This window comes from Pseudomonas sp. TE12234 (assembly GCF_054061835.1).
In genome coordinates this window covers 169,275-225,172 of the sequence record NZ_JBSSEP010000005.1, presented here as the reverse complement: position 1 = coordinate 225,172, position 55,898 = coordinate 169,275, and the positions used below count along the sequence as shown (strand labels likewise).

General features: G+C 59.9%; 56 protein-coding genes (2 of these 56 cut by a window edge). 25 read left to right on the top strand and 31 right to left on the bottom strand.

Going from position 1 to position 55,898, the window contains the following annotated elements; all coding sequences use genetic code 11:
- Positions 1-676 carry the 3' end of a DUF2300 domain-containing protein gene (locus tag ACVWYU_RS10925; protein ID WP_457372688.1) on the top strand. It extends 944 nt beyond the left edge of the window, so the window shows 676 of its 1,620 coding nt (coding positions 945-1,620); its start codon lies beyond the left edge, outside the window; its stop codon occupies positions 674-676.
- Positions 677-679: 3 nt separating this feature from the next.
- The gene (locus ACVWYU_RS10920) at positions 680-1,492 is read left to right on the top strand and encodes a YfaP family protein (RefSeq protein WP_457372687.1); all 813 of its coding nucleotides are present in this window, start codon (positions 680-682) and stop codon (positions 1,490-1,492) included.
- Between the two features lie 44 nt (positions 1,493-1,536).
- On the opposite strand, the gene darG is transcribed toward ACVWYU_RS10920, so the two are convergent.
- The 13 genes from darG to exaC form a co-directional block, all read right to left on the bottom strand.
- Positions 1,537-2,622, bottom strand: coding sequence for a type II toxin-antitoxin system antitoxin DNA ADP-ribosyl glycohydrolase DarG (gene darG / locus ACVWYU_RS10915; RefSeq protein WP_457372686.1), 1,086 nt, complete (start codon positions 2,620-2,622; stop codon positions 1,537-1,539).
- Positions 2,619-3,263 carry a type II toxin-antitoxin system toxin DNA ADP-ribosyl transferase DarT gene (gene darT / locus ACVWYU_RS10910; RefSeq protein WP_457372685.1) on the bottom strand — a complete coding sequence of 215 codons (645 nt, stop codon included), beginning with the start codon at positions 3,261-3,263 and terminating at the stop codon, positions 2,619-2,621. Before darT ends, darG begins: the two co-directional genes overlap by 4 nt.
- The gene (locus ACVWYU_RS10905; RefSeq protein WP_457372684.1) at positions 3,264-3,839 is read right to left on the bottom strand and encodes a DarT ssDNA thymidine ADP-ribosyltransferase family protein; all 576 of its coding nucleotides are present in this window, start codon (positions 3,837-3,839) and stop codon (positions 3,264-3,266) included.
- Between the two features lie 185 nt (positions 3,840-4,024).
- Positions 4,025-4,858, bottom strand: a complete 834-nt coding sequence (locus ACVWYU_RS10900; protein ID WP_457372683.1) for a restriction endonuclease — start codon at positions 4,856-4,858, stop codon at positions 4,025-4,027.
- A gap of 921 nt (positions 4,859-5,779) precedes the next feature.
- Positions 5,780-6,526, bottom strand: coding sequence for a S24 family peptidase (locus ACVWYU_RS10895; RefSeq protein WP_390959798.1), 747 nt, complete (start codon positions 6,524-6,526; stop codon positions 5,780-5,782).
- Positions 6,527-6,755: 229 nt separating this feature from the next.
- The gene (gene ppa / locus ACVWYU_RS10890) at positions 6,756-7,283 is read right to left on the bottom strand and encodes an inorganic diphosphatase (protein WP_003228599.1); all 528 of its coding nucleotides are present in this window, start codon (positions 7,281-7,283) and stop codon (positions 6,756-6,758) included.
- Between the two features lie 111 nt (positions 7,284-7,394).
- On the bottom strand, positions 7,395-8,207 hold the full coding sequence (locus ACVWYU_RS10885; protein WP_457372682.1) for a M90 family metallopeptidase: 813 nt from the start codon (positions 8,205-8,207) through the stop codon (positions 7,395-7,397).
- 6 nt (positions 8,208-8,213) lie between these two features.
- Positions 8,214-8,870 (bottom strand): DedA family protein, encoded by a 657-nt coding sequence (locus ACVWYU_RS10880; RefSeq protein WP_090325526.1) that lies wholly within the window; start codon positions 8,868-8,870, stop codon positions 8,214-8,216.
- A gap of 269 nt (positions 8,871-9,139) precedes the next feature.
- Positions 9,140-9,598 (bottom strand): GNAT family N-acetyltransferase, encoded by a 459-nt coding sequence (locus tag ACVWYU_RS10875; RefSeq protein ID WP_247254597.1) that lies wholly within the window; start codon positions 9,596-9,598, stop codon positions 9,140-9,142.
- Positions 9,599-9,714: 116 nt separating this feature from the next.
- Positions 9,715-10,539, bottom strand: coding sequence for an ethanolamine ammonia-lyase subunit EutC (gene eutC / locus ACVWYU_RS10870; RefSeq protein ID WP_457372681.1), 825 nt, complete (start codon positions 10,537-10,539; stop codon positions 9,715-9,717).
- 8 nt (positions 10,540-10,547) lie between these two features.
- The gene (locus ACVWYU_RS10865) at positions 10,548-11,942 is read right to left on the bottom strand and encodes an ethanolamine ammonia-lyase subunit EutB (protein WP_090325521.1); all 1,395 of its coding nucleotides are present in this window, start codon (positions 11,940-11,942) and stop codon (positions 10,548-10,550) included.
- Between the two features lie 169 nt (positions 11,943-12,111).
- Positions 12,112-13,482, bottom strand: a complete 1,371-nt coding sequence (gene eat, locus ACVWYU_RS10860) for an ethanolamine permease (protein WP_247254599.1) — start codon at positions 13,480-13,482, stop codon at positions 12,112-12,114.
- Positions 13,483-13,745: 263 nt separating this feature from the next.
- Complete coding sequence (gene exaC / locus ACVWYU_RS10855; protein WP_457372680.1) at positions 13,746-15,266, bottom strand: acetaldehyde dehydrogenase ExaC; 1,521 nt, start codon at positions 15,264-15,266, stop codon at positions 13,746-13,748.
- 299 nt (positions 15,267-15,565) lie between these two features.
- Between exaC and ACVWYU_RS10850 the strand changes: the two genes are divergently transcribed.
- From ACVWYU_RS10850 to ACVWYU_RS10835, 4 genes are all read left to right on the top strand, one after another.
- Entirely contained in the window at positions 15,566-17,479 is a 1,914-nt protein-coding gene (locus ACVWYU_RS10850) for a sigma-54-dependent Fis family transcriptional regulator (RefSeq protein ID WP_457372679.1), read from the top strand.
- Between the two features lie 139 nt (positions 17,480-17,618).
- Positions 17,619-18,968 carry a UDP-N-acetylmuramate:L-alanyl-gamma-D-glutamyl-meso-diaminopimelate ligase gene (mpl, locus tag ACVWYU_RS10845; RefSeq protein ID WP_457372678.1) on the top strand — a complete coding sequence of 450 codons (1,350 nt, stop codon included), beginning with the start codon at positions 17,619-17,621 and terminating at the stop codon, positions 18,966-18,968.
- On the top strand, positions 18,965-19,597 hold the full coding sequence (ubiX, locus tag ACVWYU_RS10840) for a flavin prenyltransferase UbiX (protein WP_090325511.1): 633 nt from the start codon (positions 18,965-18,967) through the stop codon (positions 19,595-19,597). Before mpl ends, ubiX begins: the two co-directional genes overlap by 4 nt.
- Entirely contained in the window at positions 19,590-19,874 is a 285-nt protein-coding gene (locus ACVWYU_RS10835) for a YceK/YidQ family lipoprotein (protein WP_090325509.1), read from the top strand. Before ubiX ends, ACVWYU_RS10835 begins: the two co-directional genes overlap by 8 nt.
- A gap of 54 nt (positions 19,875-19,928) precedes the next feature.
- Here the strand turns inward: ACVWYU_RS10835 and ACVWYU_RS10830 are convergent, their stop codons facing one another.
- The 3 genes from ACVWYU_RS10830 to ACVWYU_RS10820 form a co-directional block, all read right to left on the bottom strand.
- A complete protein-coding gene (locus tag ACVWYU_RS10830; protein WP_090325507.1) occupies positions 19,929-20,570 on the bottom strand; it encodes an oxidoreductase in 642 nt (213 codons plus the stop codon).
- Between the two features lie 27 nt (positions 20,571-20,597).
- A complete protein-coding gene (locus ACVWYU_RS10825) occupies positions 20,598-22,316 on the bottom strand; it encodes a C13 family peptidase (protein ID WP_457372677.1) in 1,719 nt (572 codons plus the stop codon).
- Between the two features lie 112 nt (positions 22,317-22,428).
- Positions 22,429-22,884, bottom strand: coding sequence for a MaoC family dehydratase (locus tag ACVWYU_RS10820; protein ID WP_090325503.1), 456 nt, complete (start codon positions 22,882-22,884; stop codon positions 22,429-22,431).
- Positions 22,885-23,078: 194 nt separating this feature from the next.
- Between ACVWYU_RS10820 and ACVWYU_RS10815 the strand changes: the two genes are divergently transcribed.
- Genes ACVWYU_RS10815 through ACVWYU_RS10805 form a run of 3 tightly spaced genes read left to right on the top strand, consistent with a single transcriptional unit; the run spans position 23,079 to position 24,759 of the window.
- A complete protein-coding gene (locus ACVWYU_RS10815; RefSeq protein ID WP_247254604.1) occupies positions 23,079-23,444 on the top strand; it encodes a CidA/LrgA family protein in 366 nt (121 codons plus the stop codon).
- Positions 23,441-24,157, top strand: coding sequence for an LrgB family protein (locus tag ACVWYU_RS10810; RefSeq protein WP_090325499.1), 717 nt, complete (start codon positions 23,441-23,443; stop codon positions 24,155-24,157). The genes ACVWYU_RS10815 and ACVWYU_RS10810 overlap by 4 nt, the downstream gene beginning before the upstream one ends.
- Before the next feature lie 11 nt (positions 24,158-24,168).
- Positions 24,169-24,759: an LON peptidase substrate-binding domain-containing protein gene (locus tag ACVWYU_RS10805; RefSeq protein WP_090325497.1), complete on the top strand. Its 591-nt coding sequence runs from the start codon at positions 24,169-24,171 to the stop codon at positions 24,757-24,759.
- Between the two features lie 6 nt (positions 24,760-24,765).
- Here the strand turns inward: ACVWYU_RS10805 and ACVWYU_RS10800 are convergent, their stop codons facing one another.
- Positions 24,766-26,082, bottom strand: a complete 1,317-nt coding sequence (locus ACVWYU_RS10800) for a bifunctional DedA family/phosphatase PAP2 family protein (RefSeq protein ID WP_457372676.1) — start codon at positions 26,080-26,082, stop codon at positions 24,766-24,768.
- Positions 26,083-26,200: 118 nt separating this feature from the next.
- Positions 26,201-26,899 (bottom strand): DNA-3-methyladenine glycosylase, encoded by a 699-nt coding sequence (locus ACVWYU_RS10795; RefSeq protein ID WP_457372675.1) that lies wholly within the window; start codon positions 26,897-26,899, stop codon positions 26,201-26,203.
- Positions 26,900-27,087: 188 nt separating this feature from the next.
- Here ACVWYU_RS10795 and ACVWYU_RS10790 point away from each other — a divergent pair, with 188 nt between their 5' ends.
- The 13 genes from ACVWYU_RS10790 to ACVWYU_RS10730 all read left to right on the top strand — a co-directional run bounded on the left by ACVWYU_RS10790 (position 27,088) and on the right by ACVWYU_RS10730 (position 39,664).
- A complete protein-coding gene (locus ACVWYU_RS10790) occupies positions 27,088-28,359 on the top strand; it encodes a glutamate-5-semialdehyde dehydrogenase (RefSeq protein WP_247254606.1) in 1,272 nt (423 codons plus the stop codon).
- Between the two features lie 46 nt (positions 28,360-28,405).
- Positions 28,406-29,050, top strand: coding sequence for a nicotinate-nucleotide adenylyltransferase (gene nadD / locus ACVWYU_RS10785; RefSeq protein WP_390959796.1), 645 nt, complete (start codon positions 28,406-28,408; stop codon positions 29,048-29,050).
- A gap of 73 nt (positions 29,051-29,123) precedes the next feature.
- Positions 29,124-29,618 (top strand): ribosome silencing factor, encoded by a 495-nt coding sequence (gene rsfS / locus ACVWYU_RS10780; RefSeq protein WP_247254608.1) that lies wholly within the window; start codon positions 29,124-29,126, stop codon positions 29,616-29,618.
- A 9-nt stretch (positions 29,619-29,627) separates the two neighbouring features.
- On the top strand, positions 29,628-30,095 hold the full coding sequence (gene rlmH / locus ACVWYU_RS10775) for a 23S rRNA (pseudouridine(1915)-N(3))-methyltransferase RlmH (protein WP_007937439.1): 468 nt from the start codon (positions 29,628-29,630) through the stop codon (positions 30,093-30,095).
- Positions 30,096-30,105: 10 nt separating this feature from the next.
- Entirely contained in the window at positions 30,106-32,001 is a 1,896-nt protein-coding gene (gene mrdA / locus ACVWYU_RS10770) for a penicillin-binding protein 2 (protein ID WP_090325484.1), read from the top strand.
- A gap of 31 nt (positions 32,002-32,032) precedes the next feature.
- The gene (rodA, locus tag ACVWYU_RS10765) at positions 32,033-33,136 is read left to right on the top strand and encodes a rod shape-determining protein RodA (RefSeq protein ID WP_090327560.1); all 1,104 of its coding nucleotides are present in this window, start codon (positions 32,033-32,035) and stop codon (positions 33,134-33,136) included.
- A gap of 17 nt (positions 33,137-33,153) precedes the next feature.
- Positions 33,154-34,164: a lytic murein transglycosylase B gene (gene mltB / locus ACVWYU_RS10760; protein ID WP_090325482.1), complete on the top strand. Its 1,011-nt coding sequence runs from the start codon at positions 33,154-33,156 to the stop codon at positions 34,162-34,164.
- Entirely contained in the window at positions 34,164-35,171 is a 1,008-nt protein-coding gene (locus ACVWYU_RS10755) for a septal ring lytic transglycosylase RlpA family protein (protein ID WP_090325480.1), read from the top strand. Before mltB ends, ACVWYU_RS10755 begins: the two co-directional genes overlap by 1 nt.
- A gap of 181 nt (positions 35,172-35,352) precedes the next feature.
- The gene (locus tag ACVWYU_RS10750) at positions 35,353-36,510 is read left to right on the top strand and encodes a D-alanyl-D-alanine carboxypeptidase family protein (RefSeq protein ID WP_090325478.1); all 1,158 of its coding nucleotides are present in this window, start codon (positions 35,353-35,355) and stop codon (positions 36,508-36,510) included.
- Positions 36,511-36,597: 87 nt separating this feature from the next.
- Positions 36,598-36,873: a DUF493 domain-containing protein gene (locus ACVWYU_RS10745; RefSeq protein WP_247254612.1), complete on the top strand. Its 276-nt coding sequence runs from the start codon at positions 36,598-36,600 to the stop codon at positions 36,871-36,873.
- Entirely contained in the window at positions 36,873-37,520 is a 648-nt protein-coding gene (gene lipB / locus ACVWYU_RS10740; protein WP_090325474.1) for a lipoyl(octanoyl) transferase LipB, read from the top strand. The genes ACVWYU_RS10745 and lipB overlap by 1 nt, the downstream gene beginning before the upstream one ends.
- Position 37,521: 1 nt before the next feature.
- A complete protein-coding gene (gene lipA, locus ACVWYU_RS10735) occupies positions 37,522-38,544 on the top strand; it encodes a lipoyl synthase (protein WP_090325473.1) in 1,023 nt (340 codons plus the stop codon).
- A 169-nt stretch (positions 38,545-38,713) separates the two neighbouring features.
- Positions 38,714-39,664 (top strand): S66 peptidase family protein, encoded by a 951-nt coding sequence (locus ACVWYU_RS10730; protein WP_090325471.1) that lies wholly within the window; start codon positions 38,714-38,716, stop codon positions 39,662-39,664.
- Between the two features lie 73 nt (positions 39,665-39,737).
- Here the strand turns inward: ACVWYU_RS10730 and ACVWYU_RS10725 are convergent, their stop codons facing one another.
- The 5 genes from ACVWYU_RS10725 to leuS all read right to left on the bottom strand — a co-directional run bounded on the left by ACVWYU_RS10725 (position 39,738) and on the right by leuS (position 45,875).
- Positions 39,738-41,060, bottom strand: a complete 1,323-nt coding sequence (locus ACVWYU_RS10725) for a lytic murein transglycosylase (RefSeq protein ID WP_457372674.1) — start codon at positions 41,058-41,060, stop codon at positions 39,738-39,740.
- Positions 41,061-41,122: 62 nt separating this feature from the next.
- A complete protein-coding gene (arfA, locus tag ACVWYU_RS10720; protein ID WP_065908951.1) occupies positions 41,123-41,287 on the bottom strand; it encodes an alternative ribosome rescue factor ArfA in 165 nt (54 codons plus the stop codon).
- Positions 41,288-41,497: 210 nt separating this feature from the next.
- A complete protein-coding gene (gene holA / locus ACVWYU_RS10715) occupies positions 41,498-42,535 on the bottom strand; it encodes a DNA polymerase III subunit delta (protein WP_090325466.1) in 1,038 nt (345 codons plus the stop codon).
- A gap of 39 nt (positions 42,536-42,574) precedes the next feature.
- Positions 42,575-43,180 (bottom strand): LPS-assembly lipoprotein LptE, encoded by a 606-nt coding sequence (locus ACVWYU_RS10710; RefSeq protein WP_390957354.1) that lies wholly within the window; start codon positions 43,178-43,180, stop codon positions 42,575-42,577.
- 88 nt (positions 43,181-43,268) lie between these two features.
- Entirely contained in the window at positions 43,269-45,875 is a 2,607-nt protein-coding gene (leuS, locus tag ACVWYU_RS10705; protein WP_247254616.1) for a leucine--tRNA ligase, read from the bottom strand.
- Positions 45,876-46,155: 280 nt separating this feature from the next.
- Here leuS and ACVWYU_RS10700 point away from each other — a divergent pair, with 280 nt between their 5' ends.
- Together ACVWYU_RS10700 and ACVWYU_RS10695 are read left to right on the top strand one after the other, a co-directional pair.
- Positions 46,156-46,476 carry a hypothetical protein gene (locus ACVWYU_RS10700; protein WP_248915620.1) on the top strand — a complete coding sequence of 107 codons (321 nt, stop codon included), beginning with the start codon at positions 46,156-46,158 and terminating at the stop codon, positions 46,474-46,476.
- Positions 46,477-46,581: 105 nt separating this feature from the next.
- Positions 46,582-47,343, top strand: a complete 762-nt coding sequence (locus tag ACVWYU_RS10695; RefSeq protein ID WP_457372673.1) for a YdcF family protein — start codon at positions 46,582-46,584, stop codon at positions 47,341-47,343.
- 76 nt (positions 47,344-47,419) lie between these two features.
- Here the strand turns inward: ACVWYU_RS10695 and lnt are convergent, their stop codons facing one another.
- From lnt to miaB, 5 genes are all read right to left on the bottom strand, one after another.
- Complete coding sequence (gene lnt, locus ACVWYU_RS10690) at positions 47,420-48,943, bottom strand: apolipoprotein N-acyltransferase (protein WP_090325459.1); 1,524 nt, start codon at positions 48,941-48,943, stop codon at positions 47,420-47,422.
- 16 nt (positions 48,944-48,959) lie between these two features.
- Complete coding sequence (locus tag ACVWYU_RS10685) at positions 48,960-49,799, bottom strand: HlyC/CorC family transporter (RefSeq protein WP_046028710.1); 840 nt, start codon at positions 49,797-49,799, stop codon at positions 48,960-48,962.
- 5 nt (positions 49,800-49,804) lie between these two features.
- The gene (ybeY, locus tag ACVWYU_RS10680; protein WP_090325457.1) at positions 49,805-50,299 is read right to left on the bottom strand and encodes an rRNA maturation RNase YbeY; all 495 of its coding nucleotides are present in this window, start codon (positions 50,297-50,299) and stop codon (positions 49,805-49,807) included.
- Complete coding sequence (locus ACVWYU_RS10675) at positions 50,292-51,296, bottom strand: PhoH family protein (RefSeq protein ID WP_247254620.1); 1,005 nt, start codon at positions 51,294-51,296, stop codon at positions 50,292-50,294. The genes ybeY and ACVWYU_RS10675 overlap by 8 nt, the downstream gene beginning before the upstream one ends.
- A 251-nt stretch (positions 51,297-51,547) precedes the next feature.
- Positions 51,548-52,876 carry a tRNA (N6-isopentenyl adenosine(37)-C2)-methylthiotransferase MiaB gene (gene miaB / locus ACVWYU_RS10670; protein ID WP_248915618.1) on the bottom strand — a complete coding sequence of 443 codons (1,329 nt, stop codon included), beginning with the start codon at positions 52,874-52,876 and terminating at the stop codon, positions 51,548-51,550.
- 135 nt (positions 52,877-53,011) lie between these two features.
- On the opposite strand from miaB, the gene ACVWYU_RS10665 reads away from it, so the two are divergent.
- Positions 53,012-53,341: a DUF1820 family protein gene (locus ACVWYU_RS10665; protein WP_024780849.1), complete on the top strand. Its 330-nt coding sequence runs from the start codon at positions 53,012-53,014 to the stop codon at positions 53,339-53,341.
- A 141-nt stretch (positions 53,342-53,482) separates the two neighbouring features.
- Here the strand turns inward: ACVWYU_RS10665 and ACVWYU_RS10660 are convergent, their stop codons facing one another.
- The 3 genes from ACVWYU_RS10660 to thiE all read right to left on the bottom strand — a co-directional run.
- Positions 53,483-54,037, bottom strand: a complete 555-nt coding sequence (locus ACVWYU_RS10660; protein ID WP_090325448.1) for a tetratricopeptide repeat protein — start codon at positions 54,035-54,037, stop codon at positions 53,483-53,485.
- Positions 54,038-54,262: 225 nt separating this feature from the next.
- A complete protein-coding gene (gene hemL / locus ACVWYU_RS10655) occupies positions 54,263-55,546 on the bottom strand; it encodes a glutamate-1-semialdehyde 2,1-aminomutase (RefSeq protein ID WP_248915617.1) in 1,284 nt (427 codons plus the stop codon).
- Positions 55,547-55,561: 15 nt separating this feature from the next.
- Positions 55,562-55,898: the 3' portion of a thiamine phosphate synthase gene (gene thiE, locus ACVWYU_RS10650; RefSeq protein WP_090325444.1), read on the bottom strand. Its footprint extends 287 nt past the window's final position; 337 of the gene's 624 nt are visible here — the last part of the coding sequence; its start codon lies off the right edge, out of view; its stop codon occupies positions 55,562-55,564.

Genomic DNA, 55,898 nt, shown 5'->3' with positions numbered 1-55,898 from the left:
ATACGTCGCTCGCGTGCTGCAACGTGAAGCCACCGCCGAACCCGCCGAAGCGGCCAAAGCCCTGGCCGTGGCCATTCGCACTTACCTGCTGCAAAACGCCACGCGCAACGGCGACTGCCTGAGCATCGACGACAGCAGCCAGCGCCAACGGGTCGCACCACGTCCGGCCAGCGCCGAAGCGCGCAACATCGCCGCCTGGACCAGTGATCTGGTACTGGCCGGCAGCGCAGTGACCTACCATTCCGATCAACCCGGCCCGGACAAACTGTCCTGGCAGCAAGCCGTCGAACAAGCCAACGCCGGTCAACGCTACGACGCCATCCTGCTGCACGCTTACCCACGTGCCAGCCTCAGCCGTTGGGACAATCCCGTCGCTTCCTGCGAAGCGCTGCCCGCCGCGCAAGACTGGCTGCAAAAGCAGCGTCGCGGCTGGCGTCCACGCCTGGAAAGCGAAACCGGCTACAACGAAGTCAGCACCTTCGCCGTCTGCCGCCTGACCTTCGGCCGCCCCTATGTCGACCGCGAACGCCAGCGCATCTACGTGCGCGGCGTGCTTTCGCTGCAAGACCGTCTCGACCTGACTCACGAATACCTGCACCTGGCCTTTGAAGCACACCCTAACGGCCAGGATGAAAACTACATCGAAGGGCTCGCCCGTCATCTTTTGCTGGAATAGACCATGACACTCCGTTATCCACAGGTCTTGCTATTGCTTTGCGCGTTGGCCATGTTATCGCCGACCATGGCCGCCGACAGCGTCAAGCTCGACACCCCCGTAGGCGGTTGGCGCACTGGTGCGGTCGAAGGCGAGGGGGAAAACTTCCGCCAGACCGTCAATTACCCGGCCTCCTCGGTGAACACCCCGCCAGGCCAGGCCAACACCGCGCGCATCACTGGACAGATCAAAGCCACGCCCAAGTCGGCAGAACCCGGTCGGCTGATTGTGAACGGTGTCAGCATGCCGCTGAAAATCGATCCGGCGGGCCGCTTTGATCGCCCGTTTTCGTTTCCCAATGGCAGCAACAGCGTCGAAGTCCGCAGCCCTGACGGCCAGCAACGCCACCGCACGCAATTTCTCAACGCCAGCGGCGGCGCCACCCCGGCCAAATTGCGTGTTTTGCTGTCATGGGACAGCGACAACACCGACCTCGACCTGCACCTGATTACCCCTGATGGCGCGCACATCTGGTACGGCGACCGCGTCGCCGCCAACGGTGCGGCGCTCGATGTCGACGTGACCACCGGCTACGGCCCGGAAATCTTCGCCATGCCCGCACCGATCAAGGGGCAGTATCTGGTGTATGTGAACTACTTCGGCGGTGGCTATCGCAGTGACGAAGAGGGCCAGGAAGAAGCGGTTCAAGCACTGACCACCGCGCAGGTCACGGTGATTACCGAGGAAGGCACGCCGAGTGAAAAGATCGAGACGTTTCTGGTGCCGATGCGGGCGGTGGGGGAATTGACGTTGGTGAAGGCGTTTAGTTATCCGTGAGGGAAATTGGGCAGCAGGTTGCTGCCCAGTTCTGCCGTCGTCACTTAGGCCGCTAATTCCGGCCGGAAACTGCTGGAGGTCAAGCGCTTGAGCGCAATATCAAGTGCCTGATCATCGAACAGTTTACTCTTGCGGGCAGCAGCTCCGGTGCCACCGTCCCAATGCTTCAATGCTTCGCGCAACGCAGGAACGGTTGCAGATACCCCTTCCTGGCTCAACAGCCAATCTACCGTCGCCAATAACTCCATACCGAATGGCGATTCAAAACCGTCAATCAGTTGAGCCGTGCGCTCCAACGCTTGAGAGTATTCCTTGGCCTCAGTCTTGAGATAGGTCTGCAAAAAGGCTTTACGCTCCTGATCAAACCAGATCACATCGCTAATGCCTGCGTCACTTATACGCTTGTCACAGTGCAGATAGCTGCCATCGAGGTTATCAAGCAGGTGTTCTAGCCGGTTGGCGTACGGGCCGTATTTATGTGCGACAAACTTCAGATTCAGAGGGTTCTCGGCACCCGGTAACATCTCGATTGCGCGCTCGAGAAACCAGGCCAGCTTCTGGATCTCCAGCAGGCTGCATTCCATACCTAAAACCCAGTAGCGACGAACCAACTCGGCGATAAGAGCGCGGGCTGGCGTGAGCCTTTCTACACCCGTACGTTTGGCGACGTTTAGATACTGGTCGGATGGCTCAAACACCAAGACATCAGCATCCAGATCCCCCAAAACTTCGACAATCTGTTCGCGGACTTCAGGCCACTTCAAGCCGCCATTGCCAGCACCTAACGGTGGAACCGCGACGGATTTCACATCGTTTTCAAGCAGAAACCGCCGCAGATCATGCAAGCCTTCGGTTATCCATGCCATTTGCGATGGAGAGCGCCAATGGCGCTTTGTAGGAAAGTTTACAATCCATTGAGGGCCATCGAGTTCGTTGGTGGCTGTCACGTGCATTTTGCCGGTTTCTACTTCACCTGCTTTACACGCCGCTGCGTACAAGCGGTAATTCTGTGCAAAGCGTTCTTTGAACATCAATGCGATGCCCTTACCCATCACGCCTACGGTGTTCACCGTGTTGACGAGGGCTTCAGTTCTGGCTTCCAGAAGGTTGCCTTGGGTGAATTTGATCATTGGAAATACCATTTGGGGCGCGCATGTACAGGCAACGTCAGGCCCCTGACGGCGACGTCTTGTTCTATGCGTACTTTCATCGCATCGGTATGGCACATGATGCCCAGTAGTCCCGTAATCGGTAAGTGATGGTGGATCAGCGCTTCCGCCTGATAACGCTCCATCTTGCGAGGGTCGTCAGGATCGCGCTTGAAGTCGCGTCGTTGAAGAATAGACCAATCGATCTGGTCGAGATTCGTCAGATTGCTGTAATAGTCTGTCCAACTCGGATAGGCATGTGCGTTTGTAAAGACAAACGGTAGGCCGAGTTCCTCAACGCGATAGAGGCTCGAGACCAGAATCACGATCTCGTCATTGCTGCGTTGTTGCACACTCCATCCAGAGTGAATGTTCTGCATCATCACCGAGAAGGGCGTGAAATAGAAGGGCACATAATCAGCCAAAACGCCTTCGGGCGCGATAGGCACGTGACGGGATCGGCGCTTGTCGATCAGGTCTAGGTTGCCGATGTTCACGTACTGTGGTGCCTGTACCTCCGAGTTTGCGCAATGCAGACCGTTGTCCAGAATCCAGGGCAGGTTATCGCGATGGACGATACGCCAAATCAGAGCTTTCTCTGGATTCAGGCTGGTGTAGTTCATTTATAAGAACATTCCGGGATTCACGCTGATAGGAGTCGTAAGTTTGGCTTCGCGCATTTTAGCCTCACAAAGTGAATTGACTTCCTCATTTGGTACATAAATCCTGGGAAAGTTTTTGGGGTTTACCACTTCCGGAGACAGGCATTCCGCCATGCAAACGCTTTTGCATTCTGGGTTCTGATAGTCCCGGGTATTCATTAGCTCCCAATCGATTGTTTCAAAGCCAGCGTTGTAATCGAGCAGTTGGATCGCATCATCAGCGAGTGGGTGCCGCGGAATAATTTTCCAACCGTTTTGTTTGGCAAATGACCGAAAGACGGAGATCAGGACAAATTTCTCTTTTGGCCGGCTGAGTTGTACTCGTCCATCGAATGGATTCGCAGCGAACCAGTGGAAAGGAACGTAACGATCAAGATTGAGGGCTTTGCGCTTCTTGAGGATTTCGCTGTCTGCGACGTCGGTGAAATTTTCCAAGTCTGCCCGAGGCTTTAGGCCTTCCTTGAAGATCCCATCCAGATTCTCTACCGAAGTGAGGTGGTAGACGAAGTATTTATCCCTGATGTTGGCGTCCGACATAGTGGCCTCCTTGACCTGCACATCAACCTAAACTGAATTCAGTCCCGGCCGCGCCCCGCGCTGATGTAACCCTCGATCCGTGGGGGGGGGTAGAACAGTCGCTGAGATTCTATTGTGCTATCACTTTTAGTCACAAGCCCAGTCTGGAAATTGATTAATCGGGCCAAATAGCAATACGCCTGAACTCACTCCACATCAAAGTAGTCGCGATCCAGCGTCGGCAGCCGCAACAAGCGCGATGTCACACCCACCTCATGATCCATCATCAGATACACCAGTCTCGTGCCGTCTACCAGCACAATCCCGTCAACCGATTTGGCAAAGTCGACAGCGTGCGTCGTAAAGCCAGACGTTGTGATGAACACACCACGCTTGGCTTTTTGTCCGGCGAGTGCTCCGTAGAATGCCTGTAATTCAGGCCGGCCGACCGTGTTCTGCCAACGTTTGGCCTGAACATAAACCTTCTCCAGGCCCAATTTGTCGAGCGAGATAATGCCGTCGATGCCCGCATCACCAGAGCCACCGACGCGTTGCAGATCATTACGACTGGAGCCGTAACCCAAACGATGGAGCACATCCAGGACGATGACTTCAAAACGGTTTGGGCTGACTTGCAGCAAGTTATCCAAAAGGTCCGCCGCCGTGGCATCGCGCAATTCATTTAACGCTCGCTCCAGTCGGTCATCGGGGCTTTCGGTGGCGGAAGCCAGATCTGGCTCAACATTGGGTTGATCATCCAGCGGCTCGGCATCAGGCGCGACTTTGAGTTTTACATTCATGTAGCCAATCGCTAAATGCTCAACCTCCTTGGCTGACAGCGGAAATGCATGCTCCTTGGCGTACCGCGTGCCCTCGTCAGTCAACTTCCAATAGCCGCGTTTGGCACTGCTCGAAAGACCGGCACGCTTGAGTCGATCGTGCGCCCAGCCTGATCGATTCTTGTAGGTGAGCTGACCGCTGGCGATCAGTTCTTCGCACTGTGCTTCGGTCAGTTGCAGCATTTTTTGCTGCCGCTTCATGGGCGTCCCGAGCGACTGCACCCTTGGGTTTTGTGGCAAGAAAACGCAGGATCGGCTCGATGAACTGATCGTAGGTTGGAACGGACATGGGCGCATCCCTGTGCTGATGGAGTTTTTTTGCTGACCGGCGGGCGAGTATAAATTAACGCTCGCTGGGGATGCCTTCGAGAGTATGTGTTGGTGCCGTGAAAGTATAAGCCGCTATGTGATGGCTCACTCACTATGATGAAGGGCTAACCAACAAGGGTTTGTTCTACAGAGCATCACTGCGCAATAAATTCCGCCTTCTCGCAAAACTAAGCTTTGCCCGGACGTTATCATCCCAATTTTTAGGACCGGCTGGTCGGGCGCGCGAGCTATGGAGCAACACACGGCAATCACCGGTGAACCTAATAGTAAAATCGACGTTATCTGGGATGCTTTAGGGTCGGGCGGTATCCATAACCCGGGGGAGGTATTGGAGCAGTTGACCTGTTTGCTGTTCAGGCGCGGCAGACGGAGCTTATCGGGTCCCGAGCATTTGAGCATGTGTTAAAGATGGATCGTATCAAGCCCGCATTCTACGTGGGTTTCAGGCATTAAAAAGCCGGCTTGTGGCCGGCTTCTCGGGGACTGGCTTGGTTCATTTTTGGTAAACCGCGCCAGCCTTCAAAACGTACACCCGGATCTTGCGTCCGGCTGTGGGACTCGGCGAGAAAGTCATCTGCCTTGTCGGTGCGATCGTTTCCGCAGGGCGGGTCGATGCGCAAATGTGGGGCGCAGCATACTGATTTTTTGAGGAAATTCCCAGTCCGGTGTGCGAGATAGAGCTATTGGGTGGTTCTTGTGTTGCGTCTGCCGACGCCTTCGCGGGCAAGCCACGCTCACAGTTCTCGCGTCACCCTGTGTGCGTGGCTTGCCCGCGATGAAAACGCCGCGGCGCTACAGAAATGGCACCTTCGGCCTGCGTTTGTTCAGCGTCGACCACCAGAACACCCAGCCGAGTACCTGAATGTTCTGTTCTTCGATCTGCGCGGCTCTGAAAATTTCGTCCGGGTATTCGACCCTGTTGTGGCTGCGCATGCGTATTGCATTACCGGGGATGCGGTGCAGGTATTTGATTCGCAGCATGCCGTCATGTTCGATCGCGTAGATCTCGCCATCGACAATGTCCTTGAGCCCGCAATCAATGCCGAGCAGGGAGCCGTCCTCAATTCTTTCGCCCATGCTGTTGCCGATCATGCGGGCGCAGATGGCATCCGTATGTTTTATTTCCAGGGAATCAAGATAGTTGCGAGGCAACCGGAAGGATTGCTCAGGGTCTTTGACGACGTGGGTTTTGTGGGAGCCTGGAGTAATGGCCGCTTCTTTGTAGAAAGGCAGTTCGATGTCGGTAGGTTCGATAACCGTATAGACACCACGGATGGATTGAGCGTCGAACGTGTTGCCGGACTCGTCGAGCAGGCGCAGGTGCCTGGCATCTTTCGGGCCTTCGCCCGTTTTCAGCCATTCACTGTTTACCGATAGCTTTCTGGCAACCTCTTCCATGCAGTGGGCGGGCACGCCACGGGTGTACCAGTTGTGGACTTTTTGCGGGACTGCGTCCAGGAACTCGGCAAATCCCGTCGTGGTGATCTTGGCTTCTTCGAGGAGCGCTTTAAAGCGAGGGCCGCTAGTGTTCTTTTTCATAAACACGAGTCTAAAGACGCGGAATAAGGCTTTGAATAAACGAACCGTTCAAATTTCGAGGAAAATTAACGCTGGATGTAAGACGTTTTTAGGGAAAATTAAACAAGAAAAAACCAAAGCAGAATTAATTAAACAATTCGTTTAAACATCGGTTTCGAGCGCCCACAAAAAACCCCGGATCAACCGGGGCTTTTCTTGAAGCTTGTCGGTGGAAGCGTGCAGCCGCTTCTTAGCCTTTGTAGGCGGCAACCGACTTGGTGATCGCGGCGCGGGCAGCGTCTGCGCCGTCCCAGCCTTCGATTTTCACCCATTTGCCTTTTTCGAGATCTTTGTAGTTCGCGAAGAAGTGCTCGATCTGCTGAATCAGCAGGGGTGGCAGGTCGGTGTATTCCTTCACGTCGACGTACAGCTGGGACAGCTTGTCGTGTGGAACGGCGATGACTTTGGCATCGCCGCCGCCGTCGTCGGTCATGTTCAGAATGCCAACCGGACGAGCGCGGATCACGGAGCCTGGAGCAACCGGGTAAGGGGTTACGACCAGCACGTCGAGGGGATCACCGTCGTCGGCCAGGGTGTTCGGGATGTAACCGTAGTTGGCCGGGTAGAACATTGGGGTGGCCATGAAACGGTCAACGAACAGGCAATCGCTGTCTTTGTCGATTTCGTACTTGATCGGCGCGTGGTTGGCCGGGATCTCGATCGCGACGTAGATGTCGTTCGGCAGGTCTTTGCCAGCCGGAATCTTGCTGTAGCTCATTGGGCGTTGCCCCCGTTAGTTGACCAGAAACACTTGGCCGGATTGACCAAAAAGTGGCGGCGATTATAGGCATATTCCTGTGTCGACGCCACGTACCAGAGGTCGTAGACCTTAGTCATGTGCCTGATAGACCGGGTCCTCGGCGAGAAGTTGCTTGAGCCTCCTCAATGGGTCCTGGCGATAGAACAGTTGCAGCTGCTCGTAGACCCGTGGATAGGCCTCGTGCAGCAAATCCGGGGCGCTGAAGAAGTACTCGCTGGTCACCGCGAAAAATTCGGCCGGGTTCTCGGCGGCGTAGGGGTCTATCGCGGTCTCGGCGTCCGGGTTGCGATCCAGTTGCCGGTCAAGATCGTCGTAGGCTTCTTGCATGACCTTGGCCCAGTCGCTGACCCGCATGTCCGCGTGCAGCGGCGGCAGGCCGTTGGCGTCACCGTTGAGCATGTCGAGTTTGTGTGCCAGCTCGTGGATCACCAGGTTGTAGCCTTCCCAGCCACCGCTGGCCATGACGCCGGGCCAGGCGAGGATGATCGGGCCCTGCTGCCAGGCCTCGCCGCTGTGCTCGCCATCCCATTCATGCTCGACACCGCTGGCGTCGCGATGGCGCTGCGGACTGAGAAAATCGTCCGGGTAGAGGATGATTTCATGAAACCCCTGATACCAGTTCAGGTCGCCCAGGTGCAGCAGTGGCAGTTGTGCCTGGGCGGCGAGCAGCAGGCGTTGCTCCTGATGGAGTTCAACGCCGGGCAGGGCGGTCAGGTGTTTGTCTTGCAGGAACAGCACGCAGGCTTCACGCAGCCACTGGTCTTCGGCGGCGCTGATGCCATCCAGAAAACTCAGTTGATGGCGCACCCGTTGCCACATGTCGTCGGCAATCGGGTGCTTGGCCAGGATGCGCTGGCGTCGCCAGGCGCTCAGGGACCACATCGTGAATCAGCGTGTTTCGGCTTTGGAGTTCGAGTTGCCGAAGCGGCTGCGGATCACGCCGATGATCATCGGCAGCAGTGACAGCAGAATGATGCCGACCACCAACAGTGACAGGTTTTTCTTGATGAACGGTACGTTGCCGAAGAAGTAACCGAGGGTCACCAGGCCGCCAACCCACAAAACAGTGCCGAAGACGCTGAAGGCGAAGAAGCGTGGGTAAGGCATCTTGCCGACGCCGGCGACGAACGGCGCAAAGGTGCGGATGATGGGCAGGAAGCGCGCCAGGGTCACGGTTTTGCCACCATGCTTGTCATAGAAGTCATGGGTTTGTTGCAGATAATCGCGGCGGAAGATTTTCGAGTTCGGGTTGCTGAACAGACGTTCGCCGGCCGTTCGCCCGATGATGTAGTTGGTACTGTCGCCCAGTATCGCCGCCAGCATCAGCAGCCCGCCCAGCAATACCGGATCCATACCGCCCCCGGCGGCCACGGCGCCGGCGATAAACAGCAGCGAATCGCCCGGCAGGAACGGCATCACCACCAGACCGGTTTCACAGAAAATCACCATAAACAGAATGGCGTAAATCCAGGCCCCGTAGTTGGTTACGAGCATGTCGAGGTAGACGTCGAGATGCAGAACGATATCGATCGGGTTGAAATCCATGGTGAGCACCTGTGATGACGGCCCGACTCGGCAGGCCTGTGCAAATGACTTCGTGTAAGACTACGAACAGGGGTAGTTTTTCTTACAAGTAGGAGAGGTCGGGATTATACGGACTGAAAAGTGAAAAGAGCGTCGAGATTGTAGCGGGGCATTTCACTCGGACCGACGGTGAGGGCGCTATGAGTTGCAAGCGTAGGCTTGCTCGCGATGGCGGTGCCAAATGGCACTCCGCCATCATGAGCATGCTGCGTCAGCAGATTTGGTGCGGATCAAAGCTCTTCGCTGATCGGCAACACGTAGTTCTTGAACTCGGTGTCTTCCTTGAATCCGATGGACTCGTAGGTTTTCTGCGCAACTTTGTTGTTGCTGCTGGTGGAAACGCGCATGCGCACGGCATTGGTTTCCTTGGCCATTTTCTTCGCGGTGCGGATCAGGTTGTCGGCCACCAGTTGGCGGCGGGCATCTTCGGCGACGTAGATGTCGTTGAGGATCCACACGCGTTTGAGCGATAGCGAGGAAAAGCTTGGGTATAACTGACAGAAGCCCATCAGCTTGTTGTCGTCATCGGAAAGTGCCAGGTAAATCACCGATTCCTTGCGACGCAGGCGTTTTTCGAGGAACGCCCGGGACGAGTCCGGATACGGCAGGGAACCATAAAACTCGCGATATTTGACGAACAACGGGGTCAGCAGGTCCAGGTGTTCGAGGGTCGCTTGAATAATCCGCATGGTAGGTCTCGTCTTCAAGTGGCTGTCTTCACGTGCACTGACGGCAAAAGGTACTCACTGGCAGCCGTTCGTCGATCCTGCCTGAAATCCGCTCGAAAGTGCAATGCAGAAGCGGTTCAGGTAACCGGCGGGCTCAGCAGGAAATTACCCTTTGTGTCCGCGCCGACATCCGCTTCCAGTGTCTGAACCTGGGCTTCGTCCTTCAGGTTGACGCCCGAAAGTTGTCGCCGGCAGGCCTCGCGCATCAAATACAGCAAACGGTGTGCCGCCATGCCGTAACTCAGCCCTTCGAGACGCACATTGGAAATGCAGTTGCGGTAGGCGTCCGTCAGGCCGACCTTGGGATTGTAGGTGAAATATAAACCCAGGCTGTCTGGCGAGCTGAGGCCGGGGCGTTCGCCGATCAGGATCACTGTCATTTTGGCGCCGAGCAGTTCACCGACCTCGTCGGCCACTGCAACACGACCTTGCTCCACCAGAATCACCGGGGCCAGGGACCAGTTTTCAGCGCCCATCTGTTCTTCCAGGCGCGCCAGAAAAGGCAGTGTGTGCCTATGAACGGCCAATGCCGACAAACCATCGGCGACTACGATCGCCAGATCGATGCCGCCGGGATGGGCCGCTGCGTAATCGCGCAGGATTTGTGCGGACTCATCACTCAGCTTTCGCCCCAAATCAGGGCGCTGCAGGTAGCTGTTGCGATCGATCGCCGCACTGTGCAGCAAGAGGCTTTCGCGCCCGCGTTCAGCCAATTGCGAGCTCAGGGCCTTTTGATCAAACGGCAAATGCACCGCGTCCCGCGCCTGGGCATGGGCGTACTGGAAATCCAGCTGTGCACGGGTGGGCATGCTGGTGCCGGTGCGGCCCAAGGCAATTCGCGCCGGTGTCAGGCGTCGCAGTTCCAGCCAGGGGTTGTGCGGATCGAAGGGTGGTTTATCCATGGAGACACTCATCCCAATTGCGCCAAGGCCTGGCGGAAGGCCGGTGGCAGGCTGTTGCCGAAGAGAATTTTCCCGTCCGCTTGAGTGAAAATGCCCATTTTCGCCAGCCACTGTTCGAATTCCGGCGCGGGCTTCAGGCCCAGGGTTTGTCGGGCATACAGCGCGTCGTGGAAGGAAGTGGTCTGGTAGTTGAGCATGATGTCGTCGGAGCCGGGAATACCCATGATGAAGTTGATGCCGGCCACGCCCAGCAGGGTCAACAGGGTGTCCATGTCGTCCTGGTCGGCTTCGGCGTGGTTGGTGTAGCAGATGTCGCAGCCCATCGGGACGCCCAGTAGCTTGCCGCAGAAGTGGTCTTCGAGGCCGGCGCGGATGATCTGTTTACCGTTGTAGAGGTATTCCGGGCCGATGAATCCTACGACGGTGTTGACCAGAAACGGGTTGAAATGTCGTGCCACGGCGTAGGCCCGGGTTTCGCACGTCTGTTGATCGACGCCGTGGTGGGCGTTGGCCGACAGGGCGCTGCCCTGGCCTGTTTCGAAATACATCAGGTTTTGTCCGAGTGTGCCGCGATTGAGGCTCAATCCGGCGTCGTAACCTTCCTTCAATACATTCAGATTGATGCCGAAACTGGCGTTGGCCGCCTCGGTGCCTGCGATCGACTGGAACACCAGGTCCAGTGGGACTCCGCGATTGACGGCTTCGATCGACGTAGTGACATGCGTCAGAACGCAGGCCTGCGTCGGGATTTCGTAGCGTTGAATGATGGCGTCGAGCATTTCCAGCATGGCGCAGATCGACGCGATGCTGTCGGTGGCCGGGTTGATCCCGATCATTGCATCGCCGTTACCGTGCAGCAAACCGTCAAGGATGCTGGCGGCGATACCGGCCGGTTCGTCCGTGGGGTGATTCGGTTGCAGGCGCGTGGACAGCCGGCCGCGCAGGCCCAGGGTGCCGCGGAACTGCGTGACGACGCGGATTTTCTGTGCGACCAGCACCAGATCCTGCACGCGCATGATCTTCGACACGGCGGCGACCATTTCCGGGGTCAGGCCGGGGGCAAGGGCGCGCAGGACGTGTTCGTCGGCGGCATCACTGAGCAGCCAGTCACGAAAACCGCCCACGGTGAGGTGGCTGACCACGCTGAAGGCGTGCTTGTCGTGGGTGTCGATGATCAGTCGGGTGACTTCATCGTCTTCGTAGGGAATCAGTACTTCCTGTAGGAAATGGCTCAGCGGAATGTCGGCCAAAGCCATTTGCGCGGCCACACGTTCGCCGTCATTGAGCGCGGCGACGCCGGCCAGAAAGTCCCCGGAGCGCGCCGGACTGGCTTTGGCCATCACTTCCTTGAGGTTTTCGAAGCGATAGGTCTGAGCGCCGACGGAATGGGCAAATGCGGCCATGGGGCGGTGTCCTCTGGTTCTGTACAAATCTTGATAACACAAACAGTCCCTGTGGGAGAGCTTGCTCCCACAAGGGATTTGCATGCACTTCAATCATGCAGGCGCCAGGCCAGGAGCCCGGCGCCGGTGCAACTCAGACGCCAGGCCAGGAGCCCGGCGCCGGTGCAACTCAGACGCCTTCGAGCATGGCGTCTGCCGGTGCTTCGGAGCGTTGTTTGGCGGTCAATTGGAAATACAGGTAACCGGCGGCCATGAATCCGACGAAAATCAGCCCGATCAAGGTGTTGAACCAGGCCATCGCGACCAGGCACACCACGGCGAGAAACAGCGCGATGCCCGGCACGATCGGGTAACCCGGAGCACGGAAGGTGCGTTCCAGGTTCGGCTCGGTTTTACGCAGTTTGAACAGACTCAGCATACTGATGATGTACATCACGATGGCACCGAATACCGACATGGTGATCATCGCCGCCGTCAGGGTCATGCCTTGCAGGTTGACCAGGCCGTCGCTGTAAATCGCCGCGATGCCGATCACGCCGCCAGCAAGAATTGCCCGGTGCGGCGTCTGGAAGCGCGACAGCTTGGCCAGGCTGCGGGGCAGGTAGCCGGCGCGGGCCAGGGCAAAGAACTGACGCGAGTAGCCCAGGATGATCCCGTGGAAGCTCGCCACCAGACCGAACAGGCCGATCCACACCAGCATGTGCATCCAGCTCGAATTGTTGCCCACCACGGCCTTCATGGCTTGGGGCAGCGGATCGTTGATGTTCGACAATTGACGCCAGTCGCCAACGCCGCCGGCCATGACCATTACGCCGATCGCCAGGAACACCAGGGTCAGAATCCCGCTGACGTAAGCCTTGGGAATCGTGCGTTTGGGGTCCTTGGCTTCTTCGGCCGCCATGGCCGCGCCTTCGATGGCCAGAAAGAACCAGATCGCAAAGGGAATGGCGGCGAAAATGCCGGGAACGGCCGCCATCGTGAACTCGCTGGAGCCGGACCAGCCATTGAGTACAAAGTTACTGAAGCTGAAGCCTGGTGCAACGACGCCCATGAACACCAACAGTTCGGCGACCGCCAGTACGGTGACCACCAGTTCGAAGGTGGCCGCGATGCTGACACCGAGGATATTCAGGGTCATGAACACGAAATAGGCGCCTACTGCCGCGATCTTCGGGTCCAGTTCCGGGTATTGCACGTTGAGGTAGGCGCCGATGGCCATGGCGATCGCCGGTGGCGCAAAGACGAACTCGATCAGGGTGGCAATGCCGGCGATCAGGCCGCCTTTCTCGCCAAAGGCCCGCCGGCTGTAGGCAAACGGCCCGCCCGCATGGGGGATGGCGGTGGTCAATTCGGTGAAGCTGAAGATGAAGCAGGTGTACATTGTCGCCACCATCAGGGCGGTGACGAGGAAACCCAGGGTGCCTGCTGTGCCCCAGCCGTAACTCCAGCCGAAGTATTCGCCGGAAATCACCAGGCCGACGGCGATGCCCCATAAATGCAGGGTGCCGAGTGTGGGTTTGAGCTGTGTGGTAGAAGTCATAAGTCCTCGCTGTCTTTTTATTGTTTGATCTATTGGACTTTCGTAAGCGGCGCTTGCGTGTAATGCGGGCACGCAAGGGCCGTGCCAGAGCGGCCAGGCGTTGGGTTGCGTGTCATTGGAGGCGCCATCGCGAGCAGGCTCGCTCCCACAGGGTTCCGTGTCAGGTCCCGATAGGTGGATTCACCACAAAAAACTGTGGAAGCGGGCTTGCCCGCGATGACGGTTGGGAGGGCGACACAGAAACCCTGTGCCGCCCCCGGTTTTTAGAAGAAGCCCAATGGATTGATGTCGTAGCTCACCAGCAGGTTTTTGGTCTGCTGATAGTGATCAAGCATCATCTTGTGGGTTTCACGGCCGACGCCGGACTTCTTGTAACCGCCGAACGCAGCGTGCGCCGGGTACAGGTGGTAGCAGTTGGTCCATACACGACCGGCCTTGATGGCGCGGCCCATGCGGTAGGCGCGGTTGATGTCGCGGGTCCAGAGGCCGGCGCCCAGGCCGAACTCGGTGTCGTTGGCGATGGCCAGGGCTTCGGCTTCGTCCTTGAAGGTAGTGATGCTGACTACCGGGCCAAAGATTTCTTCCTGGAACACGCGCATTTTGTTGGTGCCCTTGAGCAGGGTCGGCTGGATGTAATACCCGGTCGCCAGATTGCCCTCAAGTTTTTCCACCTTGCCGCCGGTCAGCAGTTCAGCGCCTTCGCCCTTGGCGATTTCCAGGTACGAAAGGATTTTGTCGAATTGCTGCTCGGACGCCTGGGCGCCGACCATAGTGTCGGTGTCCAGCGGGTCGCCACGTTTGATCTGCAGGACCTTCTTCATCACCACTTGCATGAATTCGTCGTAGATCGACTCTTGTACCAGCGCGCGGGAAGGGCAGGTGCAGACTTCGCCCTGGTTGAAGAACGCCAGTACCAGGCCTTCGGCGGCTTTTTCGATGAAGGTCGGTTCGGCCTTCATGATGTCTTCGAAGAAGATGTTCGGCGACTTGCCGCCAAGCTCCACGGTGCTTGGAATGATGTTTTCGGCGGCGCATTTCATGATGTGCGAGCCGACCGGGGTCGAGCCGGTGAAGGCGATTTTGGCGATGCGTTTGCTGGTGGCCAGGGCTTCACCGGCTTCTTTACCAAAACCTTGCACCACGTTGAGCACGCCGGGCGGCAGCAGGTCGCCGATCAGTTCGACCAGCACGGTGATGCCCAGCGGGGTTTGTTCGGCAGGTTTAAGCACCACGCAGTTGCCGGCGGCCAGGGCCGGGGCAAGTTTCCAGGCGGCCATCAGGATCGGGAAGTTCCACGGAATGATCTGCCCGACCACGCCCAGCGGTTCATGGATGTGATAGGCCACGGTGTTGCCGTCGATTTCGGCAGCGCTGCCTTCCTGGGCGCGGATGCAGCCGGCGAAGTAGCGGAAGTGGTCGGCGGCCAGTGGAATGTCGGCGTTGAGGGTTTCGCGCACGGCTTTGCCGTTGTCCCAGGACTCGGTGATCGCCAGGGTTTCCAGGTTTTGTTCGATCCGGTCAGCGATTTTCAACAGGATCAGCGAGCGCGCCTGGGCGGACGTGGCGCCCCAGGCATCGGCGGCTGCGTGGGCGGCGTCCAGTGCCTTGTCGATGTCTTCGGCGGTGGAACGCGGGAATTCGGCAATCGGTTGGCCATTGACTGGCGAAGTATTGGTGAAGTACTGACCTTTGACAGGCGCGACGAACTCGCCGCCGATGTAGTTACCGTATTTGCTCTTGAACGAAACGATAGCGCCTTCAGTACCGGGGTGAGCGTAACGCATGATAGTTCTCCTTGGCTTTTGTATTTATAAGAGAGACGCGCATGTGCGCTTGCTATAAGCGTAGAGCAAGGGTCGGGCCAGTGCCTTGCAGGTCAGGTAAATCAAGGCCTTGGGCGATTTTTGTCGGACGGGCGGGCGGTGTCTGTGACGCTTTCGGTACAGTGCCTGTGACACTTTGTACCGGTTGTGGCACAGCCTGTGACTGGCGGGTCTTGCCGGCATTGCAATGCAGACTAGGCTGGAGGATGCTCGGCATCACCTCAACACGGGTCGCCGAGCCCCGGGGAGAAAAATAAGAAATGCACGACAACCATTTGAGTCGCCATGCCCAGCAAGTGCTGACTGTGACCCAGGGCAAAGCCCACCTGCACGGTCCAGGCAGCGACCCGTCCATCGCCCGCTCCTGGCTGCGCTGCCTTGAGGACTATCACCTCGATCCGGCCCTGAACATGGCGCCGACCGTGCTGGAACATGGACGCGTCCTCGAAAGCCGTGAACGCCTGCAGCAAGTGCTGCACATCGCCGGCAATGAAATGACCAGCCTGCATCAACAGCTTTCCGGTGCCGGCCACGCGGTGCTGCTGACCGATGCGCGCGGTGTGATCCTGAACTGTGTGACGGCGCCCGCCGAGCGGAAGATTTTCGAGCGCGCCGGGCTCTGGCTCGGCGCCGACTGGAGCGAGGCCTGCGAAGGCACCAATGGCATCGGTACCTGCCTGGTGGAGCGCCAGTCCCTGACCATCCACCAGGACGAGCACTTCCGCGGCCGCCATACCGGCCTGACCTGCTCGGCGAGCCCGGTGTTCGACCCTCACGGTGAGCTGCTGGCGGTGCTCGACGTCTCGTCGGCGCGGCATGAGGTGTCGCGTCAGAGTCAGTTCCACACCATGGCCCTGGTCAATCTTTCGGCGAAGATGATCGAGAGCTGCTATTTCCTGCGTTACTTCGATAATCAATGGCTGCTGCGTTTTCATTTGCAGGCCGAGTCCGTCGGGCTGTTCAGTGAAGGGTTGCTGGCGTTCGACGGAGAAGGGCGGATCTGTGCGGTGAATCAGAGCGCGCTCAATCTGCTGGGACTTGTTCGCGGTGGTTTGCTGGGTAAGCCGGTGGAAGCCTTTTTCGACTGCTCGCTGGATGAGTTGCTTGGCCGCGCCAGCGCCAATGCCAGCGCCAGTTGGCCGCTGCGCACCCGCGACGGGCGCAAGCTGTTCGCCGTACTGCGTGGGCAGCCGCGCCGCGTGCCGATGCCACTGGTGCCCAGTCCGGTGGTGGAGGAGCGTGCGCCGTTATCGGGCATCTGCCTGGGCGATGCCGGTTTGCAGGCGGACTTCCGCAAGGCCCTGCGGGTGTACGAACGGGACGTGCCATTGCTGATCAACGGTGAAACCGGCTCGGGCAAAGAAGCTTTCGCCAAAGCCGTCCATCGCGCCAGTCAACGGGCGGAAAAGGCGTTTGTCGCCCTCAACTGCGCCGCCATCCCGGAAAGCCTGATCGAGAGTGAGCTGTTCGGCTACCGCGGCGGCAGCTTCACCGGGGCGCGCAAGGAAGGCATGCGCGGCAAGTTGCAACAGGCCGATGGCGGCACGTTGTTCCTCGACGAGATCGGCGATATGCCCCTGGCGATGCAGACGCGCCTGTTGAGGGTGCTGGAGGATCGTCAGGTGGTGCCGATCGGCGGCGAGCCGGAGGCGGTCAACGTGCGGATCATCAGCGCCACGCACCGCAATCTGCTGGAGCGGGTGCAGGAAGGCAGTTTCCGTGAGGACCTGTACTACCGGCTCAACGGGCTGGAGGTCGCGCTGCCGGCATTGCGCGATCGCAGCGACAAATCGCAGCTGCTGGATTTTTTGCTGGCTGAAGAGGCGGGCGCAGAATCGGTCATGATCGACGCGCCAGCCCGCCAGGCTTTGCTGGGTTTCGCCTGGCCGGGCAACGTGCGGCAATTGCGCAATGTTCTGCGGACCTTGGCAGCGTTGTGTGAGGGCGGACGCATTGTTCTGGAAGATTTGCCGGCAATGATCCGCCAGGCCCGACCGGCGGTACTGCCGACCGTTGAAGAGCCTGCCGAACATCCGCTGGAGGATGCCGAGCGCCTGGCGCTGTTGAATGCACTGGAGCAAACGCGCTGGCACATGACCCATACGGCCGAACAGTTGGGGGTCAGCCGCAATACGCTTTACAGAAAACTGCGCAAGCACGGTATCGCCCGCTAGAGGGCAGCACAATCTGTGGGAGCACGCCATCGCTGGCAAGCGGTGCTCCTGCAGGTTCGGCCGTAAGCGGTGGCTGAAACACAAGGTGCGAATTTCCCCTCCCTAAGCTAACCTGCGGCCATGTTTTACGAGGTCGACTATGCACATTCATATTCTTGGTATCTGCGGCACTTTCATGGGTTCGATGGCGGTTCTGGCCAAAGAGCTGGGCCATCACGTGACGGGCTCCGATGCCAACGTCTATCCGCCGATGAGCACTCAGCTCGAGGCTCAGGGCATCGAGTTGACCCAAGGCTATGATCCGGCGCAACTGGACCCGGCCCCCGACCTGGTGGTGATCGGCAACGCCATGTCGCGTGGCAACCCCGCTGTGGAATATGTGCTGAACAAAGGCCTGCCCTACGTCTCCGGTCCGCAATGGCTGGCGGATCACGTGCTGCAAGGCCGCTGGGTGCTGGCCGTTGCCGGTACCCACGGTAAAACCACCACCAGCAGCATGCTCGCCTGGGTGCTGGAGCATGCGGGCATGAGCCCGGGCTTCCTGATCGGCGGCGTGCCGCAGAATTTCTCGGTGTCGGCACGCCTGGGCGATACGCCGTTCTTTGTCATCGAAGCCGACGAGTACGACAGTGCGTTCTTCGACAAACGCTCCAAATTCGTGCACTACCGTCCGCGCACGGCGATTCTGAACAATCTGGAATTCGATCACGCGGACATCTTCCCCGATCTGCCGGCGATCGAGCGGCAATTCCATCACTTGGTGCGGACCATCCCGAGTGAAGGCCTGATTATTCATCCGACCACCGAGCCCGCCTTGCAGCGCGTTATCGAGATGGGCTGCTGGACCCCGGTGCAAACCACGGGTGCCAGCGGCCAGTGGCAGGTCAAGTTGCTCAGTGAAGATGGCTCGAAGTTCGAAGTCATGTTCGAAGGCGATTCCCAGGGTGTGGTCGAGTGGGACATGACCGGCCAGCACAACGTCGCCAACGCACTGGCCACGCTGGCGGCGGCTCGTCACGTCGGAGTGGTGCCATCCATGGGCATTGCCGCATTGAGCGCCTTCAAGAGCGTGAAGCGCCGCATGGAAAAAGTCGCGGAAGTGCGCGGCATCACTATCTATGACGACTTCGCTCACCATCCGACCGCCATTGCCACCACCCTGGACGGCTTGCGCAAGCGTATTGGCGATGCTCCATTGATCGCCATCATCGAGCCGCGCTCCAACTCCATGAAGCTCGGTGCGCACCGTGACGGTTTGCCGGAAAGCGTGGTCGATGCCGACCAGGTGATCTGGTACGCCCCGGCCAACCTGGGTTGGGACCTGGCGGGCACCGCCGCGTTGTGCACGGTGCCGTCGATCGTCAGCGATTCGCTGGAAGGCATCATCGAGCGCGTCAAGAGCCAGGCCCAGCCCGGCACTCACGTAGTGATCATGAGCAATGGCGGCTTCGGCGGCCTGCACGGCAAACTCGCCGAGGCGCTCAAATGAACAACGGCCCCGACCGTATCACGCTGGCGATGACGGGCGCTTCCGGCGCCCAGTACGGCTTGCGCCTGCTCGACTGCCTGGTGCGCGAAGAGCGGGAAGTGCACTTTCTGATTTCCAAGGCCGCGCAGCTGGTGATGGCCACCGAAACCGACGTCACGCTGCCGGCCAAGCCGCAGATGATGCAGGCCTTCCTCACCGAATACACAGGTGCCGCCGCGGGGCAGATTCGGGTGTATGGCAAGGAAGACTGGATGTCGCCGGTGGCCTCGGGCTCCGGCGCGCCTGCCGCGATGGTGGTGGTGCCATGTTCCACAGGGACGTTGTCGGCCATCGCGACCGGCGCCTGCAACAACCTGATCGAGCGTGCCGCCGATGTGACGCTCAAGGAGCGCCGTCAACTGATTCTGGTGCCCCGTGAGGCGCCGTATTCGAGCATTCACCTGGAACACATGCTCAAGTTGTCGAACATGGGCGTGACGATTCTCCCTGCATCGCCGGGCTTCTATCATCAGCCGCAAACCATCGACGACCTGATCGACTTCGTCGTCGCGCGGATTCTCAACTTGCTCAACATTCCGCAAGACATGCTGCCACGTTGGGGCGAACACCATCTGACCAGCGATGAATAAGCTACTGACGATTGTGCTGGCCTTGCAGTTGGCCGGGTGCGCCACCGCGCGCACGCTGGATGCCGCGAAACCGGGTGCGCCCGTGGTGTATTCAGGGACCCGGCTGGATTTGTATGCGATGAACGGTGGTTGCTGCGCGATGGACCGCTTCGGTGCCGAAGCGCCGAGCTATCCTGGCGTCGACCTGCCGGCCAGTGCACTGCTCGACACCTTGCTGTTGCCCTTGTCGTTGCTGACGGTGATCGGGGTCAGTTTTCAGGCAACCGGTGGGCTGTAGGAGAACCGGCTTCTATGGCGAGGGGTCAAGCGCCCTCGCCACAAGCTGGTCGGTTTATTTGCCTAACTTGCGCAGTTCATCGGACTCGACAATCCGCACCCCATCCTGTTCTTCCAGTGCGAGCCGCCACATGGCGCGGGCCAGTTGGCAGGCTTCGATGCCGTGGTATTTGCCGGGAATCAATCGAGACAAGGGGCCGGCGACTCTCTCTGCCAGGCGCGGTTCGGTGCGCTCGCCCAGCAGCAGCGATGGACGGCAGATGGTCAGTTGCGGCCAGTCCTGCGCGCGCAAAGCCTGCTCCATCTCGCCTTTGACCCGATTGTAGAAAATCGGAGACTTCGGATCGGCGCCCAAGGCACTGATCACGATCAGATGACGGGCGCCCATCTCCCGCGCACGTTTGGCGAAGGCCACCACCATGTCCAGATCGACGGCACGAAACGCCTGTTCCGAGCCCGCCTGCTTGATGGTGGTGCCCAGGCAGCAATAGGCGATGTCGACGCGACCGTTCAATTGCGGCAGAAATGACGACGGGTCGCCGACCGGGTTTTCAAGGTGTGGGTGCTTGGCCAATGGCCGGCGCGAGGGAGCCAGAACCCGCGTAATCGTAGGCTCGTTGAGCAGGCGATCGAGTAAGTGTTCACCGGTCAGGCCGGTGGCTCCGGCAAGCAGCACGTGCTGAGGCGTCAAGTACATAGTGTCTCTCCCTTGATACTCATCAGCTTAGTTGCTCTTTGCATCCTTGCTTTCAATGGCGGCACTTTGCAATGCCTTTCGAGCCTGCTGCTTGCGTAACAGTTGCCAGTGGGACAAGACGGTCCTCGGTGCCCATATTTGCGGTTCCGAGGCTTCGAAGTTGTCCGCCAGCTCACGCTCGGCCACTGTGGCCTTGGCCAGTTTGAAGGCCTGTTCCAGGTCGTCGGTCTGGTTCAGGGCCTGGGCGAACAGGGCGTCGCCGAAGTAGGTGAAGTTGGCTTCTTCCGAACAGCCGAAGGACACGCGATCAGCCCGCGAGGCGGTCATGATCAGGGTGCGTTCGTCCTTGAGGGCAGGGATGAAACCGCCGGAGTAGCAGGATGAAATCACGATGATCTTGTCGCGGTTTTTCAGCGGGGCCAGGACCGCGGCCAGTTCGTCGGGGGGCAGGTCGGCCAGTTCCATGCGTGGCTGGTCGAGCACCAGTTCATTTTCGCTGGTGCCGTGACTGGTCAGGTAGATGAAAATCAGGTCTTCCGGCCCGCTGCGTTCAGCCAGGGTCATGGCGGCCCGGCGAAGGTTCTCCCGGGTGGCCATCGGCCGGTCGACGAGGTGGTCGCGATGGTTCACGAGGCGGATCTGGCCAAAGGCACCGAAGCGGCTGCTGAGCATGTTGGCGACGTAATCGGATTCGCGCAGGAAGACGCTCTGCTTGCCATCGCCGCCGAGGGTCAAGGTGTAGAGCTCCACGGCCGGGGTCGAGGCCGGCACGTTGTTGAGTGCCTCTTCCAGCAAGCGGCCCTGGGCCAGCAGGCCGAGCTCGAGGGGGTCGGGGAGTAACTTGCCCTCGGCATCGCGCACGCGCTGGCCGTTGACCCAGGTGCCGCTTTGTACCGTGCCGTCCGTCAGTACCAGGGTGCCACGCCCGGAATAGCTGTCGTTGTCGAACTGGCCGATGTAGAAACTGCCGTCGGGCAGGTTCAAGCGGCCCTGGCCGACAAAGCGCCAGTCGCTGAATTGACCAATGTAATGACTGCCATCGGCGCCGATCAATTCGCCCTTGCCGTTCAGCGAGCCGTCCTTGAATTGGCCCAGCCAGACATCGCCGTCGGCGTTTTCGTAGCGGCCCTTGCCATTCAGTTGGTTGTTCTTGAAGCCACCGACATAGATGTCGCCGTCGGCACTGCTGAATGTCCCGTTGCCTTCCAGCTGTCCGTCGACGAAGTGCCCGGTGAACTGATTGCCGTTGCCGTCGCTGCGCTGGCCTTCGCCATTGGGCTTGCCATGGGCGAACTGGCCCTGATACGCGCTGCCGTCGTCGAGTTCGAGTCGGCCAAGCCCTGAGTATTGATCGGCCTTGAACTCGCCGCGGTAGGTCATGCCGTTTTCTTTGAGGGTGCCTTCGCCGTCGCGTCGGCCCAGTTTGAAGCCGCCGGTGTAGCTGCTGCCGTTGGTGCTCAAGCTGCCCTGGCCGTCGAACAACCCTTGCTTGAACAGCCCGCGATAGACCTCGCCGTTGCTGCCGTGCCATTCGCCCTGGCCATGCCATTGGCCTTTGTCGAACTCGCCGGCATACCAACTGCCATTCGGGTAATCGATGCGACCCTGTCCTTGCAGCAGCCCATTGACCAGATCCCCACGATAGCGTCCGCCATCCGGCAGGCGGGCGTCAGGGGGCAGCGGCGATTCGCCGTCGCCGCAAGCGGTGAGCATCAGGGTCAAGGCAAGGAGTGCAAGTGAGCGCATAGCGGGATCCGGGCAATTAGGCGACGGAGTATGCCGTAGCTATGTGACCTTATACAGCCGGTATAAAAGGAGGTGATGCGAAACAGTGCGACCTGCTTCGCATCCGGATGGTTTACACGAAGCAGAGCGACAATGGCTCGGCGATGTATGCCGGCTTGTCCGAACCTTCGATTTCCAGGGTGGCGGTGGCTTTGAGCAGCCATTGGCCGGGTTTTTTCTCGGTGACGTCGGTCAGGTCGACTTTGAGGCGCACTTTCGAATTGACCTTGACCGGTTGAATGAAACGCACGCTGTCGAGGCCGTAGTTGACCACCATTTTCAAGCCTTCAGGCATGACGAGGATGTCTTCCATCAGTTTTGGGATCAGCGACAGCGACAGGAATCCGTGGGCGATGGTGCTGCCAAATGGCGTTTGCGCGGCTTTGACCGGATCGACGTGGATGAACTGATAGTCCCCTGTGGCTTCAGCGAACAGGTTGATGCGTTCCTGATCGATGGTGAGCCATTCGGAACGTCCAAGTTCCTTGCCGACATAATCTTTGAGCTCTGCAACTGGAACATAGGGCATTGAGACTCTCCTTGGGTTCATCGGTTTTATAGTGTTGAAGTGGAGGGAATTTGCCTCCCGGCTTACCACTTTAGATCAACATGGCAAAGTGCTCCGGTCAACCGACCATGCTTTTGGCGAATGCCGGTCTATAGCGCTGGCGTGCTTATAATGCCCGGGCCAATGCGGGTGACGGATTTTGCGGGGGATGAAAAATGTTGTTACGTGGCCTGACCTGGCTGGTGCTGTTCCAATTGCTCGGTACCGCGATCAACCATTTGTTTTTGCCGGTGCTGCCTGGGCCGATTGTCGGCCTGCTGCTGTTGCTGGTGTACCTGATCAGCCGTGGCCAGGTCGGTGAGCCGCTGAATCTGGCGGCCAGCAGTCTGTTGCGTTACTTGCCCCTGCTGCTGGTGCCTCCGGCCGTGGGCGTGATGGTTTACGCCAAGGACATTGCCGCGGATTTCTGGGCCATCGTCGGTGCGCTGGTGTTGTCGCTGCTGCTGTCCATGGCCTTCGCGGGCGTGTTGATGCAGCGCTTGATCAAGCGTCACGTACATTCTTCCGGGGACAGCCAATGATCCTCGACTGGCACGGCGCCTGGACGTCGGTGATTCACCATCCACTGTTCGGTATCGGCATTACCCTCGGCGCCTATCAACTGGTGCTGGCAGCGTTCGAGAAAACCCGCTGGATCTTTTTGCAGCCGGTGCTGGTATCCATGTTGCTGGTGATCGGTGTGCTGGTGGGCTGCGGGCTGACCTACGCCGAGTACCGCAAGAGCACCGAGATTCTCAGCATTCTGCTCGGTCCGGCGACGGTCGCGCTGGCCGTGCCGCTTTACCTCAACCTGCGGCGGATTCGGCAGTTGTTCTGGCCGATTTTTACTACGCTGGTGATAGGCGGCGTGGTGGCGACAGGCTTGGGTGTGCTGTTGGGCTGGTGGTTCGGCGCCGAACACATGATCCTGATGACCATGGCGCCGAAGTCGGTGACTTCACCGATCGCCATGCTGGTGGCCGAGCAAATCGGAGGCGTCGCGGCGCTGGCGGCGGTGTTCGTGCTGATCACGGGTGTGCTCGGGGCGATTTTCGGCCCGAGTCTGCTGACCCGGCTCGGTGTCCACAGCCCTGAGGCACGTGGCATGGCGCTGGGCATGACCGCCCACGCGGTTGGCACGTCGGTGGCCTTGCAGGAAAGTGAAGAGTGCGGCGCGTTCGCGGCGCTGGCGATGAGTTTGATGGGCGTGGCCACGGCGGTGTTCCTGCCGTTGGCGGTGTCGATGATGGTTTGAAGGAAATGTCTATGAGTCTGCCGCTTTTTCCGCTGAACACGGTGCTGTTCCCCGGTTGCATCCTCGACTTGCAGATTTTCGAGGCGCGCTACCTGGACATGATCGGCCGCTGCATGAAACAGGGCGGCGGATTCGGCGTGGTATGCATTCTCGACGGCGAAGAAGTCGGCATCGCTCCGGCGGGTTACGCGCTGGTCGGCTGCGAGGCGCTGATCACCGATTTCAAACAGCAGGACAACGGCCTGCTCGGGATTCGAGTCCAGGGCGGTCGGCGATTCCATGTCTTGCGCACTGAGGTTCAGCGCGATCAGTTGACCGTCGCCGAGGTCGAGTGGCTGGAGGATGAGCCCGAGCAGCCGCTGCAGGACGAGGACGCCGATCTGGTGGCCTTGCTCAAGGCGCTGGCCGAACACCCGATGGTCGAAGCGCTGAACATGGGCACGGAAGCGACGGGGCAACAATCGCTGGCCAATCAGTTGGCCTACCTGTTGCCGTTTGCCGAGGTGGACAAGATCGACCTCCTGCAGCTCGATGATCCGCAGCAACGACTGGATGCGATTCAGGCGTTGCTGGACGAGTTGCAGGGCGAGTTGTTTGCCTGAGCTTTCTTAATAGGCATACCGCAGCATCGTGTGCGGCAAATTCCGCAACACGAAGAATCCGAACAACGCCACCAGCGCCGGCAATACCAGCCACCACACCTTGGGCGGCAGGGCATTGAGCGAAGTCTGACGCTGACTCAACCCCAGGCTCACCGCGCAGACGCACGCCGCCAGCATCGCGCCGGCCAGGATATCCGTCGGCCAATGCGCGCCGAGGTAGACGCGGGAAAGGGAGATTGCCAGCGCCGGCAGGCATCCCACCAGCAGCCAGGTCAGGCGCATCCGTGGTGGCTGTCCGCGGCCGGCCAGCACGGCGAGGGTCAGGAACAGCGCGAAAGAGCCTGACGCATGGCCGCTCGGCATGCTGTAACTGGTCAACGGGTCGCTGAGCACTTCGGGGCGCAGGCGGGCGAAAAAGTGTTTGGTCAGGGTGTTGCCCAGTGCGGTGAACATGAGCGTGCTGCCGGCGAAGATCGCCTGACGCCATTGGCGGGTGACCAGCAGCAGTCCAACCAGCAAGGCACTGAACAGCAGCATGTTGCGGAATTCGCCAATCAGCGTGAAAACCACGGCCACTTCGTCGAGCGCCGGGCTGCGGTGTTCCTGGATCAGGGTCATCACCCCTTGATCGAGTGCCGTCAGGTGCGGGTAGCCGATAAACAATCCCACCAGAATCAGAAAACTCATGCCGGCAATGAACATCGTGGCGTTGCGGTGGCTGCGCAGGCTGCTGGTGGCGCTCAATCCCACCATGACCGCAATGCTGCCGACGACTATCCCGGTCTGTAGCCAAAAGCCCTCGGGCAATGGCAAGCGAATCGCCGCGCCGGTGGTCCAGCCCGGCAGCAGATACGCGACCGACCATCCCGCCGCCGCCAGCAGGCTGACGGCGAAGAAGCGTGGGAAGGGCATGTCGAACATCCCCGCGACCATCGGCAGCATTGGCCGCAAGGGGCCGATGAAGCGCCCGACCAGCAGGCTGGCGATGCCGTAGCGCTGAAAGTATGACTCGGCCCCGGCGATCCATTCCGGGTGATGGCGCAGCCCGGGCAGGCGCCGGATGTTCTGATGGAAATGGCGTCCCAGGAAATAGGACACGACGTCGCCCAGCACGCCAGCGAGAAATCCCAGCAACAGGGTCTCGCTCAAGGACAGCGCACCGCTGCCGGCCAGTACCGCCACGGCGAACAGTAAAACCGTGCCGGGTACGATGAGGCCGGCAATCGCCAGGCACTCCACGAATGCAACCATGAATACCGCCGCCGCCAGCCATTGCGGGTTGACCGTCAACCAGGCGGTCACGCTATCGAGCCATGGGCCCATAAAGACAACTCCATTGAATGTTCAATTGATCCTGTTGAATCCACACGTCACCGAACCCTGTGGGAGCGGGCTTGCCCGCTCCCACAGCAATAGGGTCGCATCAAAAATTTGTCAGCATTCAGGACAGCACAAAATAATCACGACCTTCGACCTGCCCCCGTCTCAGCGGGTTCCGCGTGCAATGGGCGGCATAGGCGCCGTCCACGAAGCGGTACATCAGGTGTTCGTCGCGCCCGTGCGGAATGCCCAGGCGGGTCGCCTGGATGATATGGGGGGGTGTCTGTCCGACGTCTTCCACCAGCAGTACTTCGTGATCGAAGCGCTTGGCGTCCCAGACGGGCACCTTCAGTCCCAGGGATTTGCATAGCAGCGTTTGCCCCGCGCACAGTTTCTGCGAGGGGCGAGGGTGGCCTTGGGCGTCGGGGTTGTTCAGCAGCATCTGCGCCAGGCTCGCCGGTCCGCTCAATTCGTCGACCCACGGGTAGGCTGATTTGATCAGTACGGCATTGCCCGGGCCTTGCGCGCTGAAGTTCAGGGAATCGCCACCTCGGGCGTAATACATATAGATGTGGCCACCATCCAGAAACAAAGCCTTACGCTTTTCTGTGTAGCCGAGGGATGCATGGCTGCCTTTTTCTTCGCAGTAGTAGGCTTCGGTTTCGATAATCCTGGCACTGAGCCACAGGTCGCCGACCCGATGGCGGATGACTTTGCCCAGTAGATCCCGGGCCAGAATTTGGGCGTCACGATCGAAAAAAGCGTCCGGGAGGCCCTTGGGCAGGCTCTCGGCGGACTCACGAACAGTCAGATTAGTCATGATGAACGGCGTTTATCAGGGCTGATTGAGTCGTGATGATAACAATTTGCGGCTTAATCCCGGCTTAACGTCGGCAAATTGCCCTCCATTTCGACCATCCGCCCGTCACCGCTGTTAGTCAGTGGACGCGACAGCTATAATCTGCCGCTTTATTCTTTACCAAGACCTCATAAAGACCCTTCCAGACCATGACTGAGTCCGTTCTTGACTACATGACCCGCTTGGGCCGCGCCGCCCGCGAGGCTTCCCGCGTCATCGGCCGTGCCAGCACCGCGCAGAAAAACCGCGCCTTGCAGGCCGCTGCCAATGCGCTGGACGCGGCTCGCGCCGAGCTGACGGCTGCCAATGAGCTGGATTTGGCAGCTGGCCGCGCCAATGGTCTGGAACCGGCCCTGCTCGAACGGCTTGCGCTGACCCCCGCGCGCATCGACGGCATGATCGTCGGTCTGCGTCAGGTCGCGGCGCTGCCGGATCCGGTTGGTGCGATCCGTGACATGAGCTACAGACCGTCGGGGATCCAGGTCGGCAAGATGCGCGTGCCCTTGGGCGTGATCGGGATTATTTACGAGTCGCGACCGAACGTGACCATCGACGCCGCCAGCCTGTGCCTGAAGTCCGGTAACGCAACTATCCTGCGCGGCGGCTCCGAGGCCATTCACTCCAATCGTGCCATCGCCGCCTGTATCCAGCGCGGTCTGGCCGAGGCCGATCTGCCGGCTGCCGTGGTGCAAGTGGTCGAAACCACCGATCGCGCCGCCGTTGGTGCATTGATCACCATGCCGGAATACGTGGATGTCATCGTCCCCCGTGGTGGCCGTGGCCTGATCGAACGGGTCAGCCGTGATGCCCGCGTGCCGGTGATCAAGCATCTGGACGGCATCTGCCACGTTTACGTCAGTGCTCACGCCGACCTGGCCAAAGCCCAGCGTATCGCCTTCAACGCCAAGACTTACCGCTATGGCATTTGCGGTGCGATGGAGACGCTGCTGGTCGACCAAACCGTAGCCGAGGATTTCCTGCCGCCGATGGCTGCCCAGTTCCGCGAAAAAGGCGTCGAGCTGCGTGGTTGCGATCGTACGCGGGCAATTATTGATGCGCTGCCGGCCACGGAAGCAGACTGGAGCACCGAATACCTGGCGCCGATCCTGTCGATTCGCGTGGTCGACGGGCTGGAACAGGCCATCGAGCACATCAACCATTACGGCTCTCACCACACCGATTCGATTGTCAGCGAACACCAGGGCGACACCCGGCGTTTCGTGGCTGAAGTCGACTCGTCGTCGGTGATGATCAACACCCCGACGTGCTTTGCCGATGGCTTCGAATATGGATTGGGTGCCGAGATCGGCATTTCTACTGATAAGCTGCACGCCCGCGGCCCGGTCGGCCTCGAAGGTTTGACCTGCGAGAAGTACGTCGTGGTCGGTGATGGGCAGTTGCGCGGACAGGAGTCGGCCTGACTTGGGCGACCTCGACCCGTCAGCCCCGGTCACTGCCAGCGAGCCTATTCCTCGCCGTATTGGCGTACTGGGCGGAACCTTCGACCCGGTGCACATCGGCCATTTGCGCGGTGCACTGGAAGTCGCCGAATCGCTGGCGCTCGATGAGCTGCGTCTGACACCCAGTGCCAGGCCGCCCCATCGGGATACGCCGCAAGTGTCGGCCAAAGACCGTCTGGCGATGGTCAAGTGCGCGGTGTCCGGTGTGGCGCCGTTGGTGGTGGACGCCCGCGAATTGCAGCGGGACAAACCGTCCTACACCATCGATACCCTGGAACTGATGCGCGCCGAACTGGCCGCGGATGACCAGGTTTTTCTGCTTTTGGGCTGGGACGCTTTTTGCGGCCTGCCCACTTGGCACCGCTGGGAAGAGTTGCTCCAGCATTGCCATATCCTGGTGTTGCAACGCCCGGATGCCGACAGCGAACCGCCGGATGCCTTGCGCAACCTGCTGGCAGCGCGCTCGGTGAGCGACCCGCTGGCCCTCAAAGGGCCGAGCGGACAGATTGCATTCGTCTGGCAGACACCGCTCGCGGTATCCGCCACCCAGATCCGTCAACTGCTGGCCAGCGGTAAGTCGGTACGTTTCCTGGTGCCCGACGCGGTCCTGGCCTACATCGATGCGCACGGGCTCTACCGTGCGTCGAACTGAATAGGAGTGCCTCAAGGCACGTAGCAACAACGTGTATTGAAGCGCCCGAACATACGAGCAAAACGAGTTTTTTATGACGAACAACGACGTAAACAAAGTAAAGCGCAAAGGCACATTCAAGAGTGCTCCGCTGCCGGAAAAGGTGCTCAGCGCTGAAGCCCCCAAAGGCGAAGATCTGGTCAAGATCGCCGTAGCAGCCCTGGAAGACGTCAAGGCCCAGGACGTATTGGTCATCGATGTCCGCGACAAGCAGAGCATCACCGACTACATGATCATCGCCACCGGTACTTCCAATCGCCAGATCGGCGCGATGCTGGACAAGGTCCGCGAAGCGGTCAAGGCCCTGGGCATCAAGCCGCTGGGCGAAGAAGGCAAGGGCGACAGTGACTGGGTGCTGTTGGACATGGATGACGTGATTGTCCACATGATGACTTCCAACGCCCGTCAGTTCTACGACCTCGAGCGTCTCTGGAAAGGTGCCGAGCAGAGCCGTGCCGCCGATGGCAAACACCACAGCCCTGAAGTTGGTCACGAGCATTTCAACAAGCTCAACAAAGACCAGGAATAAGGAACGGCTGTGCGACTGCGACTGATCGCCGTCGGTTCACGCATGCCCAAATGGGTGGAAGAGGGCTGGCATGAATATGCCAAGCGTCTTCCGTCCGAGCTGGCGCTGGAACTGGTGGAAATACCGCTCAACACCCGCGGCAAGAACGCCGACGTGGCGCGCTTCATCCGTCAGGAAGGCGAAGCCATGCTGGCCAAGGTCGGGCCGAACGAGCGTGTTGTCACCCTCGAAGTCCACGGCAAGCCCTGGAGTACCGAGCAACTGGCGGTCGAACTCGATCGCTGGCGGCTGGACTCGCGCACGGTGAATTTCATGGTCGGTGGCCCTGAAGGGCTGGCGCCTGAAGTCTGTGCCCGTGCCGATCAGCGCTGGTCGCTATCGCCGTTGACGTTGCCGCACCCGCTGGTGCGAATTCTGATCGGCGAACAGCTGTATCGTGCCTGGACCGTGTTGTCCGGCCACCCTTACCACAAGTAGTTCTGCCCTCATGTCTCAGCCGATCCGCATCAAGGACCACGAAAAAGACGCCCGTCTGGTGCGTAGTCGTGTCGTGTTCGGCGCAATTGCGGTTGTGACACTGATTGGCGTGCTGATCGCGCGGCTGTATTTCCTTCAGGTGATCCAGTACGAGTACCACTCGACCCTGTCGGAAAACAACCGCGTCCATGTGCAACCGATTCCGCCACCCCGTGGGTTGATTTACGACCGCAACGGCGTGGTCATTGCCGATAACCGGCCCAGCTTCAGTCTGAGCATGACCCGTGAGCGCTCTGGCGATTGGCAGCAAGTGCTCGATGTGATCGTCCAGGTGCTGGAGCTGACGCCCGAGGACCGGGTGATTTTCGAGAAGCGCATGCGCCAGGGGCGTCGGCCATTCGAACCGGTGCCGATAATGTTCGAGTTGACGGAAGAGCAGATCGCGCGAATCGCCGTGAACCAGTTCCGCCTGCCAGGGGTGGAAGTGGTCGCGCAACTGGTTCGTCACTATCCGCAGGGCGCGCACTTTGCGCACTCGGTGGGCTACATGGGGCGGATCAACGAGAAAGAGCTCAAGTCTCTGGACCCGGTGAGTTACAGCGGCACCCATCAAATCGGCAAAACCGGCATCGAGCGTTTCTACGAGCCCGAGCTGCACGGCCAGGTGGGTTATGAGGAAGTCGAGACCAACGCTCGGGGCCGCGTGTTGCGGGTGCTCAAGCGTACCGATCCGATTCCCGGCAAGGACATCGTCCTGAGCCTGGACATCAAATTGCAGGAAGCCGCCGAGGCCGCGCTCGGCGGTCGCCGTGGCGCGGTGGTGGCGCTGGACCCGAAAACCGGCGAAGTGCTGGCGATGGTCAGCCAGCCGAGTTTCGACCCGAACCTGTTCGTCACCGGCATCAGCTTCAAGGCCTATTCCGAGTTGCGCGATTCCATCGATCGGCCGCTGTTCAACCGCGTGCTGCGCGGTCTGTATCCGCCAGGCTCGACGATCAAGCCGGCGGTGGCGATTGCCGGTCTGGATTCCGGCGTGGTCACGGCCTCGACCCGGGTGTTCGATCCCGGCTACTACATGCTGCCCAACTACGACCACAAGTACCGCAACTGGAACCGTACCGGCGACGGCTATGTCGATCTCGATACGGCCATCATGCGCTCCAACGACACCTACTTTTATGACCTGGCCCACAAGCTGGGGATCGATCGTTTGTCGTCGTACCTGAGCAAGTTCGGCATCGGTCAGAAGGTCTCGCTGGACATGTTCGAAGAGTCTCCGGGCTTGATGCCTACGCGCGAGTGGAAGCGTGCAACACGCCGCCAGGCATGGTTCCCGGGTGAAACACTGATTCTCGGGATTGGCCAGGGCTACATGCAGTCGACTCCGTTGCAACTGGCCCAGGCTACCGCGCTGGTGGCCAACAAAGGCGTATGGAACCGTCCGCACCTGGCCAAGACCATCGAAGGCAAGAAACCGGTGGATCCCAACCCGATGCCGGACATCGTCCTGCGCGACCCGTCCGACTGGAGCAAGGTCAACCACGGTATGCAGCAAGTGATGCACGGCGCCCGTGGTACGGCGCGCAAGGCCTCGATCGGTGCGCAGTACCGGATTGCCGGCAAGAGTGGTACGGCCCAGGTGGTCGCGATCAAGCAGGGTGAAAAGTACGACCGCTCCAAGGTTCAGGAACGCCATCGCGACCACGCCTTGTTCGTCGGCTTTGCGCCGGCCGATGACCCGAAAATCGTGGTGTCGGTGATGGTCGAGAACGGTGAGTCCGGCTCCGGCGTCGCCGCGCCGGTGGTTCGTCAAGTCATGGACGCCTGGCTACTGGATCAGGACGGTCGACTCAAAGCCGAATACGCCAGCCCTAACAGTGCGGAGGCTACCGCCCGTGATGAATAATTTTGATCGCATGCTCTCCAGTGAGGATGTGATGCGTCGTCGTGCGACGCTGCTGCAACGTCTGCACATTGACGGCCCGCTGCTGATTCTGCTGCTGACCCTCGCCGCCGGCAGCCTGTTTGTGCTGTATTCAGCCAGTGGCAAGAGCTGGGACCTGCTGGCCAAGCAGGCGACTTCGTTCGGTATTGGCCTGGTGTCGATGATCGTCATTGCCCAGTTCGAGCCGCGCTTCATGGCCCGCTGGGTGCCGGTCGGTTATGTGCTCGGTGTGCTGTTGCTGGTGGTGGTGGACGTGATGGGCCACAACGCAATGGGCGCCACACGCTGGATCAACATCCCGGGGGTGATTCGCTTCCAGCCTTCGGAGTTCATGAAAATCCTGATGCCGGCGACCATCGCCTGGTACCTGTCCAAGCGCACGTTGCCGCCGCAGCTCAAGCATGTGGGCGTCAGTCTGTTTCTGATTGGCTTGCCTTTCATTCTTATCGTTCGGCAGCCGGACCTGGGCACCTCGCTGTTGATTCTGGCTGGCGGTGCGTTCGTGCTGTTCATGGGCGGGCTGCGCTGGCGCTGGATCCTCAGCGTGCTGGCCGCCGCCGTGCCGGTGGCCGTGGCGATGTGGTTCTTCATCATGCACGACTACCAGAAGCAGCGGATCCTGACCTTCCTCGACCCGGAAAGCGATCCGCTGGGCACCGGCTGGAACATCATTCAGTCCAAGGCCGCCATCGGTTCCGGCGGGGTATTCGGCAAGGGCTGGTTGCTGGGTACCCAGTCACATCTGGACTTCCTGCCGGAAAGCCACACCGACTTCATTATTGCGGTGATGGGCGAAGAATTCGGCCTGGTGGGCATCTGTGCATTGCTGCTGATCTATCTGTTGTTGATCGGTCGCGGGTTGGTGATCACCGCCCAGGCCCAGACATTGTTCGGCAAATTGCTGGCGGGCAGTCTGACCATGACGTTTTTTGTATATGTTTTCGTCAACATCGGTATGGTCAGTGGCCTGTTGCCGGTGGTGGGGGTGCCGTTGCCGTTCATTAGCTACGGAGGAACTTCGCTGGTGACGCTGCTGTCAGCGTTTGGGGTTTTGATGTCGATCCATACCCATCGCAAGTGGATCGCACAGGTTTGAATAAGGTGAAGAGTTCAATGCAAGTAATGCGTGGCTGGGCGACTCGATACGCGCCATGGGTCGGCCTGGTAAGCATCCTTGGCAATGCGCAGGAAGCGTTGGCCGGCGATTATGAGGGCTCACCCCAGGTGGCCGAGTTCGTCGGCGAAATGACCCGCGACTACGGCTTTGCCGGCGAACAGCTGATGGGCGTGTTCCGTGAAGCCGAGCGCAAACAGTCGATTCTGGATGCGATCTCGAAACCCGCCGAGCGGGTCAAGCAGTGGAGCGAATATCGCCCGATGTTCATCACCGACGCGCGGATTGCCCGCGGTGTGGACTTCTGGCGTCAGCATGAGGCGGTGTTGGCCCGCGCCGAGCAGGAATACGGCGTACCGGCCCAGGTTATTGTGTCAATCATCGGCGTTGAGACCTTTTTCGGACGCAATACCGGCAATTACCGGGTAATTGATGCCTTGTCGACTCTGGGTTTCGACTATCCTCCCCGTGCCGAATTTTTCCGCAAGGAATTGCGTGAGTTCCTGCTGCTGGCCCGGGAAGAGCAGGTCGATCCATTGACTCTCAAGGGTTCCTACGCCGGCGCCATGGGCCTTCCGCAGTTCATGCCGAGCAGCTTTCGCGCCTACGCGGTGGATTTCGACGGTGACGGCCACATTAATATCTGGACCAATCCGGACGATGCCATCGGTAGCGTCGCCAGTTACTTCAAGCAACATGGCTGGGTGGCCGGGGAGCCGGTGGTCAGTCGTGCCGATGTCCGGGGCGATCAGGTCGACGAAGGTTTGACCGACGGCATCGAACCGACGAAAACCGTCGGAGATTTGCGGGCCTTGGGCTGGTCAAGTCATGATGCGCTGCGCGATGATATGCCGGTTACCGCATTCCGCCTGGAAGGCGATAATGGCCCCGAATACTGGATGGGCCTGAAGAATTTTTATGCAATCACGCGTTATAACCGCAGCGTGATGTACGCCATGGCCGTACATCAACTGTCAGAACAGCTGGTCCAAGCACGGGGCGTCAAGTAATGCGGGCATTGCCTATGAGTAAACCCCTGAAGCTGATGGCATTCGCCGTGTTGGCAGTGCTGGTCGCCAGTTGTTCGACCAGTCGCTCGCCGACCCAGAAGTCCTCCACCGCCGTGCGCTCCATGCCGGGGCTGGACATCAACCGTGCCCACAAGGATGGCGCGCCGTGGTGGGATGTCGATGTGTCGCGTATCCCTGATGCCACGCCGACCCTGCACACCGGTCCCTACAAGGCCAACCCGTATACCGTGTTGGGCAAAACCTATTTTCCGCTGCAGGATTCCAAGACTTACGTCGCCTCGGGTACCGCGTCCTGGTACGGCACCAAGTTCCATGGTCAGAACACCGCCAACGGCGAAGTCTATGACCTGTATGGCATGAGCGCGGCACACAAGACACTGCCATTGCCAAGTTACGTTCGGGTGACCAACCTGGACAATAACAAGAGCGTGATCCTGCGGGTCAACGACCGTGGGCCGTTTTATTCGGACCGCATCATCGATTTGTCCTACGCGGCGGCCAAGAAGCTTGGCTATGCCGAAATCGGCACCGCCCGGGTCAAGGTTGAAGGCATCGACCCGCAACAATGGTGGGCAGCCAAAGGCCGTCCAGCGCCTTTGATGCTCAACGAGCCGCAAGTCGCGCAGAATAGCGCCCCGACGATCACGGCTTCGGCCGGCACCGTCGAGCAATGGACACCACCGCCACAGCAACACGCCGCTGCAGTTGTGCCCGTTCAGCTGGAGGCCAAAAAAAGCGCTTCCTCACCAGCCGCTGGTCAGTATCTGCAAGTGGGAGCGTTCGCCAACCCGGACGCCGCGGAACTCCTGAGGTCGAAACTCAGCGGGATGGTGAGCACTCCGGTGTTCATCAGCTCGATCGTACGCAATCAGCAGACGCTGCACCGGGTACGACTGGGGCCGATCGCTTCACAGGGTGAAATCCAGCAAGTGCAGAACAGCGTGCGCCTGGCCAACCTGGGTTCGCCGAGTGTGGTCACGGAGTAATACGTAGGACTTGTTTGACGGTTCACTTGCAGTCGGGAGTGAACCAGGTTGTTGGCTCGTCGAGAACAAAAGCCCGGCAAAGGGTGACTGGAGTGAGCAACTGAATACGCGATGACTCGTTAGAAAGTCATTTGATTAGTTTTGCCCTTGGGCAGTTTCCATTAGCGATTTCGAGAGACGGATGAACATCACCACCTTTGCCAAACGCCTGTGCCTTCTAGTCCCGCTGCTCCTCTCACCTGCCGCGTTCGCGGCCGAGATGATGCCATCGCCACCGCAACTGGCCGCCAAGGCCTATGTGCTCATGGACGCCAGCAGCGGCAACGTGCTGGTCGAGAACAATGGTGACCAGCGTCTGCCGCCAGCCAGCCTGACCAAGCTGATGACCGCCTACATCGCGACTCTGGAAATCCGTCGTGGCCAGATCGGCGAAAACGATCCTGTGACCGTCAGTGAAAACGCCTGGCGTACCGGCGGTTCGCGGATGTTCATCAAGGTCGGCTCGCAAGTCACCGTCAGCGACCTGCTGCACGGCATCATCATTCAGTCGGGCAACGACGCCAGCGTTGCGCTCTCCGAGCACATCGCCGGCAGCGAAGACGCGTTCGCCGACCTGATGAACAAAACCGTTGCCGATCTGGGCATGACCAACACCCACTTCATGAACCCGACCGGTCTGCCGAACCCTGAGCACTACTCGTCGGCTCACGACATGGCGGTGCTGGCTCGCGCGATCATCCACGAAGACCCGGCTCACTACGCGATCTACTCGCAGAAAGAGTTCTTCTGGAACGGCATCAAGCAACCGAACCGCAACCTGCTGCTGTGGCGCGACAAGACCGTTGACGGTCTGAAAACCGGCCACACCGACGAAGCGGGCTACTGCATGGTGTCTTCTGCCGTGCGTGATGGCATGCGTCTGATCGCCGTGGTGTTCGGCACCAACAGCGAAGTGGCGCGCGCCGCCGAGACCCAGAAGCTGCTGACCTACGGCTTCCGTTTCTTCGAAACCCAGACCTTCTATCAGAAAGGCGCCGAGCTGGCTCAGGCCCCTGTCTGGAAAGGCTCCACCAACCAGGTCAAGGCCGGTCTGGCTGAAGACCTGACCATGACCCTGCCAAAAGGCCAGCTGAAGAAGCTTGCTGCCAGCATGACCATGAACCCGCAACTGGTTGCGCCAATCGCCAAGGGCGACGTGATCGGCAAGGTGGAAGTCAAACTGGACGACAAGGTTGTGCATAGCGCTGATCTGATCGCTCTGGATGCTGTCGAGGAAGGTGGTATCTTCCGCCGCATGTGGGATAGCATCCGTCTATTCTTCTACAGCCTGTTCAACTGAATTTAGTGTGCACCTGCATGGCTCCGCGCTGATCCAGCCCGGGGCCTTGCCCGTCGCCACGGCTTACGCTTACGAGGCCGTTACGCCATGACCGATACCGAAGTAAAGGCGCCAAAGATCGAATTTCCCAACGTTGATTACCCGGTTAAGGTGATCAGCGATACCGGCGTTGGCAACAAAGACAAGATCATCGAGATCGTCAAGAAACACGCGACGATCAACGATGAGCGTGTGGATGAGCGTCAAAGCACCAACGGCAAATACACCACGATTCAGTTACACATCGTCGCCACCGACCAGGATCAGCTGTACAACATCAACAGCGAACTGCGGGCTACCGGCTTCGTGCACATGGTGCTGTGATGTCTGGCACGCTGGGCTTTCGCGAACTTGGCCAGATGGCTTACGAACCGGTCTGGCATGCCATGCAACGCTTCACCAACGAACGCGGCAGCAATGCCGCCGACGAGATCTGGCTGGTCGAGCACCCGCCGGTGTTCACCCAGGGTCAGGCCGGCAAGGCCGAACACCTGTTGCTGCCGGGAGATATTCCGGTGGTACAGGTCGACCGCGGTGGCCAGGTGACGTATCACGGTCCGGGGCAATTGGTGGCCTACCTGTTGCTGGATGTGCGCAAGCTGGGTTTCGGTGTCCGTGACCTTGTGACCCGCATGGAGACGTGCCTGATCGAACTGCTCGCCAGTTATGGCGTGACGGCTGCGGCCAAGCCCGATGCTCCGGGTGTCTACGTCGACGGGGCGAAAATTGCTTCCCTGGGTCTTCGGATCCGCCATGGTTGTTCCTTTCACGGCCTGGCCCTGAACGTGGACATGAACCTGGAACCGTTTCGACGGATAAATCCCTGCGGCTACGCCGGGCTGGCGATGACCCAGCTGAGCGATCACGCAGGACCGATTGAATTTGCCGAGGTAAGTGCCCGGCTGCGCGCGCAGCTCGTCAAACACCTCGACTATGCTGAGCAGACGACCCTAACGGGCGGAATCGACTGATATGACTACTGATGCAGTGCAAACCATGATCCCGACGCAGGATGTCACCGAGCGTCCGGCCCCGCGTGCCAAGGTTGAAGCCGGCGTAAAGCTGCGCGGCGCCGAAAAGGTTGCACGCATCCCGGTAAAAATCATTCCGACCACTGAGCTGCCGAAAAAGCCTGACTGGATTCGCGTGCGCATCCCGGTTTCTCCGGAAGTGGACCGCATCAAGGCGCTGTTGCGTAAACACAAGCTGCACAGCGTTTGCGAAGAGGCCTCCTGCCCGAACCTGGGCGAGTGCTTCTCCGGTGGCACCGCGACCTTCATGATCATGGGCGACATCTGCACCCGTCGCTGCCCGTTCTGCGATGTGGGTCACGGTCGTCCGAAACCACTGGACGTCAACGAGCCGGAAAGCCTGGCTATCGCCATCGCCGACTTGCGCCTCAAGTACGTGGTCATTACCTCGGTAGACCGTGACGACCTGCGCGACGGCGGCGCCCAGCACTTTGCCGACTGCATCCGCGAGATCCGTAAGCTGTCGCCAAACGTGCAGCTCGAGACCCTGGTTCCGGACTACCGCGGCCGCATGGATATCGCACTGGAAATCACCGCGGCCGAGCCGCCGGATGTGTTCAACCACAACCTGGAAACCGTGCCGCGTCTGTACAAGGCCGCGCGCCCGGGCTCGGACTACCAGTGGTCGCTGACCCTGCTGCAACGCTTCAAGCAGATGATGCCGCACATTCCGACCAAGTCCGGCCTGATGCTGGGGCTGGGCGAGACCGACGACGAAGTCATCGAAGTCATGAAGCGCATGCGCGAGCACGATATCGACATGTTGACCCTGGGCCAGTATCTGCAACCGTCCCGCAGCCACTTGCCGGTTCAGCGTTTCGTACACCCGGACACCTTCGCCTGGTTCGCCGAGGAAGGTTACAAGATGGGCTTCAAGAACGTCGCTTCCGGTCCGTTGGTGCGCTCTTCGTACCACGCCGACGAGCAGGCGAAACTGGTCAAGGCCGAGTTGATGTCGTCCTGATGAGCTGAAGACAGAAAAACGCCCGCCAGGCAGTGAGCCGAGCGGGCATTTTTTTGTCTTGCCCACGACCCTCCGCGCTTTTTCCTGCAACCTGCGGGGCGACGAAGCCTCTTCTGTTTGCCCCCATTCCTGACTACTGTGTATTGAGGTTTTACGCAGGGAGATATGGATGACAGTTCGACCGACCCACACGCTTTGTCCAAATGCTCCCGTTCCGGCATTGCCGATGGAAGGGCTGATTGGCGTCATTGCGCCTGCCGGTCCGGCTGCGCTGGACACCCACAAGGCCGTGCAGTGGATGCGCGACCGAGGCTATTCGCTCAAAGTGTTTCCCGGCGTCTACGAAAAGGAAGGCTACCTCGCCGGTAGCGATGAGGTGCGGCTCAACGATTTGCATGCGGCGTTCGCTGATACCGAGGTCGACGCCATCATCTGCCTGCGAGGAGGGTACGGTACGCCACGCTTGCTTGACCGTATCGATTTCGACCTGCTGCGCAATAATGCCAAGCCGTTCATCGGTTACAGCGACATTACGGCGTTACACCTGGCGATCAGTCGCCATGCGGGTTTTGTGACGTTCCATGGTCCACTGCTCAATGCCGACCTGCTCGGCAAGCGGCAACAACCCACTGAGTCTTCGTTCCTCAACATGCTGCGTGGCCACTTGAAGACTGGCAGCGTGCTGGCGCATCCGGAGGCCTTCCCATTGACCACGATCGAGCCTGGCATCGCTCATGGACGCTTGCTGGGCGGGAACCTGTCGATGATTGCCGCAACCATGGGCACGCCTTACGAGATCGATGCCGAGGGTGTCATCCTGTTTATCGAAGACATCAACGAACCGCTGTATCGCATCGATCGATTGCTGACCCATCTACGGCTTGCCGGGACACTGCGCAAGCTGCGTGGCGTTCTGGTCGGGGACGTGGCAGGGGTCGATGTGCCTTCCCTGGAACGATTGCTCAAGCAGACGTTCGAGCCGTTGCGGATTCCGGTGCTGTCCGGGTGGCGCAGCGGGCATTGTGATCCGAATCTGACGTTGCCCATGGGCGCGCTGGTCAGGCTGAATGCGGGCAGGCAGGAGCTGCTGCTGGAGCAGGATGTGGTGATCAGGCGCTAGAACGGCACTGCCTGTCAGGTCGTCATCGCGGGCAAGCCGCCACCCTGAGGGTGACGGTTTGCCCGCGAAGCATTTAGCGGCTGCGAAGACCTTCCAGCAACTTGTGCGTCGGATAGCCATCCGCCGGCCAGCCAAACGACTGCTGGGCGCTGCGGATCGCCTTGCGCGTGTTGGCGCCGATGATGCCGTCCGGGGTGCCGGCATCGTAGTTCTGGGCGCTCAGCAGGTTCTGCAGTTCAATGCGCTCGGTACGGCTCAATGGCAAATCATCTTTCGGCCAGGTGCCGCTGATCAGGCCCGCGCCGTTGAAACGTTCGGCCAACAGGCTCACCGCCAGTGCGTAGGACGAAGAGTTGTTGTATTTGAGGATCGCGCGGAAGTTATCGAGCACCAGGAATGCCGGGCCGCGATAGCCGGCTGGCAGCAACAATGCGGCGGAGAGCTGTTCAGTGCCTGCCGGGGCCTGGCTTCCATTGGGCAGCGTGATACCCAGTTGGCGCCATTCGGCGACACTTTTGCGAATCGTGCCGTCAGCCAGGAAGTAGTTGAAGCCGCTCGGCAATTGCACCTCGAAGCCCCATGGCTGGCCTTTCTGCCATCCGGAGCTTTGCAGGTAATGCGCGGTCGACGCCAGGGCGTCGCTGGCACTGCCCCAGATATCCCGGCGACCGTCGCCATCAAAATCCACGGCGTGGGTGTTGTAGGTGGTCGGGATGAATTGGGTCTGGCCCATGGCGCCGGCCCAGGAGCCGAGCATCTTGTCCGGTTCGATGTCGCCCTGTTGCAGGATCTGCAGGGCGGCGATCAATTGCGCGTGAGCGAAGGCAGGGCGTCGGCCTTCATAGGCCAGGGTCGCCAGTGAATTGATCACCGATTTGTTGCCCTGGAACTGGCCGAAGTTACTTTCCATGCCCCATACCGCCACCAGGGCCTGGCGATCGACGCCGTAACGCTGCTCGATGCTTTGCAGGATGCCGTCGTATTGGCTGATCAGTGCCTGGCCTTTGCGTACCCGCAGCGGCGACAGGGCGCCGTCGAGGTATTCCCATACTGGTCGGGCGAACTCCGGCTGGCTGCGATCGGCACGAATCACGCTCGGGTCGAAGCTGACGTTGGCGAAGGCGCGGTCGAACACGTCGGCGCGGATACCGGCGGCCAGGGCCTCTTTGCGGAAACCTGCCAGCCATTCGGCGAAGGTCTGAGTCGGCTGGATGTCGAGATTTTCGTCGCTGGGTGCCACTGGCGGAACCACAGCAGGGGCAGTGGTGACGGGAAGGGTCTGAAGCGGCTGGGCGTCGGCGGCGGTGGGTTTTTCCGCGCAGGCGACTAGCAAAATGAGGCTGGAGGCAGCAATCAATTGGCGCAGGTGCCAACGACGGGAAAGACAAAGGGGCATGCACGGGTCCAGGGAAAACGGATCAGATGCAGACCTTAACATGTTGAGCCGATGCATGCCTTTCAGGCTGCCAGAAAGTAAGAAGCCTCCCAGCTATTAGACTGGAAGGCTTCGCGGCGGTAGCTGCCTTTGCCCTTGCCGGCTCGTTCCTGACGGCTGCGGAACAGTGGCTGGGCGATGATGGATTTGGCCTTGTTGGGGCCGTGTCTGGACGGCTTTTTGCTCATGATGGATGCTCGCAAGTGAGTGGTTTTTGCGGAGCAAATCATCCGCCGAAGTTGGGGTTCTGTCTATAGGGCGAGATGTCAGTCAATGCGCCGCCCCCTTTAGGAACGAGCCTGCTTGCGATCGAATCAGGAACACTGCGGGGGGCCAGACTCCCCGCGTTATCGTTAACGACCATCGCGAGCAGGCTCGCTCCTACAGGGGGGGCGAGTTCACTCGGCAGGCAGCGTAAGGCGCTGGCCCGCCATCAACAACGTCAATCGACTCAAGCTCATCCACGGCGAGCCAGCTGCCTGGCCCTTGATCTGTGCATCGATGCGCTGTGCTTCGAGCAGCAACTGCGCCCAGCGTTGCGCCGAGTAGCGCTGCAGGGCTTTGCTCATCAGGGGTTTGCGCTTGTCCCAAACGGGCGGCTTGGCCTGGCTGAAGGCTTTGTCCAGGGGCGTTCCCTGGCTGTATTGCAATGAGATATTGGCCAGCAGGCGCAGCTCCCGGGCCAGCGCCCAGAGAATGACCGGCGGTTCGACACCTTCCCCGCGCAACCCTTCGAGCATGCGCAGGGCATGGGCGGCTTCACCGTTGAGAATCGCATCAGTCAGGCCGAAGACATCGAAGCGCGCACTGTCGGCCACCGCTGCCTGCACGGTTTCGATGGTGATCTGACCGCCTTCGGCCATCAGCTTGAGCTTTTCGATTTCCTGGGCGGCGGCCAGCAGGTTGCCTTCGACCCGTGCAGCAATCAGCTCGACCGCGTCCTGGCTGGCGGAAAGCCCGGCCTGGGACAGGCGCTGACGGATCCAGCTCGGCAGCTGGCTGACATCCACCGGCCAGATCTGCACGAACTGGGTTTGCTGACCTTCGACCAGGGCCTTGCCCCACTTGGTTTTCTGCGCGCTGCCGTCCAGCTTTGGCAGGCTGATCAGAAGGAGCGTGTCTTCGGCCGGTCGCGAGCAGTACTCGATGAGTGCGGCGGCACCTTTGTCGCCAGGTTTGCCGGAGGGCAGACGCAGTTCCAACAGACGCTTTTCGGCGAATAACGACATGCTGGCGCCGGCTTGCAGCAGCGTACCCCAGTCGAAACTGGCATCGGCGGCAAAAACCTGGCGTTCATCGAAACCTTGCTGGCGAGCGGCGGCGCGGATCGCGTCGGCGGCTTCCTGACACAGCAAGGGGTCATCGCCACTGATGACGTAGACCGGCGCGAGGGCACCTTGCAGGTGTTTGCCGAGTTGAGCGGGGGCGAGTTTCATAGGCGAGGGCAAACGGGGCGTTTGAACGCCCCGTAAGTCTTACTGCTTCGGCAGTTCAACAGGCGACTGACGCGGTGTTTCCGCTTCAGCCTTCTGCGCCGCTTCCAGCGCCGCGGCTTCAGCCTTGGCCCTGGCATTGGCCGTCTGCTGCAACTGATCGAGCTGGGCCGGGGTCAGTTGTTGCAGGCGCAGGATCATGCGCTGAATCAACTCGCGACGGGTTTCGCCCCGTGCAGTTGCAGCTTCCTGGTCAGAGCCCACCAGATTGTTGCCGTCGTGGATGAAGATTTTCTGTACTTCAAGTTTGTCGCTCAACAGATCCAGGTTGTTCTGGCCACGGATGTCGTAATTGAGGACTGTGGTCACCTGGTATTCGCCAGTACGACCGGCACCGGCGTAGCTGAGGATGCGCTGGCTTTGCTGTTCATCGGTCAGCACCAGTTTGTAAGGTGCGCCGGTGTAGACCTTGACGCCGCTGCTTTCCAGCACCTGGCGCAATTGCGTCACGGTTTCGCCGTAGGCGTTGCGCGCGCTCAGGTCGAGCTCCTTGATCGCCAGTTCTGTAGTACCGGTGCCACGCAGCTGGAAACCGCAGGCGCTCAGCAGGACCGCAAGGCCCATCACCAGCAAATTGCGTTTGATCATTGTGTTGCTCCCCTTGAAACCACGTGGGCCGATCATGCGGCCCGAAAGGTTTTACGCGGCGCCAGGCATGAGCTGGCGCCTGATCCAATTAGCTGGCGACGATGTTGACCAGTTTCCCGGGCACCACGATTACTTTGCGAATGGTCAGACCGTCGACAAAACGCAGCACATTCTCGTTAGCCCGCGCGGCAGCTTCGACTTCTTCGCGGCTGGCGCTGGCCGGCATTTCGATATGGCCACGCAGCTTGCCGTTGACCTGGATCACCAGTTGCAGGCTGTCCTGCACCAGCGCGCTCTCGTCCAGCACCGGCCAGGCGGCGTCGATCACCGGGTCGGCATGACCCAGTTGATTCCACAGCTCGTGACTGATGTGCGGGGTGATCGGAGCCAGCAACAGGGTGACGGTTTCCAGGCCTTCCTGAACCAGTGCGCGGTCCTGCTCGGTGCCTTGCGGGGCTTTTTCCAGCACGTTCATCAGTGTCATCACCTGGGCGATGGCGGTGTTGAACTTGTGGTTCTGCCCGACATCATGGCTGGCCTGCTTGATGGCCTGGTGGATCGAACGGCGAACGGCTTTCTGCTCGTCGTTCAGGCTGGCGACATCCAGCTTGCCCGGCAGGCCCTGAACGACGTGCGCCTGAGCCAGACGCCAGACGCGCTTGAGGAAGCGGTGCGAGCCTTCCACGCCGGAGTCAGACCATTCCGCGCTCATGTCAGGTGGCGAGGCGAACATCATGAACAGGCGGCAGGTGTCTGCGCCGAACTGGTCAATCATCGACTGTGGGTCAACGCCGTTGTTCTTGGACTTGGCCATCTTCTCTGTGCCGCCGATTTCCACCGGCAGGCCGTCTGCGATCAGCTTGGCGCTGATGACCTTGGCCTTGCTGTCGCGTTCGAGTTCGACATCCGCCGGGTTGAACCAGGTGTAGGCACCGTTGGCTTCGCGACGATAGTAAGTCTCGGCGATCACCATGCCCTGGGTCAGCAGGTTCTTGAACGGCTCGTTGGAGCTCACCAGGCCTTCGTCGCGCATCAGCTTGTGGAAGAAGCGCGCATAGAGCAGGTGAAGAATCGCGTGTTCGATGCCGCCGATGTACTGGTCCACCGGCAACCAGTGGTCGGCAGCGGATTTTTCTACCAGGCCACCTTCAAAGTGCGGCGAAGCGTAGCGGGCGTAGTACCACGAGGACTCGACGAAGGTGTCCATGGTGTCGGTTTCACGCTTGGCAGGCTTACCGCATTTCGGGCAACTGCACTCGTAGAACTCGGGCATGCGCGCCAGTGGCGAGCCGGCGCCATCGGGTACGACGTCTTCCGGCAGCACGACAGGCAATTGATCTTCCGGTACCGGCACGTCACCGCAGGTGTCGCAGTGGATGATCGGGATCGGGCAGCCCCAGTAGCGCTGACGGCTGATGCCCCAGTCGCGCAGGCGGAACTGGGTGCGCGAGGCACCGAGGTTTTTCTTGATCAGCGCCACTTCGATGGCGTCGAAGGCGCCGGCGAAGTCGAGGCCGTCGAACTCGCCGGAATTGATCAGCGTGCCGTGTTCACCGTAGGCGTCCTGCCATGGTGCCGGGTTGACGTCACCGGAGCTGGTGCGCACCACGGATTTGACCGGCAGGTTGTACTTGTGGGCGAACTCGAAATCGCGTTCGTCGTGGGCTGGAACAGCCATGACCGCGCCATCGCCGTAGTGCATCAGCACGTAGTTGGCGACCCAGACCGGCAGCTTTTCACCGGTCAGCGGGTGTTCGACGAACAGGCCGGTCGGTACGCCTTTTTTCTCCTGGGTGGCGACGTCGGCTTCGGCGACGCTGCCGCCCTTGCATTCAGCGATGAACGCTTGCAGTTCAGGATTGTTCTTCGCGGCCAGGGTGGCCAGATGGTGCTCGGCGGCCACGGCGACATAGGTCGCGCCCATCAGGGTGTCCGGACGGGTGGTGAAGACTTTCAGTGTGCCGGCTTCGCCAATGGAATCGACGTTGTACGGGAACTGCACTTCCATGCCGCGGGATTTGCCGATCCAGTTGCGCTGCATGGTCTTGACCTGTTCAGGCCAGCCAGTCAGTTCGTCGAGGCTCTCCAGCAGCTCATCCGCGTAGGCGGTGATCTTGAAGTAGTACATCGGGATTTCGCGCTTCTCGATCAGCGCGCCGGAGCGCCAGCCGCGACCGTCGATCACCTGCTCGTTGGCCAGAACGGTCTGGTCGACCGGGTCCCAGTTCACGGTACCGCTCTTTTTGTAGATCACACCTTTTTCGAACAGGCGAGTGAACAGCCATTGTTCCCAACGGTAGTAATCAGGCTTGCAGGTGGTCACTTCACGCGACCAGTCCACCGCCAGGCCCAGGCTGCGCAGCTGGCTTTTCATGTAGGCGATGTTTTCGTAGGTCCACTTGGCGGGCGCTACGTTGTTCTTCATCGCGGCGTTTTCCGCCGGCATGCCGAACGCGTCCCAACCCATGGGTTGCAGGACGTTCTTGCCTTGCATGCGCTGATAGCGGGAGATCACGTCGCCGATGGTGTAGTTGCGCACGTGCCCCATGTGTAGCTTGCCGCTGGGGTAAGGGAACATCGACAGGCAGTAGTAGGTCTCCTTGCCTGGCTGTTCACTGACTTCAAAGGACTTTTGCTCGTCCCAGAACGACTGGGCGGCGGCTTCGATTTCACGGGGCTGATATTGTTCGTGCATGGCTACTTTTGAACTGAATAGGGGTGGCCTAATCCTCTTCAATGCGACGCTGGACGGTGAACGCGCCTAATCGGCGTTTCGGTGCCCAGACGAGCTGGAAGTGGAGTTACAGGAAGCGCCGTAGCATACATGACCGCACTCTATCGAGGGAAACCCTGATTACGGCCGCGCGTCTCGCAAAAAACGCTGCGAGGGCCGTTGGTCGCGGCGTTCAGCCGGTTTGTTCATGGAAGCTAAGCTCTAACTGGGGAGTAGGTCTTATCTTCCAATGAGGTGAGGGATGGTTGATTCACAGCAAAAAGCTACAAAACCGGAGTTATACGAAAGACTGATAGATCGTCTTGGAATGGCCTTGGACGCGGCAAAAACCGCAGGCCGTCTACGTGATGAACGTCCACTGGAGCTTGAATTGCGCGGCTTGAGCCCCGCAGAGTTTGCCCTGGTCAAGGCGTATCTGGATCGTTGTGAGCGTGAAACGCACGGATGCTTGTCCGAGGCAGTGAAGCAACTTGATGCACCGCGTTCAGCCAAGATCATCTGGCTCAAGGACAAAACACCCGGCAGAGACGCGGTAAAGGTCCGGTCTCTGCATTGCAAGTAAGGCATAGCGCCATGCACCGGGGTTTTTTGAAGCATAGCCCTTCCGTATTTATTGTCGCATTGCGTCAACCCACTTAGGCTTCGGGCATCTTCAAGGAGATGCTCGATGCCTTTTCGTTATTTCTTAAAACAACTGCTATTGCCGCCGGGCATTCTGTTGCTGCTGCTGGCGCTTGCCTGGTGGTTGCGCCGCTCAAGGCCGAGGCTTGCCGGTGTGTGTTTTGCCTTGGGCCTGGGCGGTTTCTGGTTGATGAGCCTGCCCATCGTGGTGCAGTGGGGCGCCGGGTTCCTTGAGCGCGAGCCACCCTTGGCGCGCGACGAGTGGGCGACGTTGGCCCGGCATGCCGATGCGATTGTGGTATTGGGCTCGGGGCGCGAACGGGGCGATCCGGCGTGGGGTGCCGATCAACCGACGGGTATTGGTCTTGAGCGCCAGCGTTATGCGGCGCGACTGGCCAAGGCTTCGGGCTTGCCGGTCCTGACCAGTGGCGGGCTGCACTACGGCACGCCGCCGACCGAGGCCAAGATGATGGCCGATTCGCTGCACGATGATTTCGGTGTCACTGTTCGATGGCAGGAAGGGCGTAGCCGTACCACCTGGGAAAACGCGCAATTCAGCGCTGAAGTGTTGTTGCCTGAAGGCATCAAGCGCGTGGTGTTGGTGACCCAGGCCTGGCACATGCCCAGAGCCGTCTGGAGCTTCCGTAAGGCGGGGTTTGAAGTGGTGCCGGCACCCGTGGGGTTTTTAGGCGTGGACAACGCCCGACCGCTGGGTGGCTGGATGCCGGAATTCAAATCGATCTGGCAGAGCGGGCAGTTGGTTAATGAGGCGGTGGGGCAGGTAGGTTATTCGTTGTTTTACCGATAGCGATGGCAGGTAAGCACCCTGTGGCGAGGGTGTTTGCTCCCTCGCCACAAAAAGCCCTCTGTCCAAGGCTCACAAGTCAGACCGTCTTGGCCATCCGGCTGGCAATCAACGCCCAGCCAAACAACAGCACGCACAGAATGATCAGCGGCCATGAACGCCATTGAAGATAAGGCGTCAGGTTGTGCATCGGCACCACGTCGCCATACAGGATGCCGCGCTCGAACTGCGGGATCTGCGCGGTGATCTGGCCGAACGGGTTGATCAGGCCGCTCACGCCGTTGTTGGTGGCGCGGATCATCCAGCGACCGGCCTCCAGGGCGCGCATCTGCGCCATCTGCAAGTGTTGCAGCGGACCGATCGAGGTGCCGAACCAGGTGTCGTTACTGATGGTCAGCAGCAAATCGCTTTTGGCCGCGAGGCCGGCCGCGAATTCCGGATACACCACTTCGTAGCAGATGAATGGCGCAATCTGGTAGCCCTTGGCCTGCAACATGATCTGATCGTCCGGGCCTCGGGCGAAGTCCGACATCGGCAGGTCGAAGAAGGCGATCAACCCGCGCAACAGATCCTGCAATGGAACGTATTCGCCAAACGGCACCAGTTTCTGCTTGAGGTAAGTGCCATCGCCTTCACCGACAACGGTGATGCCGTTGTAGAAGCGTTTTTCGTGATGGGCCATCTGGCGGATTGGCACGCCGGTGATCAGTGCCGATTTACGTTCTGCGGCAAAGTTTCCCATCATGTTCAGGTAGCCCTCGGCGGACTCCTTGAGCACTGGCACGGCAGTTTCCGGCCAGATCAGCAGGTCGGCGCGCTTGGAACTGAAGCTCATGTCGCGATAAAGCGCCAGTTGCGCATTGAGCTGCGCCGGGTCCCACTTCATGCTTTGTTCGATGTTGCCCTGGATCGCCGCGACACTCAGCGGTGCGCCCGAAGGGCTGGTCCAGGCGTGGTGCTTGAGGGCCATGCCGGCGACCCAGGGGCCGACCAGCAGCAGGGCGCCCGCCACGATGAAGCCCTTGCGTCCGCTGCGCACCAGGCGCATGCCGTTGTAGATCAGTGCGGCGGTCAGGGCCAGGGTGAAGGAAATCAGCCACATCCCGCCCAGGGGGGCGAGCCCGGTCAGCGGGCCATCGAGCTGGCTGTAGCCGGAGTAGAGCCATGGGAAACCGGTGAGGAACCAGCCACGGAACGCTTCCTGGCCAACCCACAGCGCTGCAAATGCCAGGGCGTCAGCCAGTGGCGCTTCGTTGCGTCTTAGCCAGCGCGCCCAGAGCCAGGCGGGCAGGGCAAAGAACCAGGCAATCGCCGCCGTGAACAGCAGCATCAGGAACCCCGCCAGCAACACCGAGGCGCCACCGAAGTTGTGAATGCTGTAGTAGATCCAGCTGGTACCGGCGCCAAACAGGCCAAAGCCGAAACACCAACCGCGACCAAGGGCCTGGCGAGGGCTCAGCTCGCGTAAGCCCGCATAGAACAGGCCGACGGCAAGCAGTGCCAGAGGCCAGATATTAAACGGCGCCAACGCCAGGGTGGTGATTGCACCGGCCGCCACGGCCAGCAGGTTACCGGGCCAGCCGGGGCGGGTTGTCCAGCGCATTTCTATCCTTAATGTTTTACCGGGCGATGGGCGTCAAGCGCAGCAGATGAATCCGACGACTGTCGGCGTTCAGGATGCGGAAGCGATAGGGGCCGATTTCGGTGATTTCGTTGCGTTTTGGCAAGTGCCCGAATGCACTCATCACCAGGCCTCCGACGGTATCGAACTCGTCGTCGGAGAACTCACTGTCGAAAAATTCGTTGAAGTTCTCGATCGGCGTCAGGGCCTTGATCAGGAAATCTCCGCTGGGCAGTGGCTTGATGTAGCTGTCTTCTTCGACGTCGTGTTCGTCTTCGATGTCGCCGACAATCTGTTCGAGCACGTCTTCAATGGTCACCAGGCCCGCCACGCCGCCGTATTCGTCAATGACGATGGCCATGTGGTTGTGGTTGGCGCGGAATTCGCGCAGCAGTACGTTCAGGCGCTTGGACTCGGGCACGAACGTGGCCGGGCGCAACAGGTCCTTGATGTTGAAGCTGTCGCCATTCTCCCGAAGGATCAACGGCAGCAAGTCCTTGGCCAGCAACACGCCCATCACGTCATCGTGGCTTTCGCCGATCACCGGGTAGCGGGAGTGGGCCGAGTCGACCACGGCAGGCAGGAACTCGCGGGGTGTCTGGGTCGCCTTGATGCTGACCATCTGCGAGCGCGGGACCATGATGTCCCGAACTTGCAGGTCAGCGACCTGGATGGCGCCTTCGACGATGGCCAGCGCTTCGCTGTCCAACAGTTTGTTTTGGTGTGCGTCGCGCAGCAGCTCCAGTAGCTCCTGGCGGTTTTTCGGCTCGTGGGCAAAAGCCTGGGTGAGCTTACCCAGCCAAGACTTCTGCCCGTTGCTCGATCGATCTTCGCTCATAGCGATTACTCTGAATCCTTTGTTGTAACGGTTGGGGATGTATCGGTTTCGTCGTCTGCATACGGATCGGGATAGCCCAATTCTGCAAGCAACGTTCGTTCCAGTGCTTCCATTTCCTCGGCTTCGTCGTCATCTATATGGTCGTAACCCAGTAGATGCAAGCAGCCGTGAATCACCAGATGGGCCCAGTGGGCCTGGAGTTCCTTGCCCTGTTCGGCGGCTTCGCGCTCGACCACAGCCACGCAGATCACAAGATCGCCCAGCAATGGGATGTCAAGAAACTCGTCGGGTACGTCGGCAGGGAATGACAAGACGTTAGTGGCGTAATCCTTTTGCCGCCAGGTGTGATTCAGTTCGCGGCCTTCGGCTTCGTCGACCAGGCGAATGGTCATCTCGGAATCGGCGCTGCGCTGGCGCAAGGCCAGCTCGCACCATTGGCGGAACTCGGCCTCGCTGGGGGCGGGCGCCTGGGTAGCCACTTGCAGATCAAGCTCAAGCATCGCGGCGGCTGTCCTTTGGCGCTTCATCGGTCGCGCGGTTCTCGAAGCGCTCGTAGGCTTCGACTATGCGCTGCACCAACGGATGGCGCACAACGTCCTTGGGCATGAAATGGGTAAAGCTGATACCCGGCACGTCTTTCAGTACTTCGATCACGTGGTGCAGCCCGGATTTGGTGCCTTTAGGCAGGTCGACCTGGGTGATGTCACCGGTGATGACGGCGGTAGAGCCAAAGCCGATCCGGGTCAGGAACATTTTCATTTGCTCGACCGTAGTGTTCTGGCTTTCGTCGAGGATGATGAAGCTGTTGTTCAGCGTGCGCCCACGCATGTAAGCCAACGGCGCGACTTCGATGATCTGGCGTTCGATCAGCTTGGCAACATATTCGAAGCCGAGCATCTCGTAGAGTGCGTCGTAAAGCGGGCGCAAATACGGGTCGATCTTCTGGGACAAATCGCCGGGCAGGAATCCGAGTTTCTCGCCCGCTTCGACCGCTGGACGCACCAACAGAATGCGGCGGATCTGCTCGCGTTCCAGTGCATCGACCGCGCAGGCAACCGCCAGATAAGTCTTGCCGGTACCGGCCGGGCCGATGCCGAAGTTGATGTCGTTGCCGAGGATTTCCTTCACATAGCGCAACTGATTCAAGCCGCGAGGGCGAATCATGCCTTTCTTGGTGCGCAGGGCGACGGAGGCTTCAGCGGGGGAGTGATTGTCCAGTTCTTCGACGGCCGATTCCTGCAGGAACAGGTGAACCATGTCCGGCGACAGCTCGGTACCCTTGGTTTCCCGGTACAGGCGGCGCAACAGGTTTTCCGCGGAGGTGGTGTGTTTGGGTTCGCCGATCAGCTCGAACTGATTGCCGCGGTTGCGGATCTCGATGGTCAGGCGCTGTTCGATCAAGCGCAGGTGCTCGTCGAATTGCCCGCACAGATTGGCGAAGCGGCGAGCTTCAAAAGGCTCGAGGATGAAACGATGTGGTTCGATGGGTGCGTTCAAGGTCGTATTTAGCCGCCCTGGGGCAATGGTGATGAGTTCAAGGATAGCGCCAGTGGCGTGGGTGCGAAAGCTCTTAAAACAGTCTCGTGTGATTCCCTGTGGCGAGGGAGCTTGCTCCCGTTGGAGTGCGAAGCGCTCCCAAGTCTGCCAGCCTCAGTCTTACTGGATGATTGAGGCGCCTGGTTTGCGTTTGCTGCGCAACCGAGCGGGAGCAAGCTCCCTCGCCACAGAGACTTTCTGATGCATCACTGTTATTGAATCAGCGAGCCCCGCAGCGAGTGCGGCTGTGCGGCATCGATGTGCACGTCGGCAAACTGACCGATCAGGGTCGGATTGTCACACTTGAAGTTGACGATACGATTATTTTCGGTCCGACCTTGCAGCTCGCCGGGGTCTTTTTTCGAATAATCGGTGACCAGAATCCGCTGGATCGAACCGACCATTTGTCGGCTGATTTCGAAACCTTGTTGGTTCAGGCGATGTTGCAGGGCGTTCAGGCGCTCTTTTTTCAGCTCTTCCGGGGTGTCGTCGGGCAAATCGGCGGCCGGTGTGCCTGGGCGCGGGCTATAGACGAACGAATAGGAAAAGTCGAAACCGACGTCCTGGATCAGTTTCATGGTCTGTTCGAAGTCTTTCTCGGTCTCGCCGGGGAAACCGACGATGAAGTCCGAACTGATGCAGATGCCCGGTACGGCGGCCCGCAGCTTGCGCAGTTTGGATTTGTATTCCAGCGCGGTGTGATTGCGCTTCATCGCCGCGAGGATGCGGTCCGAGCCTGACTGCACCGGCAAATGCAGGTGTTTCACCAGTTCCGGCACCTCGGCGTGGGCCTGGATCAGGCTGTCGGAAAATTCCAGCGGATGCGAAGTGGTGTAGCGGATGCGGTCGATGCCATCGATGGCGGCGACCACGCGGATCAGCTCCGCCAGATCGGCCAGGCGACCGTCGTGGGTGGTGCCGCGATAACCGTTGACGTTCTGTCCCAGCAAGGTCACTTCGCGCACGCCGTTTTCGGCCAGGTGAATGATCTCGGCGATCACGTCGTCGAACGGCCGGCTCACTTCTTCGCCGCGGGTGTACGGCACCACGCAGAACGTGCAGTACTTGCTGCAGCCTTCCATCACCGACACATAAGCGCTGGGGCCGTCGATGCGCGGCTCGGGCAAGTGGTCGAACTTTTCGATTTCCGGGAATGAGACGTCGACTTGCGGCAGCTTGCTGATGCGCGCCGCGTCGATCATTTCCGGCAGGCGGTGCAGGGTCTGCGGGCCGAAGACGACGTCCACGTAGGGCGCGCGATCACGGATGGCGGCGCCTTCCTGGCTGGCCACGCAACCGCCGACGGCGATGACCATGTCCGGGTTGGCCAGTTTCAGTTCGCGCCAGCGGCCGAGCTGAGAGTAGACACGATCCTGAGCGCGTTCGCGGATCGAGCAGGTGTTGAGCAGGATCACGTCGGCGTCTTCTGCGCGAGCGGTGACTTCCAGGGCCTGGTGTTCGCCCAGCAGATCGACCATGCGCGAGCTGTCGTACTCGTTCATCTGGCAACCGTGGGTTTCGATGTAAAGCTTCTTGGCCATGGATAGAGTCATCACGTGATTCAAAGAACCGCGCATTATAGGGAACATGAACCCAGGTTCCTACCGCTATGCGTCCGGCGGCTATGCTATAGTTCGCCCCCCATTTTTTATCCCTCGATGTGTTACCCGCCCACCATGACCAAACGTGAAGCTCCAATCTACAAGGTGATTTTCCTCAACCAGGGCCAGGTGTTCGAAATGTACGCCAAGCAGATCTATCAAAGCGATCTGTGGGGCTTTCTGGAAGTGGAAGAGTTCGTCTTTGGCGAGCGCACGCAAGTGGTCGTCGATCCGAGCGAAGAGAAGCTCAAGGCTCAGTTTGAAGGCGTGGTGCGCAGTTTTGTGCCAATGCATTCGATCGTGCGCATCGACGAAGTCGAGCGCCTGGGCACGCCGAAAATCAGCGAAGCCCGAGGCACGGTCGGCAATGTCATGCCGTTTCCGATGCCGATGCCTGAGAAGTAAGCCTCTGGATTGAGTTGTCCCCATCGCGAGCTGGGCTCGCTCCCACAATGAATCGTCCGCGAACACAATATTTGTGAACGCCAGAAATCAATTGTGGGCGCGAGCTTGCTCGCGATGGGGTCAGAAAAATTGATACAGAATTCAAGGCAGCGGTGAGAAAGGCGTACGCCCATCAGCGCTCTGCAATTCCATCAGGTATTTGCGGAAAATTTGCCCTAGCACCTGGGTAGCCACTTCCAGTTCCTGGCGGGGCATCTTTTCGGAGACTTCGTCGGCGGTGTCCAGCGCATCTTCGTCGCCATTGACCGCAGCCATTTTCAGCAGGATATAGGCCTGAACGTTATTGGCCGGTACGCCTTCACCGTGGAAAAACATGGTGCCGAGTTTGAATTGCGCCTGGGCGTGGCCTTGCAGCGAGGCTTTTTCGAAATAGCTCAGGGCTTGATTGAGGTCGCGTGGCGCGTTTTTGCCTTCGTAGTAAAACTCACCCAACTCGTATTGCGCCTGGGCATCCCCTTCATCCGACGCTTTCTGGCAGGCGGCGAGTGCCTGTGCCAGGTCTTGCGGCTGGGTATTGAGGGTGCAGCGACCCATCGCTGGGATTAACAACGAGTTACCGCCTGCTTGTGCGAGCGCGAGCAGGGGCTGAAGGAGCAACAGGCAGCCCAGTGAAAGGGCGCGGCCGGTGCGGTTCATGGGAATCGACTTACCTCTGAAGGGCGCGCGGACCCATCGAGGGGATCCAATAAGCGCGCATTATGAAATAAGCAGGGCCAACCTTACAAAGTCTTTACTCGTTTTTCTGCTGCGCGGGAAATATATCGCCCACTTTGCTGAAGATTATCGGCAGACGAGTAGGAAAAAACGCGGGAATGTAGGTGAAAGCTGACGCTGGCAATGGCCAACGTCAGCTGGATCACATTACTTCAGTGCGGCGAAGGCGCGTTCAGCGGCATCCAGAGTCAGTTTCAGCTCGGTTTCGCCGTGGGCGATCGAGGTGAAGCCGGCTTCGAAGGCGCTCGGCGCCAGGTACACACCGCCCTCGAGCATCAGGTGGAAGAAGCGACCGAACAGCGCCGCATCGCTGGCCATCACGTCATCGAAGGTCACGATGTCGTCGGCGCCGCTGAAGTACAGGCCGAACATGCCGCCGGCCTGAGTGGTCACGAACGGGATGCCCGCCGCGTCGGCACGCACTTGCAGGCCATCGAGCAGGCGCGTGGTGTAGTCGGTCAGCTCCGCGTGGAAACCCGGACGGCTGATCAGGCGCAGGGTGGTCAGGCCTGCCGCCATCGCCAGCGGGTTACCCGACAGCGTACCGGCCTGGTAGACCGGGCCCAGGGGCGCGATACGCGACATGATTTCGCGTTTGCCGCCGAAGCAGCCCACCGGCATGCCGCCACCGATGATCTTGCCGAAGGTGGTCAGGTCCGGCGTTACACCGTAGTAAGCCTGGGCGCCGCCCAGGGCGACGCGGAATCCGGTCATCACTTCGTCGAAAATCAGCACGACGCCGTGCTTGTCGCACAGGGTCCGCAGGCCTTCGAGGAAGCCTGGTGCCGGTGGTACGCAGTTCATGTTGCCGGCCACCGGTTCAACGATGATGCAGGCCACGTCCTGGCCGACTTCGGCGAGCATCGCTTCAACTGCGTCTATATCGTTGAATGGCAGGGTCAGGGTGTGTTTGGCGAACGCCGCCGGTACACCGGCCGAGCTCGGTACGCCTTGGGTCAGGGCACCGGAACCGGCCTTGACCAGCAGGCTGTCGGAGTGACCGTGGTAGCAGCCTTCAAATTTGATGATGCTGTCGCGACCGGTGAAACCGCGAGCCAGACGAATGGCACTCATGGTCGCTTCGGTGCCGGAGCTGACCATGCGCACCATGTCCATCGACGGCACCAGCGAGCAGACCAGGTCGGCCATCTGGGTTTCCATTTCGGTCGGCGCGCCGTAGGACAGGCCGTGCTCCAGCTGTTTACGCACCGCGTCCAGCACGTCCGGGTGGCTGTGACCGAGAATCATCGGGCCCCAGGAGCCGACGTAATCCACATAACGCTTGTTGTCTTCGTCGGTGACGTAGGCGCCTTCAGCGTGTTTGAAGAACAACGGCGTGCCGCCAACGCTCTTGAACGCGCGCACCGGCGAGTTCACGCCACCGGGAATGTGTTTCTGGGCATTGGCAAACAGGGTTTCGGAACGAGACATGGGTGGACTCTCAAATCAGATTTTTAGTAATTCATTGAATGCGCGGGCGCGGCGGGTCACTTCAGCCGTGCTTTCGGCGCCAAACAGACCATGCACCACCGCCAGCAGATCGACGCCATGGGCCACCAGCGGGGCGGCGTTGTCCAGGGTGATGCCACCGATCGCACAGATCGGCAGGTGCAGTTGCTGGCGCGCCTGGTCCAGCAGATCGAGGCTGCAGGTCGGGGCGCCGGGCTTGGTGTTGGAATTGAAGAAACGCCCGAACGCGACATAACTGGCGCCTTCCTTGACGGCTTGCTCGGCCAGTTCGAGTTGCGCATGGCAGGTCGAACCGATGATGGCTTTGGAGCCG

Excerpts from the sequence above, each read along its gene's own strand:
- ACVWYU_RS10920 (WP_457372687.1), top strand. The coding sequence starts at position 680 with ATGACACTCCGTTATCCACAGGTCTTGCTATTGCTTTGCGCGTTGGCC.
- darG (WP_457372686.1), bottom strand. The coding sequence starts at position 2,622 with ATGATCAAATTCACCCAAGGCAACCTTCTGGAAGCCAGAACTGAAGCC.
- darT (WP_457372685.1), bottom strand. The coding sequence starts at position 3,263 with ATGAACTACACCAGCCTGAATCCAGAGAAAGCTCTGATTTGGCGTATC.
- ACVWYU_RS10905 (WP_457372684.1), bottom strand. The coding sequence starts at position 3,839 with ATGTCGGACGCCAACATCAGGGATAAATACTTCGTCTACCACCTCACT.
- ACVWYU_RS10900 (WP_457372683.1), bottom strand. The coding sequence starts at position 4,858 with ATGAAGCGGCAGCAAAAAATGCTGCAACTGACCGAAGCACAGTGCGAA.
- ACVWYU_RS10895 (WP_390959798.1), bottom strand. The coding sequence starts at position 6,526 with ATGAAAAAGAACACTAGCGGCCCTCGCTTTAAAGCGCTCCTCGAAGAA.
- ppa (WP_003228599.1), bottom strand. The coding sequence starts at position 7,283 with ATGAGCTACAGCAAGATTCCGGCTGGCAAAGACCTGCCGAACGACATC.
- ACVWYU_RS10885 (WP_457372682.1), bottom strand. The coding sequence starts at position 8,207 with ATGTGGTCCCTGAGCGCCTGGCGACGCCAGCGCATCCTGGCCAAGCAC.
- ACVWYU_RS10880 (WP_090325526.1), bottom strand. The coding sequence starts at position 8,870 with ATGGATTTCAACCCGATCGATATCGTTCTGCATCTCGACGTCTACCTC.
- ACVWYU_RS10875 (WP_247254597.1), bottom strand. The coding sequence starts at position 9,598 with ATGCGGATTATTCAAGCGACCCTCGAACACCTGGACCTGCTGACCCCG.
- eutC (WP_457372681.1), bottom strand. The coding sequence starts at position 10,539 with ATGGATAAACCACCCTTCGATCCGCACAACCCCTGGCTGGAACTGCGA.
- ACVWYU_RS10865 (WP_090325521.1), bottom strand. The coding sequence starts at position 11,942 with ATGGCCGCATTTGCCCATTCCGTCGGCGCTCAGACCTATCGCTTCGAA.
- eat (WP_247254599.1), bottom strand. The coding sequence starts at position 13,482 with ATGACTTCTACCACACAGCTCAAACCCACACTCGGCACCCTGCATTTA.
- exaC (WP_457372680.1), bottom strand. The coding sequence starts at position 15,266 with ATGCGTTACGCTCACCCCGGTACTGAAGGCGCTATCGTTTCGTTCAAG.
- ACVWYU_RS10850 (WP_457372679.1), top strand. The coding sequence starts at position 15,566 with ATGCACGACAACCATTTGAGTCGCCATGCCCAGCAAGTGCTGACTGTG.
- mpl (WP_457372678.1), top strand. The coding sequence starts at position 17,619 with ATGCACATTCATATTCTTGGTATCTGCGGCACTTTCATGGGTTCGATG.
- ubiX (WP_090325511.1), top strand. The coding sequence starts at position 18,965 with ATGAACAACGGCCCCGACCGTATCACGCTGGCGATGACGGGCGCTTCC.
- ACVWYU_RS10835 (WP_090325509.1), top strand. The coding sequence starts at position 19,590 with ATGAATAAGCTACTGACGATTGTGCTGGCCTTGCAGTTGGCCGGGTGC.
- ACVWYU_RS10830 (WP_090325507.1), bottom strand. The coding sequence starts at position 20,570 with ATGTACTTGACGCCTCAGCACGTGCTGCTTGCCGGAGCCACCGGCCTG.
- ACVWYU_RS10825 (WP_457372677.1), bottom strand. The coding sequence starts at position 22,316 with ATGCGCTCACTTGCACTCCTTGCCTTGACCCTGATGCTCACCGCTTGC.
- ACVWYU_RS10820 (WP_090325503.1), bottom strand. The coding sequence starts at position 22,884 with ATGCCCTATGTTCCAGTTGCAGAGCTCAAAGATTATGTCGGCAAGGAA.
- ACVWYU_RS10815 (WP_247254604.1), top strand. The coding sequence starts at position 23,079 with ATGTTGTTACGTGGCCTGACCTGGCTGGTGCTGTTCCAATTGCTCGGT.
- ACVWYU_RS10810 (WP_090325499.1), top strand. The coding sequence starts at position 23,441 with ATGATCCTCGACTGGCACGGCGCCTGGACGTCGGTGATTCACCATCCA.
- ACVWYU_RS10805 (WP_090325497.1), top strand. The coding sequence starts at position 24,169 with ATGAGTCTGCCGCTTTTTCCGCTGAACACGGTGCTGTTCCCCGGTTGC.
- ACVWYU_RS10800 (WP_457372676.1), bottom strand. The coding sequence starts at position 26,082 with ATGGGCCCATGGCTCGATAGCGTGACCGCCTGGTTGACGGTCAACCCG.
- ACVWYU_RS10795 (WP_457372675.1), bottom strand. The coding sequence starts at position 26,899 with ATGACTAATCTGACTGTTCGTGAGTCCGCCGAGAGCCTGCCCAAGGGC.
- ACVWYU_RS10790 (WP_247254606.1), top strand. The coding sequence starts at position 27,088 with ATGACTGAGTCCGTTCTTGACTACATGACCCGCTTGGGCCGCGCCGCC.
- rsfS (WP_247254608.1), top strand. The coding sequence starts at position 29,124 with ATGACGAACAACGACGTAAACAAAGTAAAGCGCAAAGGCACATTCAAG.
- mrdA (WP_090325484.1), top strand. The coding sequence starts at position 30,106 with ATGTCTCAGCCGATCCGCATCAAGGACCACGAAAAAGACGCCCGTCTG.
- rodA (WP_090327560.1), top strand. The coding sequence starts at position 32,033 with ATGCGTCGTCGTGCGACGCTGCTGCAACGTCTGCACATTGACGGCCCG.
- mltB (WP_090325482.1), top strand. The coding sequence starts at position 33,154 with ATGCAAGTAATGCGTGGCTGGGCGACTCGATACGCGCCATGGGTCGGC.
- ACVWYU_RS10755 (WP_090325480.1), top strand. The coding sequence starts at position 34,164 with ATGCGGGCATTGCCTATGAGTAAACCCCTGAAGCTGATGGCATTCGCC.
- ACVWYU_RS10750 (WP_090325478.1), top strand. The coding sequence starts at position 35,353 with ATGAACATCACCACCTTTGCCAAACGCCTGTGCCTTCTAGTCCCGCTG.
- ACVWYU_RS10745 (WP_247254612.1), top strand. The coding sequence starts at position 36,598 with ATGACCGATACCGAAGTAAAGGCGCCAAAGATCGAATTTCCCAACGTT.
- lipB (WP_090325474.1), top strand. The coding sequence starts at position 36,873 with ATGTCTGGCACGCTGGGCTTTCGCGAACTTGGCCAGATGGCTTACGAA.
- lipA (WP_090325473.1), top strand. The coding sequence starts at position 37,522 with ATGACTACTGATGCAGTGCAAACCATGATCCCGACGCAGGATGTCACC.
- ACVWYU_RS10730 (WP_090325471.1), top strand. The coding sequence starts at position 38,714 with ATGACAGTTCGACCGACCCACACGCTTTGTCCAAATGCTCCCGTTCCG.
- ACVWYU_RS10725 (WP_457372674.1), bottom strand. The coding sequence starts at position 41,060 with ATGCCCCTTTGTCTTTCCCGTCGTTGGCACCTGCGCCAATTGATTGCT.
- arfA (WP_065908951.1), bottom strand. The coding sequence starts at position 41,287 with ATGAGCAAAAAGCCGTCCAGACACGGCCCCAACAAGGCCAAATCCATC.
- holA (WP_090325466.1), bottom strand. The coding sequence starts at position 42,535 with ATGAAACTCGCCCCCGCTCAACTCGGCAAACACCTGCAAGGTGCCCTC.
- ACVWYU_RS10710 (WP_390957354.1), bottom strand. The coding sequence starts at position 43,180 with ATGATCAAACGCAATTTGCTGGTGATGGGCCTTGCGGTCCTGCTGAGC.
- leuS (WP_247254616.1), bottom strand. The coding sequence starts at position 45,875 with ATGCACGAACAATATCAGCCCCGTGAAATCGAAGCCGCCGCCCAGTCG.
- ACVWYU_RS10700 (WP_248915620.1), top strand. The coding sequence starts at position 46,156 with ATGGTTGATTCACAGCAAAAAGCTACAAAACCGGAGTTATACGAAAGA.
- ACVWYU_RS10695 (WP_457372673.1), top strand. The coding sequence starts at position 46,582 with ATGCCTTTTCGTTATTTCTTAAAACAACTGCTATTGCCGCCGGGCATT.
- lnt (WP_090325459.1), bottom strand. The coding sequence starts at position 48,943 with ATGCGCTGGACAACCCGCCCCGGCTGGCCCGGTAACCTGCTGGCCGTG.
- ACVWYU_RS10685 (WP_046028710.1), bottom strand. The coding sequence starts at position 49,799 with ATGAGCGAAGATCGATCGAGCAACGGGCAGAAGTCTTGGCTGGGTAAG.
- ybeY (WP_090325457.1), bottom strand. The coding sequence starts at position 50,299 with ATGCTTGAGCTTGATCTGCAAGTGGCTACCCAGGCGCCCGCCCCCAGC.
- miaB (WP_248915618.1), bottom strand. The coding sequence starts at position 52,876 with ATGGCCAAGAAGCTTTACATCGAAACCCACGGTTGCCAGATGAACGAG.
- ACVWYU_RS10665 (WP_024780849.1), top strand. The coding sequence starts at position 53,012 with ATGACCAAACGTGAAGCTCCAATCTACAAGGTGATTTTCCTCAACCAG.
- ACVWYU_RS10660 (WP_090325448.1), bottom strand. The coding sequence starts at position 54,037 with ATGAACCGCACCGGCCGCGCCCTTTCACTGGGCTGCCTGTTGCTCCTT.
- hemL (WP_248915617.1), bottom strand. The coding sequence starts at position 55,546 with ATGTCTCGTTCCGAAACCCTGTTTGCCAATGCCCAGAAACACATTCCC.